Here is a 56,262-nt window from a genome sequence, read left to right as displayed (position 1 = left end):
CACCTTCAGGTGCTGCGAAACCGCTGGCCGGCTGATCGGCAACTCGCGGGCGAGCTCACCGACCGCGCACGGTCCCTCGGCCAGACGCTCGAGGATCGTGCGCCTCGTTCGATCAGCGAGGGCGCCCCATTCGTCTCCAGCTTGGTAAGTATCTACGAACGGTAAGTCTCTGCTTACGAAGAGTTGTTGTCAACAGTGTCCCGCGCACCGTTTGGCTAATCGGCGATTGGCCTGGTCCGGCGTTGTGCTGCTGACGGTTACCAGAGCATGAGAGGCAGACCGGCGGCTTCGGCACACCGGATCCGCTCTTCGATGCTGTCGGGATCGTCGCCGCGCGCGAGTCCGGTACGAATGGCGGCGGCGACCGCGCGGATGCGCCCGGCGGGGGCGCGGACATCGGCGAGCGGGTTAGCGAGGTTGCGGCGGCGCAGGTCGGTACTCGGTGCGGTTGACGGCGTTAGTCCCCAGCTGCATGTGCGCGGGTTGGTGCAGCCGGCGAAGTCGCACTGGTGACACAGCACCGTGTCGTCGGCGCCGGACCACCCGAGCCGCGGGATGATGCCGTATTCGAGCTGGTAGGCGAACAGGTGGGCGGGCACGGTGCCCCGGCGGGACGGGCCGGGCAGGCTCGCCGCCCTGAAGGAGCCGTGCCCGGTGGACGAGACACTGCCGAGCCACACCGTGCACCGACCACCCGGGCGTCGGTAGGTCTTAGCTTCGAAGCGCGCCACGACCGCGGGTCGTCGAGCCAGGACCTCCACAGCCGTTCGGGGACCCGGATCGGTTGCGGCTGGCCGATCAGGGCGAGTTGCTCGACTTCGCGACCCGTCGTGGTCGCGGGCATTCCGGGCAGCATCGGTGCGGCGGTGACCATGGGTTATCTCCGCTCTCCGGGCTCGTCGGCGCTGTTACCGGTGTTACCGGTGTTACCGGTGTTACCGGTAAGGCTAAGGAGGTATTCCTGTCAGGTTGATGGGGGACCGGAAGTTCAGCCAGGAAGTCGTCGACCCCCGGCGAGCGCGCTGTTGACTATTGCGATGGGCAGCTGTGGGCGTCTATTGGAATTCGCGGATCGAGAGAGTAATCGGTAACGGTGAAAAAACTCGAGAAGCAGAGATCCGGCCGAGAATGTGAAAGCATTCCCGGCCGAACCCCTGTCTGGGGAATTCTCGACAGCAAAGTACCCGCAGACGTTCGTGCCGTGGTCGTCGTCTTGCCCTTGCACGCCGGCGCAGCCGAGACCTGGTTTTGCCCGCCGGGCAACTTCTTCATTTCTTGGGTGTTGTCTACTCAGCCCGTCTTGTGCGGGTCCCCGTGTTCCGGTCGGGGGTTCCCGGTCAGGTACGGGTGGGTGTCTATGTCGATGCTCTCCTGGATCGGTTCGAGTCCGATCTGTGGCCACCCAGCCGTCACCGTGAGTTCGGAGTCGAGGTTGTCGATCCAGTAGCGCGGACATGTGCGGTACTGCGTTGTCGAGCAGGGACGGGGTGGCCGGGTGACCGGGAGGTATGGGTCCGCCTCACCCTCGAGGTCCCCGACACGCACCCGCACACAGAGATACGACCAGCTCCCGGAAAAGTCGTCGGGGTTGGTCAGCGGGCGAGTCTCGTGGTGCGCGAGCTCGGCGCAGAGGTTGGTCGCCGCCAACGTCAGACGCAGTTGCATTCCGGTGGGGTAGGCGGTGATGCCGTCGAGCTGCAAGGTCACACCGGGGTGTGCGGCGAGGACCCGCCGGCCGCCCGCGTGCACCCCGCCGGTGCTCGGGGGTGGCTGCGCCGGCCACCGGTGTCTGCGCATGTCTCGATCGTCTCACCGCTGCCCGACGAAAGTCACGACCAGTTCCAGGCGAGTCACACCCGACAAGCGCGGGAGCTCGTGTGTGGTTTACGTGCCGGCGGCGATGAGTTCGGCCACCCGGGTACCGATCTCGGTTGTCACTGCCGCTTTCCACGACACCACTTCGACCTGCAGGTGCGGCATGCGGATGACGATGTCTCGAATGCTGGAGGGTTCATCGAGTATCCCGGTCGGGTCCGAATCGACCAGCATCGCGCCCACCGCGTTCACCGCCCGCAGCCGGGAGGTGTCGACAATCTTGTACTGGGGGTAGTCACCCGTATAGACCCTGCCCGCGCGGATGAGTTCCATCTGCTCCGGCGTTGTCGCCCGCTCCCTGATGACAACATGGACTTCTCTGTTGTCCTGCTCATTCGCCCAGAGGCCTTCGAGGAGGGCCGACTCGTCCTCCCGAGGATTCATACTGTGTGCCGGTGACAGTCCTTCCAGGAATTCCGGTATGGCCGCCGCGATCGTCGAGGGATCCAGCGCAGCCGCGGCCGGTGCTGCGGGCCGCTCCTTCTGTGTTGTGTCCTCAGGTGAGCTGCCTGCGACGAGGTCGAGCAAGGTGCGGCGTTGATGCGGGCCGAGGCCACCGATCCGTTGAGCCTCGGCAATCGAGAGCCCGCCGAGAATGTGTGCTGCCCGCACCGCATCCACCCCGGGAAGAGCCTTCACCACCACACTGACGCGGGTCTTGCTCACGATCGTGTCGGTCTCCGCCCGCGCGAGGACAGCGGCGATCGGAAGCTTCCCGGCCTGGATTGCGGCAAGAAGGTCGCCGCGGGCCTGGCGGATCGCGGTGGCCTTCGCCCACGCCTTTGCTCGCTCTTCGGGGGTCAACTCCGGAAAGTCCATAACCTGCTGCTCTCCTCTACGGCCCTATTTTTGTCGCCCGCCTATCTCACCATCACCGCACCGAGATACGGCGCGATTCGCGGGATCCAGCATGCGCCCGCCTAGTGGGCAGTGGTTGAAAGTGAACCGATACACCGAATACCAGAATGTGGCATAGGGAGGATGCGGCAGAGAGACAGCTGTGTCTGCGACCACCGGCTCACGCTACGGTGTCACCACTCACCTGATCTGTTCACGAAGGAAAGACCTGTGCCTGAGCGCTCTGCTGCCACTGAGGGCCAGGTTGTCGATCTGGCCGCAGCACGTGCCGCCCGGACCCGCGCATTACTCTCCGGCACCCGCCCGGTCTCGGACGTGCTGGCCCGCGCGGGCAGCCCGGGGGTGCGGAATCTTCGCGTCGATCAGCTGATCGCCACGTACCTACCGGGGGCGGCGCTCGGACCGGCCGCGATCATGGCCGTGTTGGGCATCGCGGAGGACAGCCTGGTGGGTGATCTGACGGCCGAGCAGCGCCGCAAAGTGCAGCAGGGAATCGAAATCCAGCTCACCCACGGCTGGTAACCAGCAGCCAAGCCTTCAGCACTACCCCAAGGCTCGAGGTTCGCGAATGTGAGGACCCTCCGGCCGCAGGGGAGGCGGCCGGAGGGTCTGACTGTCGCGGCAGGGGTGCAGCCCGTGATCACGCGCCAGCACCCATTGAATACCCGTTGCCCCCTGGATTACTCCTCAATCGAACCGAGGCCTGCCAGCACGCGCCCTGGCGCTTGCTGATCTCCTCGGCGGCCCGATGCCCCGGGGGGTGAGGATGCTGGTGGGCGACTCACCGTGCCCGAAATCATGCGCGCGGGTGCTCGAGCGGATTAACTGGCCTACGGGCCGTCGCGTGATGAGGGCGCGGCTGCCCAACCATGGAACCGAACCACAACGAGTAGTGGAGGCAGCACATGGCAGGTATCGCCTCGAAATTCGACAAGGCCTACGAAACCCGTCCGATCGAGGAACTCGCGCAGGCCCCCGTCGCCGCGCTCGAGGGAGTCAGCGAGTCCGACGCCGAACACCTGAAAGCCGCGTTCAACATCAAGACCGTCGCCGACCTGGGCACCAACAAGTTCTTCCTCTGGGCGCAGGCAGTCGCGAAACTCGCCGAATAGACCCCGGACCCGGGTCGGCAACCGCCCCAACCCGGGGTGCAGAGGAATACCCCCGCAGACCCCTCGAGGCTGCGGGGGTATCTCCGTCACACGGCGGTGCTCCATTCATGCGGACGGACGGCGCCGCTTCCTCCGCTGTCCGATCTGCGCGACCTCCGAAGGGTGCGACCTTGAAGTCGCGTCCACGCTGCCCGCTCATGCGGTTCCTCCATCCGTCTCGATCCGATCCCCTGCCAAAGCCAGCTGGTCGCCGCTGCCCCACACAAAAATCGAGGACGACACCCTGGGGCGGAATCGAAACGGTTGATCCACCCGGGGAGGCTGCGGCACGTGGATACACTTGTGCCACACGCTCATTGCCACTTCTGAAGCCGACCACGACAGACCTCAGGAATCTCCCGGGTGGGAGCGCGGCGACAAGACCACCAGCGCACCGAATCCCGGGGCAGGGGTGTGTGTGCTGTGCGCCATTTCCGCTGGTCAAGGAGAATTCAGGTGCGGATTCGGCACCACTACCCACCGCCGAGCATCAGGCAGCGGTGCCACAGTGCGGCAGAGTTGACGTGCGCCTGAGGGCGGGCGGTGAGCCTCTGGAACTCAGCGACACGAGGCCGCCGCCCCGGGATGGGTGCGATCGAGCTCCTTCGCCAGCGCACGCAGCGCGGTCTCGGCCTCGAGCGCCCGCGGCGTGGTAGGCGTCGGTCATCTTGCGGCCCACATCGCTGACCGCACCGATCGCGGTAGCCAGGCCACGACCGGCAGTCTCGAGCACAGATCCGAGCTTGTTCAGGTCGCTGCCATTCGCCAGCACCCCGCTGGCCTCCTGCGTATGCACCTGCTCGAGTTCGTTGGAGACGTCCGCGTCCTCGACGGCCTCTGCGGTGTCCTCCTTGTCGTACGGGACTTCTTTATCGAGGTCGATCTCGGAGGTCCCCACTTCGGCCGTGGAATCAGCCCTGTTCCGGGTGTGGGCTCGCGTCGAGATGGGGCACCTCGCCTACCAGCCAGCCGTCGGGGTATCTCCCCGGTGGCTGGGTCGCTTCGATCGTCTGCTCGGGTTCGGGGCCCGGCTTGGCGACAAGGTGTTCGTGGGACAGCTCGATGAGCTTGTCGAACGAGGGCAGGCTCTTGACCGCGACGTAGCTCAGGGCGAGGCGACGACAACGATGTCTTCAGCAGCGGACTGAAGGGTTTTCTCGACGAAGTCGTGGTCACCTCGCGTCACTGATGCCACCACGACCTCACACGTGACCGGTCATGGGCTCCTCTCGGGTCTGCCCCCGTCGCGGGGTGTCACGCGTTCTCGCCGTACCCAGTCGCAGCCGGGGCGGTGCCGATACAGTTGCGGCAGCGCCGCACCCGCCCGTGATCGGCGATCGCGGCGAGGCAGCGGAGCAGCTGCCACGGCGGTGCGCACCCGGCCCGGTCGCTCGACCGGGTGGTCGCCGGCATCCGGCCCTGTACGCGAACGGGGTCGCGGTCATAGGGGTTGGTCGCTCGACGCTCGATCGCCGACCGACGTCCCGTATCGCGCGATCGACACGGCGCGCGACGAATACCGTGCGCGGATGACGTACGGATTCGATCCGCTGGGTCCGTCGATGGCGAACGATATTCCTGTCGACGCCGCGGTGCTGTTGCGAAGTGTCGCTCCGGATCTGACCGACGACGAGCGCCTCGACATACTGCGACGCACCGCGATTTCCGCGGGTTCCCCCCTCGATCGTGCCGACAGCGACGGCGGGTGGGTCCGGATCGATCTTGTTGCCGCGTCCGCAGCGGCATAGGGCGATGTACGTACCCGAACGCTGTTGCAGCGCTTGACCGTCGTATGAACGTTCCCGGCCTGTGAGCTCACTCCGGCCGAGTCGCATCAGGGTTCGAGTTCCGGGTCTTCCCCGATGTTGCTTACGGCATGCGGGTGATTGACTGGAAAGCGGCTCGGACATCTGGCCAAATTCCGCTTTTGCGTACTCGAATTCGACCGGAAGGTTTGTCATGAACCTGATCGTGTGCCCTTCGGGCCCTGATGATGTATCCGTGCTTCGGCGCGGGATATGCATCGCAACCGTGGTGGCATGCCTGCCGTATCTTCTGCTGAAAGTCGCATGGATCATGGGTTGGACGATCGGCGTCGAAAATGCCGGTTTCGCCGACACCACCCGGGTCGCCAATCTCGCTACCTCCGGTATGGAACTGGTTGCGATCGTGATCGCGATCGGGCTGGTCGCCTCGTGGGGGAGAAGGATCCCTGCCTTCGCAATCGCTTTCCCCGTCTGGGTTGCGACCGGTCTGCTCGTCCCCGTTGCAGTCGGTTCGGTGCTGGGCGGTGTGATCCAAGCGGTGACCGGTGGCGGAAACGCATACAGCGGCAACGACGAAATGGCCGGGTGGGTATTCGGTTTGGTGTACGGAGGCTTTGCGCTGCAGTCCGTCCTACTGTTGGCCGGTTTCGTTCTCTACGCGCGCGATCGCTGGGCGGTCGTAGCCGACGGTGGCCGCATGCGCGATGGCGCCGGAAAGACCCGTCCCCTGCAGAATCTCCTGGGGGCGGTCTTCGTCGTCGCTGCGGCGATCTTCGCCCTTCAACAGCTGAGTTGGGCGGTATGGGGTGGTGGGATGTTCTCCGATCTGACCACCGCTCAAAGGGTGTTCCTCGTAGCGGGAGCCCTGTCCGCTGTCGCAGGTGCCGCGGCCGTGGTCGGTCTACTCAGGGGGAAGCGACTCACAATCTCCGGGCTGACGCTCATCTGGTTGGGCACCTCCGTGACGTTCACCAGTGCGCTCAAAGACACGTTGACGACCCTCGCTGTAGACGCCGAGGCGTGGGGCGCGTCCCGCCAAGATCCGGGTAATGCGTCGCTGACCCTGCTTGTCCTACTCGGCGCATTCGCTGGCGCCATCGGAGGTGCGCTGCGTCTCGTCGAGGAAGTGTCTCCGGCGAGCGAGGTCTCGAAGGTCGCGGCGTGAGTAAGTCAGACCATGAATCGTCGGCGTTGCCGCGCTTCGCCGCAGAGAAAGTTGTCCAACTCCAGACCCGCTCGGGGTTCGTCTTGTACACCGATTGGTGCGTATCCCGACGCTGCACTACGAACTTTCCGGCGTCGCGGACCTACCCCAATAAATAAGCGGAGAGTTCAGCCCCCCCCAGGGTTCTATCGGTCATTGCAACACCTTCGGCGAGGTGGTGTTGGAATGGCGAAGAATGCGGATGCTGCTGCTCAGGCCCGATTTCTGGGGTTGGTTCGCGACGGACGAGGTCTCAAATACTCCGCCCGCACCGCCGGAGTCCATCTCGATGTCGGTTATCAGTGGTTGCGCGCGGAGTTCTTATTTCTCCGTGAAGGAGGTCTCGACTGCGAGCAGTCTCGAGCCACCTTGGGGTGTGTGACCTCGAAGATCGCTGTGTGGGAGGCGTCCTTCATCTCGGGTAGCTACAACCGGCACCACTTGAGGGTCGAGCGAAGCCGAGAGAAGACCTTCTGGTCTGCGTTTGCGGTGCGCCGGACGGTGCGGCAGTCAGCCGTGATCGCCGGGGTGGGTAGCTCGACAGCGTATCGGTGGATCGAACAGCGGTATTACCAACTCCGTGCGGACGGTGTTAGTGAAACCCAGGCTCGGCGCCGGCTGCGGCTGAGCAAGACCAGGGCAGGGGCGTGGGAGTCCCGGCGTGCACTGAGAAACAGAAAGGCCGAGCGCGGCCGGGATGAGTCGATCCAGGTGGCGGTGCGTGAGTCCGCTGCGCGTATCGCCGCAGAGCTGGCGACGAAAGCAGCGTCGAGACTGTCGCGGTCCGCGGTCCGCGACACGCGGTATTGGGAATTGATCACCCAAGGGGAAACGAATATCGCAGCCAGCACACTCGTCGGTGTGACTCGCCAAACCGGGATCAATATTCAACGAAGGGCGCGACAGCGCAAGACTCTGACCGGCGCCGACGTGCCGTCGGAGCGGTATTTGTCTTTGGTGGAACGGTTGCAGATCGCCGACCTGGACCATTTGAAACTGTCGATCCGCGCCATCGCCAGGGAGATCGATCGGGCGCCGTCGACGGTCAAACGTGAACTCGACCGGCACCGCGATAGCCAGGGCCGTTACCTGCCTCATGTCGCCGATGAGACGGCCCGTCGAAACCGCAGCCGGCCACGTGAACACAAGCTGCTCGCCAACGACGTGTTGCGCCGGGTCGTACAGCGCAAGCTCGATCGGTTCTGGTCGCCGGAGGAGATCGGCGGCTGGCTGAAGCTGAAGTATCCGGAGGACAGCTCGATGTGGTTGTGCATGGAGACGATGTACCGGGCGTTGCTGGTGGCAGGCGGGAAGGGTCTGGACAAGAAGTACACCGCCAAATTGCGCAGTGGTCGGAGCGTGCGTAAACCTCGGTGGTTGGGGTCGGCGAGATCACTCGGTGCGGTGCGGAACATGACGATGATCGGTGACCGCCCGGAGGAGGTCGACACAAAGGTCGAGGTGGGTCATTGGGAAGGGGATCTCATCCTGGGGTTGCGCTGTCGATCGGCGATGATGACCCTGCGGGAACGGAAAACCCAGTACGGGATCATCGTCAATCTCCCCGTCGATCACACCGCCGAATCGGTGAAAAATGCTGTCATCAAAGCCTTTGCGGGCCTACCGAAACGAATGCGCAGAACGTTGACGTGGGATCAGGGAACGGAGATGTGTTTGCACCGAGAGATCTCCGCGGCCCTGGATCTGAAGATCTACTTCGCCGAACGTTCCAGTCCGTGGCAGCGGGGTGCGAACGAGAATTTCAACGGGCTCACTCGACAGTATTTCCCGAAGGGCACCGATCTGTCGGTGCACAGTCACGCTCATGTGCGGTCGGTAACGCGTGAGCTCAACACTCGCCCACGGAAGAACCTGGAGTACGCAACTCCCGCCACGGTGTTCAATGCCGAGCGACGGGCCACAGCTCACCGGCGCCGCACTGCGCTGGAACTCGCGATGGCGACTGCGGTAACGTAACCCGTGAGCTGGGAAGACCCAGATTTCAATAGACTTGTGTTGCAACGACAGTGAGAATCCGCCCCCCATCACCGGACATTTTGGGGGGCGGGGTCTTACGGGAATCCGCAGGTCGGGCGCGGCTACGAAAACCGTTGGCGGTCGGCGACGACGGGTGTGTGCTGTGGGATTCTTTCACCGGTGTCATACCTCGCCATGCTGTTTCGTAGATCCATGACGGTCGGCGGCATCTGCTGCAGAGATAGCGGCGCGCAGCTCGGACACATCGAGTGCGGGCACCTGGTCCTTCGCCGAGCTTCCCGCCGAGCTGGCCGGTCTGCCGCTCGATCAGGTGCAGCTCAAGGCACCAACATGGTGGGGATCAGCGCACTCGAGAGCCTGTTCACCCCGAACCCTGCGACGGCGCCGCAGGCCATCGCCGCAGAAGCACCGCCGTTGCCCGATGCGCCGCTGTCCGCCCCGATCGGCGAACTCGCCGAATCCGACCACGGACTGATCATGTGCATGGGCAAAGGCGGGGTCGGCAAGACCACCATCGCCGCCGCCCTCGCCGAGGGCGTAGGCGCGTGCATTCGAACATCGGATGCCGTAGCGCGGTGCGGGTCGGTCGGGCTTGACCGTCGAGTCGGCTCGACGGGATGGTGACGCACCCGAGTGCACCGCGATGACGGCTGGCCGGTCCATCGAAGCCGGTTCACCCATGGATCCTCACCCCCCTCGGTGACGCCGTGCGGTCACTCAGGCTCCTGTCGACGGTGCGGGGACGAGTAGCACGGGTCGGCGGGCGTGGTGGACCAGTTTGGAGGACACCGATTCGCCGAGGAACCGCTCGAACAGGGACATCACGCCGCCACGGGAGGTGCCGATGATGATCATCAGGGCGTCGTTGGCTTCCGCGATCGTGGTCAGCAGCTGCGCCGGGTCTCCTTCCCGCGAGTAGTAGGCCCAGTTCCCGGGCATCGTTGCCAGCATGGTGCAGGCCTCGCGGCGTTGCTGTTCGACGGAGTCGGCGAAGCGTTCTTCCCAGTCGTCGCGGTCGGGTTCGATGGGCATGTCGTCGATGTCGACGATGTGCGCGACGTGCAGAAAAGCATCGAGGCGGCCGGCGAGGTCCATCGCGTATGTCAGGGCGGCGTGGCTGGCGGGGTGCCGGTCGAAGCCGACCACCAGATGACACACCGCCGGGGTCGGGGCGGCGGGTCCGTCCACCCGCAGCGGGGTGCGCCAGTCCCGCAGGTTGTCCCGGGTGGCGTGGCGGTTTTCCTTCTTGGTCATTGCTCTTCTCCTCACACCGAAGCCAGGGCGAGACCGGCACCGCCGGCGACGATCGTCAGCAGCAGGGCGCCGACCGCGTTCGCGAGACCGGCGGCGTATTGCTGGTGTTGGATCAACCGGGCGGTCTCGAAACTGGCGGTGCTGAAGGTGGTGTACCCGCCGCAGAACCCGACACCCACGATCAGCTGGATCTCTCGTGGAACACCGTGGAAGAGGATCAGGCCGGTGACGAACCCGAGGAGCAGTGACCCGGTCACGTTGATCGTCGCCGTCGCCCAGGGGAATTCCGACGCCTTACGGTGTTTGATCGCCCCATCGATCACGAACCGGGCGATCGCGCCGAGGCTGCCGGCGCAGGCGATCCACAACATCATCATCGCTCCGCCTCCGTGCACCGCAACCGAAGTTGCGCGCCGACCGAGATCCCGGCGGTGGTGGCCACCAACCCCACCAGCACGGTGCCGGCCGCGTAGCTGCCGGCGGCCCACCACTGGTGGCCGCGCAACAGGAGGTCGGTGTCGACGGCGAGGGTGCTGTAGGTGGTGAACGAGCCGAGGATCCCGGTGCCCACCGCCAGGCGCACGCGTTGCCGCCACCGATCGTCCGGGCCGAGCCGGGTCAGTGCCTCGAGCAGCAACCCGAGCAGGAACGCCCCGATGATGTTGATCGCGAACGTGGTCACCGGCCAACCGCCCGCGACGGTGGGGAACCACACCGCGAGCTGGTAGCGCAGCGGGGCCCCGATCAGGCCCCCAGCTCCGACTGCGGCGATCGCGGCCGGGCGTACATGCAGCGGTCCCGGGGTGCGGGGCGCGGTGTCGGGATCGACCGGCAGGGTGGGATTCGGGTCGCGGCGACCGTCCACGGGCAGGCTCCTTCCACAAAAGGGAAAGGAGCCATCAGCCCCGAGGTGGGGCGGTTCAGACAACCCCTTCGCAGGGTGGTCTCGGCGGAGATCCATCGCCGCCAAAGAGCATAACCTGGCGGCCGGCGCCTGTCCGTGAGGCACACCCGAGGCGGGTTGGCCGCCGCCCTCCCGGTCACCAGGCCACCCCGTCCCTGCTCGACCACGGGCTATCCAGTACCGCACCTGTCCGCGCTACTGGATCGACAACCTCGACTCAGACACCCTCACGGTGACGGCCGGATGGCCACAGATCGGACTAGAACCGATCCAGGAGAACATAGACATCCACCCGCACCTGGGCTCGAACGCCCGGCCTGGACACGGGGCCCGCACAAGACGGGCTGAGCGGCAACGCCCAGAAATGACATAGCGGCACCACAGGCGGACCCCGATCCCGGGGACCCGTTCGGGCAGACGCGCGACGACGGCACGACCGTCTGCGGGTGCTGTGCGGTTGAGCATTCCCCAGACAAGTCTCAACGCCGCGGCCGCCAAACTCGCCGCACTCGACCGGACATCCTCGCACGGTTCCGGAACGGCGGAGTTGGGCATGCCGATACTCGGCCGAAGCAGCTGACCGGGAGGCCGGGCGCCGAGGCGGTCACTGTCCGAGACCCACAGCACCCGATTCGTACTCTACCCTCCCGTGAGGGTAGGGTTCCGGGTTGTCGGTGATGCCACCGCAGGATCGTTCCTGCGTGGGTCGGTCGTGGGCCTGTGTCGCTCCGAGCCACCGCATCAATTCCTGTGACGCCTCTTTCGGCGTCGTTGACGTCTAGGGCATCGGCGTGTGCACGCCGGTGCGAACGGAGCTGTGATGGCAGGAGAACTCGATACGCCCGCGGAGACCATGTCGGTGCGGGCCGCGTTGCGGTCCCCGCGCCGCCTCAAAACCGAGGTCCTCGCCGGAATCGTGGTCGCGCTGGCACTGATTCCGGAAGCGATCTCGTTCTCGATCATCGCTGGCGTGGACCCCCGCGTGGGTCTGTTCGCCTCCTTCACCATGGCGGTGACCATCGCTTTCGTCGGCGGCCGCCCCGCGATGATCTCGGCTGCGACCGGTGCGATCGCCCTCGTCGTCGCGCCGCTGTCGCGTGACTACGGCATGGACTACCTGATCGCCGCCGTCCTGCTGGCCGGTGTGCTGCAGGTCGTCCTGAGCCTGCTCGGCGTCGCGAAACTGATGCGATTCATCCCGCGCAGTGTGATGGTTGGTTTCGTCAACGCCCTCGCCATCTTGATCTTCACCGCGCAACTCCCCCACCTGATCGACGTCCCCGCCCTGGTCTATCCGATGGTCGCGGCCGGACTGCTGATCATGGTGTTCCTGCCCAAGCTCACCACCGCGATCCCCGCCCCGCTGGTGGCCATTGTGCTGCTCACCGCCGCCACCGTGATCTTCGCGTTGAACGTCCCGAACGTCGGCGACGAAGGCGAACTCCCGTCCAGCCTGCCGACCTGGGTGATCCCGAACGTGCCGTTCACCATGGACACGCTGTCGATCATCGCGCCCTACGCGTTGGCGATGGCCCTGGTCGGGCTGCTCGAATCGTTGATGACCGCGAAGCTGGTCGACGACATCACCGACTCCCACTCGGACAAGACCCGCGAAGGCTGGGGGCAGGGTGTGGCGAACATTGTCACCGGAATCTTCGGCGGCATGGGCGGCTGCGCCATGATCGGCCAGACCATGATCAACGTCAAGGTCTCCGGAGCCCGCACCCGCATCTCCACCTTCCTGGCCGGGGTGTTCCTGCTGATCCTCGTCGTCGGACTCGGCGACGTCGTCGCCCTGATCCCGATGGCCGCCCTGGTCGCGGTGATGATCATGGTCTCGGTCGGCACCCTGGACTGGCACAGCATCGCCCCGAAGACGTTGCGGCGCATGCCCCGCAGCGAAACTTTCGTCATGCTTGCGACCGTCGCGGTCACCGTTGCCACCCACAACCTCGCCTACGGGGTGATCGTCGGTGTCGTCACCGCAATGGTGCTCTTCGCCCGCCGGGTCGCGCACCTGACCGAGGTGGTGGACGTCGCCCACCCCGACGAGAACACCCGCATCTACAAGGTGCGCGGCGAACTGTTCTTCGCCTCGAGCAACGACCTGATCTACCAGTTCGACTACGTCGGCGATCCGGAGAACGTCATCATCGACCTGTCCGACTCCCACATCTGGGACGCCTCGACCGTCGCGACCCTCGACGCGATCACCACGAAATACGCTGCCAAGGGCAAGAACGTGGAGATCGTCGGCCTCAACGCCGCCTCCGCCGAACGCCACGTGCGCCTGAGCGGGCAGATGGGTGCCGAGCACTGACATCATCCGTGCCCGGACGAATGCAGAGAAAGGTGAGCAGATGACGGACCGCATCGAAGGTTCGGCATTGCGGCACATGCAGATCGGTGAGGTCGCCGAACGCACCGAACTGTCGATCAAGACGATCCGCCACTACGACGAGGTCGGCCTGGTACGGCCTTCTGAACGCAGTGCCGGCGGCTTCCGCCTCTACACAGATGCTGATGTCCAACGCCTGCTCGTCATCCGGCGGATGAAGCCCCTCGGATTCACCCTCGACGAGATGCGCCAGCTCCTCGACTCCCTCGAGACTCTGGCCTCGAGCCGGCCCGCCGAGGACAAGGCAGCAGCGCAGGCATTCGTGACCGAATGCCATGCGCGCGCCGAAGAAAGCTGTCGCAAGCTCCGCAAACAGGTGGCCTACGCCGAGGAGCTCACTTCGCTGCTCGCCGACCACGCGGCCGGGTAGTTCGTAGTCCGGTAAAGCAGGTCGAAGGCGAAGAAGTTGACGGTGACCTGGCGGCGCAACACCGCCGACGGGCGTACCACGCCGGTTCCCCGATTCCAGCTGTCGCGCCAGCGAGGATTCCATGTCGTCGCCTCGACTGCTGTGTACACGGCGCGATAGAAGGAACTGGACGGTTTGGTACTCGCAAGTAGCACTGGATCAATCGTAACCTGCACGGCGCAATGCAATTCCACAGGCAAGGTCGTGAGTTCGACAGCGATCGATAGCGAAGGAAGATTCCATGGGCATGCGCGACACGGTCAACGGTGCATTCAGAGTAACGCGCCTAGCATTCGACGCCGCTGCTGCCGTCGCATCCATTGTGGTCGCCATTCCTGTCGCGTTTGCCATCGGCGAGGCGACCACCATGGCGCGCGCCGCACGCGGCGATCTCACTCCCGCCACGACCGAGGCGACGATCAGCGGCAGAACTCGTCTGCGCAGCGCGCCCCTCGGTGACATCGACCGGGCGTTCCATCTGGCTGATCATCCGTAGATCCTTCTTCGATCCCCCAACGACGGTTCACAGTGCCCCTGTGGGCGTACCTGAAACAGGCGCGCAGACCAGAACCCCGACCATCAGGTCGATGCGCTGCGCCGTGCCGGGGTGGCCGCCGAGAACATCCACGTCGATCATGCGGGTGGAGCGAAAGCGTCACGGCCCCAGCTCGATCTGGCGCTGGCGCGGCACCGCGGGGGCGACGTCCTGGTGATCACCCGGCTCGACCGGCTCGGACGGTCGATGCTGCACCTGATCACCCTCGGCGCCGAGCTACGTGAGCGCGGCATCGGTCTGAAGGTGCTCGAGCAAGGCATCGACACCGCCACCGCCGAGGGCCGCGCCATGTTCGGCATGCTGTCGGTGCTGGCCGAGTTCCAGCGCGAGCTGACCGCGGCCCACACCCGGGACGGGTTGGCCGCCGCCCGGGCCCGCGGCCGTAAGGGCGGCCGGCCGTCGAAGCTCAGCCCGGACCAGATCGAACTCGCTCAACGCCTCTACGACGCAGGAGACCACACCGTCGCCCAGATCGCGGGCATGCTGAAAGTGCCGCGCACCACGGTCTATGGGTATCTGGAACACACGCCGTGCTGCAGGCGCCGCCCGGTGACCGGTTCCGCCGAGGTTTTCACGATCGCCCCACCGTTGCGGAGGGTGTGCGCGACCGCCAGTGGCAGCTGGTTCTCGTAGCCGAGGACATCGCGCAGCATTTCCTCACCGATCCGGCGCAGCACGCCTCGGAAGGAGTTGCCGGAGATGACTGGTACCAGCTCGGCCGACCCGTCTGGTTGCAGGATCTTCATCCGCCGGCCGATCGCGGTGGTGCCGATCAGCTCCCCGCGGTGCGAGATCGGGGATTTCGCGGTCATTTCGATCCCCCAAGGCGGGCGGACCGACCGCGGAAAGTAGGGGGGCGTGGCAGACGGAAACGTTCCAGTTGGCGTCTGCCACGCCGGGCGAGGAACACTGGTGCCGGTAACCAGCCGGCGGCGCCCCCGCCCCGCAAGCATACCCGAGAGCCGCGAACACCGATCGCAGGAGACTACCGCCGGGGACATGTCATCTGTGCAGGTAGAATACCTATTTCGCAATCGCGCCATGTCATTTGGGGACAACGGGATCAGCTGAGGACGCGGGCCTGCCGGGCCGCGCGTAACCAGTCCGGGTACTCGCTGAGGAGCAGTTCGTACAGGGCTGTGTCGGTGAGCGTATCGACGTTCTCGACCGCGAAGAACCCGGCGTTGTCGACGAGCCGGCCGGTCAGGGTGTCGAGTTTCTCGAGAACCCCGAAGCTGGACTTGCCGATTCCGATGAACTGCCAGAACGCCGGAAACGCACTGGCTGTCCGCATCAGGGCGGTGATCTGCGCCCGCGCATTGAATCCGCCGTCGGTGAAGAACAGCACCAACGTCGGGACCGCAGTGGCTTTGTCGAGGGTGCCGATGATCTCTTCCATGACCGGGATCTCGTTGTTGGTGCCGCCGATCGCATCGAAATCGATACCGCCGTGCCGGCCACGGAGGTGGACATAGGTGTTCACCCAGGTGTCGGCATCGGCGACGGTGACGTCCGGCAGCTTCACGAACCGCTGCGCGTAGGCGTAAGCCTCGAGGTTGCCGTCCGAATCGAGCTGCGTCGCGACCGGCACCATCCGCTCGATGATCCGTTTGACCTCACCGGACCGGTACCGCTTGGACATCGACCCGGTGTTGTCCATCACCAGGACGACCCGGCCGACCGGGCTTGCGGCACCCTTGCTCAGCAGGACTTTCGCGACCTCCCGTTTCTGCAGATTCAGCTTCTCCCGCTTGACCAAAGAGAGCGTCGCTTCGCCGGGCACCGTCCGCACCCCCTCCCCGTCGACGGTCGCCGAAGTCGCCGCCGCGACAGCGGACTGTGCGGGTTCGGGTGCCTGTGCAGGGGTTTCGTCGACGCTGACACCGTGCTCGGTGACCAGGGCGTCGAGTCCGCCGCTCCAGCCGGCCGACCGGTTGCGGACCTTCCAGGACCCGTTGCGCCGGTACACCTCGAGCAGTACCGCGGACCACTCGGTCGTGAGGCCTTCCGCCGGGATCGCGAACGAGGTTCCGCCCGCCTGGGTGAGAGTTACTGACAGGCCCGGGACTTCGGCGAGGCTGCCGGGCACGTTCTCATCGAGCGCGACGGCCACGGCGAGGGTGTCGATCGCCGCGGGCACTGCCGCGAGGTGCAAGGTCACCTGCCCGCCGGTGAGGGTGACCGCCCCTTCCAGGGTGCTGGGGTTGTTGAAGAACACCAGATCGGCGTCGGTCCGGACCTTCAGATCGGCGCCGAGCTGGAAGACGAACAGATCGACCGTTCCCTGCCGGGCGCCGGTCACCTCCACCGTCGTGGTTGCCGTGTCGATCGGGCTGTTCGCCCCGCGAGTCAGAGAGGTCATGGTGTGTTCCGGCCCGCCAGGGTGGGGCCGAGTCCTTTCGTCAAGTGCCGCGAGGCGGTCGGTACGCCCGCGAGCAGGAGCCTAGTAACCGGATTCACCGGGTACGCACGTCGGCGCGCCCACAGACACGTGGGGTTGTGGGCGCGGGAGTGCCCGTGCGGGATTGGCTGTGCGGTTACCGCAGCACCGCGACGTGGTTGCGGCTGGTGTAGCGCGGGCTGTCGTGTTCGGTGCCGTCGTCATCGCGCAGACGCAGAATCCACACCGTCCCGCCGCGCGGTGACTCGGTGCACGCCTGCGCCCGGACACCGATCAGGGTGCGGTAGGCGCCGGTGCAGGTCTGCGGATCGGCCCCGGTCTTCGACCACACGCTCCGGCCGATGCAGCGACCCAGCATGACGGGTGGGACGACATTGTGCGTGCGGAAGAACTCCGCGAGCCGTGGATCCGTTGCCGGCAGCGGCGGATACGCGTCGAGCTCGGGCACACCGAACTCGTCGAACAGGGTGGCGTTCATGGTCGCGGCCCGGTGGGGTGCCGCTCCCGTGCTTCGGTGAGGACCGCGGTGTAGAGGTCGAGGTGCCCGCAGGGGTTGTCCTAGTGATCGCAGGTCAGCCAGTGGCCGTCTTCGTGGAATAGGTGTTCCTTCGGGAGGCCGCGCGGTCCTTGGCAGGCCGGGCAGACCCAGGTGAGAGTGACCGTGCGGATCTGGGGGTAGGCGGTGCTGGTGCCCCAGCCGCTGCGGTCGATGACGCGGACAGCGCGTTCGGTGAGGTCATGGTCTACGGGCACGGGCATGGGCATGGGCAGGTCAGCCTCTTTCATGAAAAGGGGACGTGTCACCTATGCAGCTAGAGCAGGTTTTCTGGATTCTTGCTGCGCTACGGCGGGATTCAGAACCGGCCGTCCGCGATGCCCTGAAGAACACCGCGAGCGGCTTCGGCATCGCCGCGGGCCCGGTGGGCGCCGCCGAGCCGGATGCTCTTCTCGACCCCTTCTGCCTGGGAGCGGGCCAGCATGATGCACCCCCACCCGCGCGGGTCAGCGAGCTGCGCCGGGTCGAGCCCGTGCCGGTGGCAGTCGTGCAGGATGCGGCCCATATCGAACCCGGCGTTGTACGCCAACGCAATCTTCCCCGCCGTCGCCGCCACCAATTCGGGGAAGACCGCGGCCCAGTCGGGGGCGCCGACCAGCTGGGCGGCGGCGATTCCGTGCACCGCGGCGGCGGCCGGGTGGATCGGTACGGCGCCCGGATCGACGAGGGTGTCGAGGAGCACGGCCCCGGTGGCGGCGTCGATCACGGCGATCTCGAGGATCGAGCCGTCGAAGTCGGTGGATTCGACATCGCAGACCACCGCCCGGCCGGGCCGCAGCATCTCCTGCGCCCACTGGCGGGGACTGAGCGCAGGCGGCACCTGCCCCACTCGCGGGCTCGTCGCTGGTGACTCGGATGCGGTCATGGTGGCCATCGTGACCGCACCCTCCGACACACTCATCCACGCACCAACCGGTCGATCGGACATCGAACCCCCTCCAGTTGCCGGCATTGCTTTCACTGGTCGGCTTTCTGGTCGCGCTGGTCGCGCTGGCCGCGCTGGGCGAGCTTCGCGTCGAGCCATCCGTCGACGAAGTCGGACATGATCTTCCGGCCGCTCTCATCGCCGACGGCCAACCCCGACAGTGCCCGGCGGACCACGCTGCTCAACGCCGGAGAGAGCGGATCTCCCTCGTCGTGGGCAGTGCGCCCGACCTCGGCGAAGTCGACTTCCCGCAGCTTCGACGGATGCGTGAACCAACCCCCTTCCGGGGTGGCGTACCGCTCGGGCGCCGCCGGCATCAAGGTCACCGACCCCCGCGAGCACGCGGTCACCACGTACACCCCGGGACGCACCGTCCACGACACCATGCCGCCGATGGCAGGTTCCGTCGGGACTGCATTCACTGTCTGAACCATCGAAGATCCTCTTTCCCTGCTGCACTGTGACGTTCTGCCCCGACTTTACATCGCTACATTGTGATGTAGCAATGGGGGACACGTCATTCGCCCCTTCGGCTCCGAGCCATTACCTGACAAGGTGTCGTTGTCTAGTCGCCGTCATGCGGCCGTACCACAGCCCCCGACACGAACGACAAGCGTTACAGCACGGCGTTGTAGGGTCTAGGCATGGACACCTCATCCGGCGCGGCACCGGCACGCCGCCACCTTTGTCACTCGGAGGCGACGTCGTGCCGTGGCCGGTCTGCGCCCCTCACCGCTGCCGACCCGGACGGGAAGGCCTGAGAAACATGGTCAGCCCGCACCGCCTCACCACCGACCAAGTCATCGACCTGATCAAGGAGGAAACCGGCACCGAGCTCTCCATCTCGACCTTCCGCGGGTACGTCTCACGCGGGCAAGCACCGGCACCGGTAGAAAAGATCGGCCGCACCCCACTATGGAAGCGCTCGGACATCATCAAATGGGCGCACAACCGGCCCGGCCAGGGCGCCCGCACCGACATACCGAAGCAGCGCAGACGACGCACCCAGTGACCGGCCGCCGCCATACCGTGTGACCATGGGGACGGCGGCGGTGAGCTCAGGTGGCGGTGTCCACGCGCAGCCGCGGCAGCATCCGGTGCACCGCACGGGCATCGCGGCGCCGCAACGACCCCTCCGCCAGCAACTCCCGCACCGCCTCGACCACACGAGCCGGAACGGTCACCTCGTGCTTGACCGCCCCACCCAGCGCTTCGATCAGCGCCTTGTGGACCTGACCGGTCTCGAGCGAGAAACTCACATGATCGAGCGTCTGCGCCGGCAGTACTGGACGCAACGCGGAGATCACCTCACGTGCAAACTTGTTGGCCCCCTCCATACCTCGAGTGTGACACACCACCCCGACACCCGCAGGTACTGCGCCGCTCCGCTCCACCCTGCGCGCAGCGTATGCCCCAAAAATCGGATCAGATCGCCAATGACCGACCGCCGCGCGCCTGTCTCGCCAGGTTCCTCGTCGTTCGATGCGGAACGTAGAAAGCACCACACAACGCCAGATTGCGGACAAGACTGCGGGTAACGCCGCAGCGGCGCCACAGGCCGAGAACGCCGACGCCATCGATCGCGCCGGTCGCGGCATGAGTAGGTATCTGCACGGCGAGTAGGTTCTAGTGCGCGATCGTCGATCTGAGCGGGTGTGAGGCCGGGGAGGCTCAGGTCGGCGCTGGTGTCTTAAGCGCAACGCGCATCGAGGGAGGGGTCTCACTACTCGCGGGGCAGCGTTGCCGAGGTCCATTCTGAACCGTTGTACCAGCGGTTCAGCTTCGGATCACGCTGATCTGGATACCAGCCCGGAGTCATACCCTGAGTTGATGGAGTCACCAGTTGCACCGGTGGCGGACGCTTGTCCCCGACACGGACGAGTGCGCGGATCGCGAGGACGATGACCGCGCCGACACCGATAACGATCGCGTAGAACACCAGCTCAACCGAGGTCACGCCGTTACCGACGCCAGAGAGGAGTAGGACCACGGCCGCAATACCACCGAGTACCCAGAGGATTCGCCGCATCCGGGTGCCCTGTTCATCATCCATGCGAAACACATACCACGCAGATTGGTCTCGACGAGGACGAACCCCTGGGGGGAGGTCCCCGGCGCCTCGCCGTCGAGGCAGCCCCGTATTGCGTCATGGGACGGCGCAATGCTCTCGTTCGGCTTCTTCTCATATTCGTCAGCGCCCGGGAGCTCGGAGACCCGAAGACGCCCGCAATGGCTTCCCAGGCTGCCGCTGACGGCGTTCCGTCACCGGAGGGTAGATAGCCTCGACCGCCGGCAACGGTGCCGGTCTGTGCCGTTTACTCAGCCTCTTCTCCAATTGGCGCATCAGTTCGTCGTCAGTCAACAGGTCGGGGTCGGGAGCCACCACTGGCACAATCCCGAGTTCATCCGCTGTAACCGCACCGGCAGCGAGCAACGCCCTGGTGACCGGAACCCCGAACGCCTCCGCTACCAACTTAATTGACTTGATGCCAGGTTCCATCCCGTCATTGATCCAACGCGTGACGATAGACGGGTGGAGACCAATCTCCTTGGCTAACCGATTCCGAGTCCAGCCGTTCGCTTCGAGTTGCGAACTGACGAATGAAACCCATCTTGACATGCTCGGAGCGTAGTCGCGGTCTCCCGACACCCCGGCAGCGAGACCCTACAACGCGATGAGAGCTACCGGGCAGCGGACACTGGTTGCTGCACAAGGAGGGGACGTGTCATTTCTACCGGTAAACAACCTGATTCGGGGAGCTGGGAAAGGAGTCGGGAGTTGTCACCCGCGACCTCAACCCCACCGCGGGTAGGCCCGACGACCAGCGCATGACCCGGAAGCTCTCACCACCCGTAGAAGATCAGGCTTGCCCACGCCACGATTGCCGTGACCGCGGCCAGGGCGACGGCGCCGATGGCAAATACCCGCGTGGCTCGCACAGCTTGCTGAAGGCTCCTGTCCGAGACAATGTCACTGGTCGCGCCGGTGATGGCAACGTAACACCCAGCAATCACTAAAAGTGCGCACACGCACACCACCCAGAGTCCCCATCCGACCGAGATGCCGAGCGGCGAGTCGATCTCAGCGAAGTTGCGAATGCCGGAAACGAGATCCCAAAAGCTGACGATGGCGGCAACTGAGCCAGCGAGGAGGGCAGCGAGCCACGTCCATGCGACTTTGGACACCGCGGCAAGCAGAAGCGCCAATGCGGCAACCGCACCGGCGACCAGGGTGATGTATCCGTCATCGACTTCAATCCCGGAAGCGGATACCGGTCCGGCTACGGCCCACGGTCCGAGGCTGCCGACGATAACGCCGATGCTGGCTATCCATGCGATGACGTATCCCGGCGCGTTCACGGCGGAGAGGAACGGAACCGGGGGGCTCGTGACAACCATCGAGTGTCCCTTCTGCACGAGATCTGCACGCCTGCGTGCGCGTCGAATGGTGATGGTCAAGTGGACTTCAAGCTATCTTCCTCCGGCGGGCACGGCGTAGGAACTCTTGCACAAACATTGATCCGCACGTAAACACCGGTTGCCCATCGCCCTGCACGTGGCATGCACCCGATGCTGAAACCTTCGAGGCGCCAGACTCGCCCGGAGAACGACGGTGCACACGGCGGCGGTGCCGAGGGATCCGGCGTCGGCGAAGTCGTCGACCCGCAGGGAGCGGATCACCGTGCGGCGGGGATCGTCGAGCCAGATCTGGCCGATGCGGATTTCATCGCCGTGCCGGTTGGTCATATCCGCGGTCATCGTGGTTCTCCTGTCGATAGTTGGTTGCTGACGAAGCGGAGTGCTTACGCGGCCGAGGCGGCGGTTGCCGGAGCCGTGTGGTGAGCGGTGAGGGCCTCAGCCCACCACAGATCGAAATTCGCGTGTTCCTTCGCTGCGGCCAGGGCGGGGGCGACGACGAAGTACCGTTCGATCGCGGGGAACAGCGGGCCGCGCCGGTGCTGATACACCCGCACGATGCCGTCCTCGCCCACCTGGCGCTCGATCAGCCCCTTGGCCTTCCCCTCGGCCGCGAGACGGTCCAGAACGGTGTGCAGGGACGCCTCGGTGCCGCGGCCGCGGATCCGCACCGAGCGGACGGCGTTGCCGAGCTTGGCCGGGTCACTCTTCCGCGGCCGCAGGATGCGCCGCACCTCGTAGAGGGCGTGCGGCGCTGCGGCGAGGACACCGTCGAACGCCTCGAGCACCCCGGTCATCTCCTGCGCGCGGAGCATGTCGATCAACCGGCGACCGCCCACCAGCCCCTGCGCCGGATTCAGGGCCAGCGCTAGGTGTTCCATCAGCAGGGTCTTCGCCCCCACCGCCGGATCGGCGGCGTACCGGGCGAAGATCTCCGACCGATTCTGCTTGTTGGCGAACGCGAACGGGCAGAAGGTGCAGGCGGATTTACCGACCCCGGTGCCGATCACCGACTCGGTGAAGGCGATCGCGTCGCCGCGGAACCAGCCCCACTCGATCAGCGGGTACTCCCCCGTCCGCAGGTCGGTGTTGTAGCCGGCGTCCTTGTCCGCGCGGCGGCGTTCCCCGGCCTCGAAGCCCATCACGTGCCGGTACGGCCGGCCGCGGGTGAGGCGGGCGATGACCGGGTCGAGGGCATCCCCCTTTGCATGAACGGAGCAGATTCTGGCGCCACCGGACTGGGGAATGGTGCCGGCCTCGACCATCTCGTCGTAGAGCGTGTACGCGCCGTCGAGGCACAGGCGGGTCGGGCTGCGGGAATCGTCGAGGATCACCACTCCGTCACCAGCGATAGTGACGTGCCGGCGGGCGCGGGCGACCTGCACGAAGCGCACACCCGCGGCCGCCAGCCGGGGCAGCACCCGCTCCTCGATCACGGTGCGGGTGGAGTCCCACTCGTCACCGGTCATCGCCGACACCACCACCAGTTCGTCGAGACCGAAGTCGCGGCTGGTCGAGTCCTCGAGCCACCGCAGCAAGATCGCGGTCGAGTCCTCGCCCAGCCCGTAGCTGAGCACGACCTTCGGTGTGGGCTCGTCGTCGTTCACCGACAGGTCAGTGCAAGCAATCGTCAAGTGCATGTTCCTTTTCGCTGATTGCGTGAGGTAAGCCGGGTGAATGTCAACGTGGACTGTTCGAGAACCGACCTTACAATGTGACGTTGTATGGATCAAGTGGGGAGACCCTGCCGTGCAGATGCTTCCACCCGGTTGCACTCTTTCGTCGCGTTACTTCCCCCGTCGATACATGGGATGGGGACATGTCATCTACCCAGCTCAGTGGGTCATTTTTGGGATCCAAACAAGCCCCGGATGACCTCAACGCCTGTGGGTGCAGGGACACCGATCGTGGAATGGGATCGGGCGCTACCGGCCCCGGGCGTCTTGCGGCCGCGCTACCGGCCCCGGGCGTCTTGCGGCCGCGCTACCGTTCCCGGGTATGGGGACGACATTCCACGGGCCGAGCCCCTGGCCGCATATCACCGCGGCGATCCGAACGAAAGGCTCCCGCTGGGCCGCGATCGCCTACCTCGGCCAGGACGCCCCCCTCCTGCTCCCCCTGCGCGCCGGGGACGTCCTGGTCGTGAACGCCTCCAAAGCGGCACTGCGCGCACATGCCACCTCACCGGCCGCCCTCGCCCACTACCTGGGCGCCGGGGTGCGGGTGCTGTCCACACCGAACCTGCACGCGAAGGTGATCGTCACCGACCGTCGGGCGGTAATCGGCTCCGCGAACGCCTCGCAGAACTCCACCGTCGTCGACGAAGCCGTGATCATCACCGACGACCCGGACCTGCTCGCCGCCGCCGGCGCATTCATCGACGCAATCGACGAGACCACCGAAGTCGATGCGGTGTTCCTCGACAACGCCAACGCCGAATGGGCGAAGGGGCGGGCGCTCACCATCCCCGGGGTGACCGGCCGGATCCGGACCGAACCCGACTTCCTTCCCTCACCGGTGACCCGGATGTTCGTCTGGCAGACCGAAGAGTACGACCCCAGCGCGTCCGAGCAACGCGAATGGACGACCCAACAACGGCGCCAGCGGCGCCGCTGCCGGACCGACCGCGAGGTACCAGCTCGAATGGTTCCGCCTCGACGAGCCCGGCCACCTGAAACTCGGTGACGTCCTGATCCAGGTCACCGACGACTGGGTTCATCCGCCCGCCGTGGTGCACTCCGGGCCCGTGACGATTCCCCGTTCCCGCGGCACTTCCTCCGCACCCGGAACGATCTCGAGCCCATCGCGTTGTCGGACGCGGAGAAGACGCTCGCCGACCTCGGGAACCGTAACCCGCGGCTGCGGACCGACCACCGCATAATCTCCCCCACCCTGCGCGCCGCCCTCCTCGGACTCTGGAACCTCTGACCGCTCCCCAAAGAGAAGGGGACGTGTCATTTCTCCAGGTAAATCACCGTTTTGCTCCTGGAAGGTCAGACACGATGTGGCTGCGCCTAGCGCCTCGCACGACCTATTCGTCTTACGGATCGTTACAGCTGGATTCTCAGTTGAATGGAAGCGACTGCCACCACATGCTTATTGCCACGAGGGCGTCGGTGAACTGAGGGATGGCAGAGAAGAATCCCAGGTCTAACATGGCGCTCTCCTTGGTCGGAAGGATCGTGCACACGGAGTATCGCCCGTGCCCTCGGAGACTGTTACGTGCGAACAACCCCGTCGACGAGCGTGCGTGCCCGGATGAGCTCGTGCAACACCGCAACCCCGACGCCACACTCCTTCCCCGCTTCCGACAATGTCAGAGAGTCGGGATTGCCCTTCGGGTCAGCACCGTTCTGCGACATCCCAGCACCGTACCGAGCCCGACCCGCTCGCAGGAACCAACAGCTCCTCGGCGCTACCAGTCGGCCGAGGTCGCCGCGATCTCGCGGACGCGTGGCGGCCAGCACGGGTCAGTGGCCAGTGTGTGGATGACCTCGGCCATGTGGGGATGGTGGCCGGCGACGTCCAGGCGGGCCAGGAGCCGGGTGATGCGTCGCGGACGGTCGGGCCATCGCCCGCCCGTGGTTTCGACCAGGGCGGCCAGCACGGTCGCGGCCTCGGTGTCGTCGATTCGACTGGTTCCCCGGTCATCCCGCGCGTAGACCCCGGCTACCGGTGGTGCGCTCGCGGCCGTTCTGATCGACGCCCGGTACCAGGGATTGCGCAGCGACCGCCTCATCTTCCCGGGCTTTTTCTAGTGGGCGTCGCGGAACGCCTGCTCGACCTCGGCGGGGAACCGGCCGCGGGAGGAGATGTCGTAGCCCTGCTCGGTCGCCCACGCCCGGATCTCTTTGACTTCCCCGCGCCGCCGCTCCGGAACGTCGGCAACGGCTGGAACGACGGGGCGGTCGGAGCGGCGTTTGCGGCCACCGGTGCGCGTGGCGTAGTCGATGAAGTACCCGATCTGCTTGTGGAACTTGGTGGCGTGCTTGTCTTTCAGGTCGATTTCGTAGTCCACCCCGTTGACGGAAAAGGTGATGTTCTCCCCTTCTCCGTCACCGAAGATGGTGCCGTCGATGTCGTCGACGAGTTCGACTACTACCTTCCGCGCCACAGTTCCCCGATCTCATGTTTTCTTTCACATCAGGACCGAACCCTACTGGCGGTCGCGCCGTCACCGGGGGACCAGGTCCTGGGACGTGTCATTTCCGCAGTTCAGAGCGTGGCTATCGGGTGTGCACGGTAGGGCCGAGCCCGAGGTGGAGGGGCGGGCACAGCGCAATGGAGGGCAGGGGTGCGCATCCACTCGGAACAGGCGGTGGTGCTGCGTGTGCGGGTGCCGCGGTCAGGGAGAGGGCTGCGGCCGCCGTGGACGCGATGAGGGCCAGGCGCAGAAACCGAGACACGGAATCCTCCAGTGGTGCGGGCCCGACCCACACACATTCTCACAGGTCACGCACCATCGCCGTGGCCTGTTCGGCGCCTAGGCTCGCGGCGGGCATGTCTGGAGATCAGTTTCTGCCGGTTGCCCGGAGCTCGGTACATCTCGTCAAGCATCAGGGTTTCGATGCCGGCGTGCTGGCGCAGGATGCGTGTGGCGGCGAGAGACACCAGTTCCTGCCGGGTCGGGCCGAGCCGGCCGGCGAGGGCGTCGAGGTGCACGAGGAGTTCGTCATCGAGAGCGACAGCGTTCCTGGCCTTGGGCGGCTCGGGGCGCAGATCGTGCACGGGGGCAACGGTGGTGAGGTCGGCCGTCAGGTTGCCTGGGTTGTCGAGGAGTCGGCGGATCCCGACCCGCACCAGCGCCGAGACCCGGCGGGGCCCGTACTCGTCGGCGAGCTCGTGCAGTCGGCGTTTGGTGTCCTCGTCCACCAGGAACGAGTGCGGCTTCCCGAACGGGCGCCCCGCCGGGGACGGCGCCTTCACCGCTCCGGCGGGCCCAGTGGCGGCGGCGGTGGTGGTGGTTTTGCGGCATTCGTTGCGGGCGAGGAGCTGACCGCGGTTCGACTCCCCCCGGTAGATCTCGTCGGTCACCGCCTGCTCGAGATCACGCGGATGAGCCAGGAGTTGCTGGGCGGCCAGGCGCATCAGTTCGCCGCGATCGGACCCGAGACGGTGAGCAAGGGCGTCGAGTTGATCGCGGAGATCGTCATCGAAATGCACATTCGTGCGCGGGCCGAAGATTTCCGGTGCCAGATCCCGGACCGCCCCGATCGTGGTCAGGTCGGCGGTGAGATCGCCGGGGTCGTCGAGAAGCCGGCGCAGTGCGACCCGCAACGCCGCGGCGGTGAGGACGTCACCGTTGCGGCCGGTGAGCCGGTCGAGTGTGGAGGGGTTGACGTGCAGGCGGGTTCGGTGGGTGAGGTCGTCGCGGGCGTCCTCACGGAGCACGTGGGGACGGAAGCGGCCCGCCGCGGTGAGGAAGCGGTGTGCGGCGACGCGGACGATGGCGCTGCGTTTGGTGTGATGGGCCCGGGCCAGATCCTCGAGGCGCCGGTCGGTGGCCGGGTCCAGGTCGAAGAATATTTCCACGCGCGGGAGGCTCCGTGCGACGGCGGACACGCGGCGGTACTCATCGAGTGCAGTAGGTACGCGGTCCGGGTCGGCGAGGAGGCGGTGGGCGGCCACACGCACCAGGGCGCCGAAGCGGCGGGGGCCGATCCCGGCGGCTACCTCCTCGAGGTGTTGCTTGGTCTGCGGATCGAAGCGGAGCGGGATCGGATCGCCGACAGGGACGCGGCCCATGCTGGTGGTCTCGGGCATCGCTGTCATTCTCCGTGAGGATGGTTTGTCCGGAACTAGTTCGGATGGAGACCGAGCGCCGGGCAGACGGCTGGTCGATGGAACGCACTGCGCACAGACGCGCCCCTATGGGTACTTATCCGCTATGGGGGCTAGCGGCGCCTGCGGCGACTCAGGGACGTGGCATATCCCCGGGCCAATGACCCTTAGCCTGTTCGACCCAGGGTCTGTGATCACCGGGTGTTCGGATCTTCCGAAGGCCGGATCGCCGCGGCGGCGAGTTCAGCGGAGTAGCGGGGCTCGAAGAGCGGGTTCATACCGGCGGTGTGCCAGTAATCCTCGGTGGTGTGGGCTGCGCCGATGAGCCCGCCGGCAATGCACGCAATGGAGTCGGAGTCGCCGTTGCTGGTCGATGCCCAAGCGAGGGCCTCGGGTCCCGTCAGGGCGGCCACATCGTCCGCGGTTCCCAGGTCCGCGACCAGCAAGGCGAGAGCGATCGCGCTGGCCGACTCCCAGCCTTGACCGATCCCCACACATGGGTCGCCGAAGTCGGCCGGCGGAAGGGCGCGTAGTTGTTCGAGGCGTTCCGCTGCGTGGGTGAGGATCTCGTAGGTGCCGTCATCCAGCCCTTCTACCAGGTACGACGACACGTCCACGGTAATCGGGGCGAGGACATCGCGCAGGTAGGAGTCCTCGGTCCAGGAGCTGGTGCCGCCGTAGATCTGTGTGGCCGCCGTCAGGGCGTGTTCGAGGAACCGGCCGCGGCGTTCGGGGGCGTAGCGAGTGGCGTCGGCGAGGAGCAGCGCCGGGACGACAGCGCGCGGGTGCTTGTGGGTGATCACGGCCTGAAGAGCCGTCAGCCCCAACCAATACGGATCCGGAGCGAATGCGGCTGGGACCAACCGCATCACTGCCCCGCAGCCGGCGGATTCGACCGCCCCGTCCGTGTCGTACCAGCGGGCGCCGGCGCGTAGGTTGCGCAGCGACTTCATACAGGTGCGGCCGGGAGCCCGGGTGTTGTCGGGGTCGACCTGCCACAGCAGGAAGTGCCGGGTGATGGCGTCGGTCACCGCTTCGATGTCGCCGAAGTCGGTGACCTCGACCAGCGCGTGGTGCACGGCCAGGGTCATCTGAGTGTCATCGGAGATCACCCACTGCCCGGATGGCGGGGCGACCGGGTAGGTGGGCATCTGTGCGTAGCTGGTGAATTCGACCTGATACCCCCACGCGTCGCCGGCGGCGAGGCCGGTCAGTGCATTGGCGTACCGGATCGCGACGTCGTCGGTCGGGTTCGCGTCAGGGTTAATCGAGGGTGTCACGGTCACGGGGTCTGTCCTCGTGCGATGTCGTTGGCGGCGGTGCGGACAGTTTCGATGTCCATGAGGTCGAGGTCGGCGACGCGGCCGAGGTAGTCCGCGATCGCGTCGGGGGTCATGCCCTCATCGAGGTGCCGACGGATTTCGTCGAGCTGCTCGTCGTTGAGTGCCATTGTGGGGGTCGTCCTTCCGTCTCGCCCCTTCAGGAAGGGGACGTGTCATAGTGCCTGGTGATTGTCGGTCTATGCGGCTTTCGTGCTTGGTTTATGCGGCTTTCGTGCTGGGTCCGCTGCCGTGTTCGGCGTCGGCGACGAGATCTTCGGCAACCATGTAGACCGTTGGCCGGCCGCTGATCCCGTGGTGATCGACCTTCACGCACCGCAGGTGGGTTCCCATCGGCAGGACGACCTCGTCTTCGGACGAGAAATTCGAGATGGATTTGACGGGCAGGCCGTCCCGGGTGCGGACGACCATCATGTACGGCGGATGGCCGGCGAAGTTGTGGGCGGTGCTGTGGTTGGTGCTGAAGCTGGTGACCTTGCCGATCTCCATCCTAGAGCCGACGGTGAAGGCCAAGTCGATGTACTCCTCGGTGGTGCCTTTCCAGCCGCTGGGGATCTGGGTGCCGCGGACCAGGGTCATCGGCGTCTTGTTCGGGTTGTGTTTGCGGAACTTGTCGAACGCGGAGTCTAGTTGGGATACGACGGACTTGACGTGCCCGGAGGGGTTGGCGTCGCGTCCGGTGATGGCGGCGTTGATGGATCGGTAGCTGCCGCCGGTGTAGGTCGTCAGCGCGGTGCGTTCCTGGTAGCTCAGTACCTTCTGCACGAACGCCGTGTTGGAGGTGGTCAGCGCCCCGATGTTCGACGTTTGCACCTGGCCCCCCGGCCCGAGCTGGAAGCCCCACGACTTCAGGTCGCCGGCCCGCTGAGCGATCACGGCGTAGTCGTCGGCGGTCTCCTTGCCATAGGCGCGGATTCCGCTGCGCCAGAGGCTGGCGTGCTTGTCCGCGCCGAGGCTTTGCGGTGGGATGTCGTGCTCGAAGTGCGGAATCACACCCCCACCGGCCGTCGGTGTACCCAGGGCACGGGCGTGCGCTCTGGTGTAGGCGGCGTCGGCGGCGGCCTTGCTGGCGCCGTCGGCGAGAGCCTTCGCGCGCGCCTGTTCACCGGCCTTGATTGCAGACTGTTGCCGTAGCGTCTGCCGGTGCCGTTTGATGCCGTCGTGGATGTCCGCGCGGACCGGGCCGCCGCCGACGGAGTCGGTCAACTTGTCCTTCGCCTCGGCCATCTCCTCGTCTATGACCGCCTGCTGCGCGGCCGGAGTGGACGCGAGACCCGAGGCAGCTCGACGAGCCACTTCCAGCCCCACGTCTCCCTTCATGGCGTGCGCCTGTTTCTGCAGCTCAGTGGCGTTCGCGGGCAGCGGATCAGGATCAGCCAGTTTCGGGATGCGATTGGCCTTCGCGAGCGCATCGTTCTTGCTGGTGCCCTGGCCCACCGGATGGTAGGCGTCGCCGTTGCGCTGCAGGATCAAGAAATCCGAGGAGCCGCGCCGGTAGATCACGGTGCCGCCGTCGAGGATGCGACCCTCGACATCGGTGACACCGGACCCGGTTTCCATCGCGATGGTGCCGGCGGTGTAGACACTGGTGTCCCGCGGTGTGGATGCCAGGGTCGGCTGTCCACCTTCGGTGAGCGCCTTCGCCGCTTCTGGCGCGGCGCGGCGGTTGAGCGAGCGGGCGATCGCGTCGACCTCGTCGTCGGATAGGGAGGCGTAGTAGGCGTCGCGCTCGGCGTCGGTGGCCATGTCCTCGCGCAGACCGAACTTCGCGGCGGCCAGGTCCTCTCGAACCTCGACCTGCCGGCGCTTTGCCTCCAGGTGAGCCTGTTTCGCGTCGTCGAGCTCGCCCTGTTTCGCTGCGATGTCGCCTGATGAACCGGTACCGTCTTCGGCGGCCTTCTTCGCCTTCCTCAGCCGGGCCCGAATCCGGTTGACCGCCTTACGGGCTTCCTCCGCTTCCGCGTCAGCGGCGACAACGTTCTGCTCCGCTTGCTCAACTACCGCCTGCGCCGCAGTGACTTTCGGGGCGGTCAACTTCTCGCGCTCGCTCACGGCCTGGGCGATGAGCAGTTTCGCGCTGGGTGGGATGGCATGAACGCTGGGCATTGGTGTGCCACCGAGGATCTTCGCGTCGATCCCGAGCCCCTCCATGAACTCTTTGAGGATGCTCGGCGGGGCGGACTGCACTGCTGCCGCGGCGCCGAGCAGCCCCTGTTCCTTGAGGTGGGTGACGACCTTCTTACGGGCCTCACGTCCCAGCCGTCGGTTCGCGTTCGCCCTCGCAGCAGCCTTGTAACCGCCGCAGCCAGGGCAACGTCGGCCACTTCCATGAGCTTGTGAACGGCACATGAAGGCATCGTATCGGCGAAATAGACTGTCCCCCAACTGACACCAACTGTCGATACCGTTGCGGTCCCTGCCGTTCATGCGGACACACCCCCCTCCCCTGCTGCAGTTCCGCCACAAAGAATCCGTTGATGGATCACACAGTCGACCCTGCCAGCTGCCTACATTACAATGCCACATTGTATTCTACGCGCTCGGGCCGCGCCCGACGAAGACGGGCGCAGCCCGAGTGGCCACCTATGGCCGATAGCTGCCCACGGTGAGGCCCTTTCGGCTGAAGAGGGAATCCTCCTAGAACGGTCCGGTGCCGGGGACGCCGCCGAGGCCGAGCCAGTAGAAAATCCACATGAAGAGGGGCAATGTATTCACCTTTCGGGGTGTTGTGGACACCGGGCTGTGTGACCGGCGAGCGTCAAATGCGTTCGTGTGGGCTCCGATCCTGTTGCGGTCCTTTAGTCATCGGTCCACCGTCAGCGTGTACGAGGACTATGGCATTTCATGACTGACCGCGATCGACGATGTCGAGTTGAACACGGTTGCGGTGACTTATCGCCCACCGGCCGGCGTCGAGGTCGTCGACGAGGAGCTGGCATTGTTCGTCGGTGCGCACGTCCGAAGACTGCCCGATGACGTTGATGGGTCCGCGGACCCCGTTCCTCCAGTCGACGACGGTGTAAACGACGTCACCCGTGGGGGCGAAGTCGCGTTGGCGGGTGCAGACAACGAAGTGTTCGGACGTCGCCCGGACGGTGTAGGGGCGGCGTGGTTCGAGTCCGAAGCGGATCCGGTTACCGGGTTCGAAGGTGATGGGTGTCGTCGGCGTACCGGTCGCATTCATCAACGTCACCATGCACCCCCGGTTGCACGCTGCTGTTGAGGGAGGGAAGCTCTTTGGCTATCGACGAGAGTGGCGCGGCTGATGCAGCCCTGGGTAAGACTTTTCGGTCGGTGCCCGATGTGGAAGCCGTCGCCGGCATCACCTTGGTGGGGGCAGGGGTAGATCGACAGGCCCTGCCGCTTCTCGTGGTGTGTGCGGGCCGCGCGGGCGTCCTTGCGTGTGAAGTAGGTCCGCTTGCTGCAGTGCGGGCAGGTCGCCCAACGGGCGGTAGGTCGGTGGGCGCGAGGGGACAATTCGGTGCTCCTATGACTGGGGACGTCGTCGGGATGGTCAGACGGCGCGGGTGATCTGCAGGTTCAGCCAATCGGAGACCCACTCGATGGCATTGCGGCCGGCATTGTCGACGACCAGGGTCTGGTAGCTCTGGTGGGCTCCGGAGGCGAAGAAGCTAGCCGCGTTCAGGCCCTCCCCGACTACCGCGGCGAGATCCTCGGCTCCCTGCGAGCGCGCCATCGTCGATACCGACCCGGCGAGTCCTTGCAGGTCGAGGGTTTGCGCTTGCGTGGTGATCGTGTTTCCCACGGGGTTGCCCTGCTTGCCCAGTAGCGCGGGGTCGGTCTTGCTGGCTTTGCCGGTGAGCATGTTCGCGGCCACCGAGGCGAGTTCGAGGCCGAGGGGGATCAACGCCGCGGTCTGCGCCGCAGCACCGACCGGGTCGGGTAGCACTCCGGGCGGTGGGAAGAGTTTGTCCGCGGCGGCCCACGCGATTTCCTGGGCCTGGCCGGCGATGTTGGCCAGCTTGATCACGTCGACGTTGCCGAGAATGCTGGTGACCAGTGCTGCGATCTGGGTGTACCCGGTCGGGTCCGGGATGATCGCGAGGATTTGGGAGACCCACTTCAGGTCGACACCGGCGACCATCTTCACCAGCGGCGCGAAGTGCACGTTCAGCTCCCGGGCGGCGTCCCGGGCGCCGCGGACATCGCCGGCGGCGATCTTCTGCGGTAGCACCATCAGGTTGTGCAGGATCTTCGGAATGTCGAGGGCTGTGATGCCGGTGACCACGCCCAGGGCTTGGTCGACGACGACTGTCGGTTTGAGGACCGATAACACGCTCGACGCGGTCGACAGGGCATCTGCGGGGGTGGCGGCGACGGGCGCGATCTGGTTACCGAGCGATGCGGCCGTGTTGGAGAGCTGCGAGATGGGCGGGTCGGTGGCGGGAAGCGTGGTGGTGCCGCTATTGGCCAGCCTGGCTGCGGTGTTCGCGATCGTGGCTACCGAGTCCAGCGCACCGGTCAGGTCCGCGTGGCTGGCTGTGGTGAGTACCTGCGCGGCCGCGTTTTCCGGCGTGCCCGCCGGGGCTGCGGCAAGGCCCGTGGTTGCGGCACTGTTCGCGGCCCCGGACTCGAGCAGCTCGGCCAGGGGACGAAGAGTCTTGCCCAGCGCGGTCGCAGTGTCCGCGACCTCCGCGACATCGACCGAGCCGCCGGTGTCGAGGCCGGAGAGTTGCTTTCCGAGCGCGTCCAGATTCGAGCCGAGACCGGGCAGGTCGGCGTCGGTGAAATCCGAGGTCAGCGCGGTGGCGATTGCCGCGTTACCACCTCCGGCATCGGTGGCACCAGTGGTACCCGGGGTCTTCGACAAGATCGATCCGAGCGATCCGAGGAACGGGTTGGCACCCTTGTGGATCGAGCAGTACAGATCTTTCGGATCACAGATCGAGGCCACCCGCCCCGATAACTTGCCCATGCCCTGCGATCGGGGACCGGCGATCCCCTGCCCGGAGGTCTTCGGCCCGACCGTCGCGGCGCCCTTCGTACCGGTACCGGGATCGGCGAGCAGGGCCACACCGAGGACCCGGTCCGCGTCGACCGGTCCCTGGTCGTTTCCGATGGCCGACGCGAGATCACCTGCTGCATCGGAACCTTGGGAGTAGCCGGTGATGGTGATCTTCGCGTCCGGGCATGTGTCGGCGTAGTGGCGCAGCACGGCGGTGGCCTTGCTGACCGCGTCGGCTTTGCTGTCAGCGTAGGTGTGGCCGTTGTCGAACGCGCGCGCCATGTACGGCAGCGTGTATACCTGCGCTCGGGCACCGTTCTTCGCCTTGATCGCCTCCGCGACGGGGGCCAGCATGCCCACCGGCTGGTTTGGGTCGGCGTGCTCGTTGGTCTCCCACGTGCCGGGGATAAACAGGTTGAACACCGCCGCGCAGTTCATCGGGGCGGCGTTGACGATCGCGGGTGCAGTAAGCACGACGCCACCGCCAGCGACGGTCGCAGTGGCGATCAGCGCGACGGTGCGACGGGTTCTCGAACGTCTCGCGGGCATTGGCACCTCTATTACCGGAACGGACACTGACGCCTACCTTCACCCATTTCGGCGTTTCGTCCCAACGGGGTGTCGGCGTGACCCAGGCTCCTTTTTCGACCTCTGACCGGCGAGTATGTCCATAGGGAGGTTGTTTCAGCCGCGATGCGACAAGGGCCACCCAGTCGGTGCCGCAGCGATCCGGTAGTGGTGGCTTCCGGCGTTTAGTTCCAGTCGATATGGATGGATTCGAAGTGCGCACCGACGTCGGCGCCGTCACCTAGATACGGGTGGCCGTAGTACCGGGTCAGCGCCAAGGTCGCCTCGACATCGGAATCGGTCGCCAGACTCGTCGGAAACTGGAACCTGGCCGGCACCCGTTCGGGTGTTCGCCCGCCGGAGGCGGGCATGTTCATCGCTGGTCAAAGTCCACGGTGCTTTGACAAGTAGAAGTGCTATTCGACGCGGCGGGGTTGCTATTCGGGGAGTCCGAGTCTGGCTGTTAGCGTTGGGATGCCAATTCCCTGGATCACGTCGAGGCAGGCGCGCATGACCGCTGGGTCTTGCGCGCACTGCGTGCTGATGTCGAAATTGACGTATGCGGGTACGGGGTTGACGGGCGTCGATTGGACCGCGTTCGAGGGCTTAGGTCCGAAGTTCCAGAGGATGAGGATGGCGCCGGCCATCGCAGCGATCAGGGCCGCGACCCGGAACGGTGATACTCGGCGCGGAGTGTTGGTTGCGGTCTCGATCATGGTGTGCCCTTTGTTCCTTACTCGGTGCAGTCAACGTGCAGGGACAGGTAGATGCGACGTGGTTGGTCTGCCCGGTTCCAGTCCTGCGGGGCGTCGATGGTGGCGGCGATGTCGATGTGGTCGGGCTGGGACCAGTCCACGGCCTGCACGGTGTCGAGGTATTCGTTCTTGGTCTCGACGTCAGCGGGGGCGAGGTATTGGTCGGTGTTCTCGATCGTGAGTATCTGGGCCCCGTGGCGGGCGCGGATCTTCCAGCCGTGGGGGGCCGTGATGTCCACTGCAAGCTGTTTTCCACGGCCGTAGCAGCGGGCGGAGACCTCGTCGGGCCGGGGGGTGGTGATCTCGGTATCCGAGTGGGTCTCGCCCCATCCGATGACGATACTGCCCAGGTCGGTGCTTTCGTCGGTGACAACTGACCCGCTGATCGAGGCGGTGACCGCCGCGGCCGCGCGACCGTCGTCGTCACCGCAGGCGGTCAGTGCGGCGAGAGTGACCCAGGACAATGCTGCGATGGTGGCCGCACATCGCGGCCGTGTGCAGAACAAGGGCATCAATTTCGCTGAAGTCCTTTCGGGGCGATGCTCAGTTGAAGACGTCGACGTACCATTTGCCGTCGACCTCCTGGGTGGTGACGGTCTGGGTGCCGCGTTTGGCCGGCTGAGCCGGCTGCATTACCGACAGATCGACCAGGTAGACCCCGACGGACAGCTCGACGGTGCGGAGGCAATAGCTGGTGCCGATCGGGACCGCGTCGATGACCTTCTGCAGGTCGGGACCGGGCAGCACCGATGAGGTGGAGGTGGCGAGGGCGCGGGCAGCTTCGCCGTTGCGCAGGCTGTAGTACGCATGGTTGAAGGCTGCGATCACGCCTGCGCCGCTCTTCTGATCACCGCGGTCTGCCCGGCAATCCCCGTCCGACGCGGATGTCCTGTCGGTCTGCTCGGGTTCGGGCAAGTTGAGGATGGGCAGCCCATTCTCGTCAACTGCAACGGCGGCGGTGGTTGTGGCTGCCGGAGAGGCGGTTTCACTGTCTCCGCTACGCAGGTGGCTGATGGCCACCCCGCCGGCCACCACGACGGTGACCGCTGCAATGCCGGCCACCGCGTTCTTTCCAAGGCGACGGCCGCGGGGGGACGGTAGAGGAGACCGGGGTGGGGGCGGTGGTGTTGCCGGGCCGCCGGGCGCCATGGTGCGGGCGCCCGGCGGATGGTCGACGGTGGATGGGCTACCGAGAAGGTCGAGTACCGCGGGATGTCGCGGCGTCGATCGGCCGAGGGTCGGCTTCTTCATGGTTGTGCACCCGCCTTCGTGGTTTCAGTTCGCGGTCGGAATGCCGCCGCCGATGGCGCCCGACAACAGGTTTGCGGCCAGGCCGGGCGTGGCGTCGTTGAAGAACGAGGTCAGGGTGCCCTCGACCTGCTCGATGATCTGCTGCCCGCCGGGCTGTGCAGCGACGAAGTCGCGGGCCTGGTGGTCGATCGCGGGCGCGAACTCGACGGTGTCCTGCACGGCCGAGGCGGCTGCCTGCCCGATCGGGCCGGAGTTCTCCCAGTCGGTGAGGACCGTCTCGGTCTGAGCGGTCACGGCTTCGGAGTCGATGTCCGGAACGTCGATCTCCTTCGGTTCACCCTTGTCGCCGGCCGCGATCGGGGTGACCGCGGCCACCGCGATTCCGCCGCCGACCAGGGCCCCGGCAGCGGCGGCGGGGATACCCGCTGCCGCGGCACCGATTCCCGCCCCGGCGGCGGTGCCGACGATCCCGGCGGGCACCCACCCGATTCCGGGAAGGAAGACGGTGCCCGCGGTCATTCCGGCGAGGCCGCCGATGGTGCCACCGACCAGTGCGCCTGCGGTGGCCGCCGCCCCGCCTGCGGTGACTGCGCCGAGGGCTGCTCCGGCCGCTCCGGCAGCGACCTGCGCGGCGGCGATCCGGTCGGCCCGCGAGGTTTCCACACCGATCGACCGCCAACCCGTCGAGACCCCTGCCTGCACCACCGCCATCGTGTTGTTCGTCCGGTCCCGGTCCATGTCGGACACCCAGTTCGGCTGCTTGATGTGCAGCTCACCCAGACGAAGGGTGTCCCGGGGCGCGATGAACGGCTTCGTCGGCTCCACCGGCGTCGGAAGATGCAACTGCTCCCACTGCACCGGTGCGACGTAGTAGTCCTCCGGCGCCACATACGCGTTGGTCTCGTAGTCATAGTTCGGGAGGGGCTGGTACTCGATGTTCTGGTATGCGGCGGGCGGGTCGACCCAGTACACCGGTTCCGCCGGGGTCTCGGGCACGTATGCGGGCTCGGGTGCAGGCGTCGGGGTGGTCGTTCCAGTCTGGGTGTCACCGCCGGTGACCCCTTCCTGGTTGCTGTCGCCGGTGACGCCGCCCTGGATCGGTTCCGCGACCGCGGACGGGGTGAGGGTGAGACCGGAGGCGAGGGCGGCGGTGATCACCGCGAGCATGGTCGCGGCCTGGGTGGCGCTCTGGCGGCGGTGCCGGCCATGGCGGCGAGTGGCGCGGTTGGTGACGGGCATGGTGTAGCTCCTGTTCTGTGGTGCTCGAGAGTCCGACGTGAGCGAAGGATTACGAGCGGATACGGGTGATGGGCTGTGGGCGGGCGATCGAGTGCAATTCGGTGGTGTCGATCAGTCCCCCGGTGGTGGGGTCGATGGTGATCAGCAGCTCGACGACCTTCGCGGCGGCGGCGATCAGCGCTGTTCGGGTCTTCGGCTGGAGTTGCGGGTAGTTGATGCGGCCGCTGTGCAGGAGCCTGTCGTAGGGAATGCGCACGAACCTGTCCGGCGCGATGCCGCCCCTGATGAAGGTCTCCACGTCGTCGAATTCGGTTTCCGGGTCATCGTCGGGCCCTTCGGTGATCAGCATCAGCACTCGGTCGAGAACTTCTGGTGCCACACCCGCCAAGTCATCGATCATGTCGGCGACCGTGCCGGGAATCGTGCCGCGCAGGGGGACAGGAATGACGACGACATCGGCTTCGGTGGCCCACTGCCATGCCGAGGAGTTTGTGTTGTTGCCGGTGTCGACGAGCAGCATCTGTCGGTGTCGGCGCAGGACCGAGGCGAGGGTCTCGCAGGCGTGGCGGTCGATAGCCGCGGCAGCGATCCGCCGGTAGCCGGGCACGATCTCGACGCCGGTGGGCTGTCGGATCGTGAACCTTCCCAGCGCGCTGGCCCGCACTCCGGGGGCTGTCAGCTCTTCGGCGTGTTCGAGGACATCCCATACGTCGGGTCCGTGGTCGGCGCCGACTGCGGCCCGGTCAGCGAGGCCGCCGCCGGAGTCGCTGACGTCGAAGGCGACGATCGAGGTCGCCGGCCGGTACATCGCGAGGGTGTCGGCGATGCCGAGCAACAGCGGTGTCTTTCCGACGCCTCCTTTGGGGTTGAGTACCGCAATCGTCGCGTCGGCGTGCACCTGCCGGCCGATGGTAGCGATAGACCGACTGGTCACAGCGGCGGTGCGGCGTGCGCGTTCCTCGGAGGATCCCGATTTCGGGGGGAGCTTGAAACCGAGCGTGTTGAGGGTGCCGCGCAGTCCTTTGCGGGCGGGCGAAACCACGTCGGGTGAGTCGTCGGGGGTTACGTGCGGCGCGGAGAGCTGCGGGCGCACATCCAGTGGACCCTTGATCGGGTCTGTGACCGGCCCGGTCAGCCGCAGCCCCACCCGGGAAGGCGAAGAGGCATCGACGGGTTGCGGGGCAGCCTCGTAGGCCATCTGTTCGGCCGCCACCACCACCGGCCCACCCCTAGGCGTGAAGACAGGCTCCACAACCGGTCCAGGTGGGGCCTCCGTGATGATCGGCAGGGGCATGCTCGGAGCACGTTCCTCTGCCTTCCCGTCCGGGCCGACGGTCAGGAACCGAGTGTCCTTGGCTGTCCGGTAGACCACCTCGACATCAACGCCCTGAGCCTGCGCCATGTTGTGCAAAAACTCGTGCACAACAGTGGAGAGGGTCTTGCTTTCGTGCGCCTCCAGATTCATTGGAGGCACGTTGGCGTCCGCCAGGGTGGCGCGGGCTGTGGTCTTGGAGGTGATCTCGACATCGACAGTCGGCGTCATCTCTAGCTGACCCCGAAGGCGCTGGCTCCGGACAGCGCGTTGTCCATGTCGTCGACAACGGCCTCGGCCGTCTCCAGCTCGGCAAGGGCCTTGTCACGGGCGCTTCCCTCAGGCAGCGCCTCGATAACGACGCGGCGCTTCGACGAGGCGGCTCGAATCTCTGCGAGCCGGTCGCGGGTCAGCTCCTGCTCCTCGCTGAGCTTGGCCAGCCACGCGGGGACCGAACTCTTGAAGTATTCCCGCAGCGACTTGATGACAGGGTCGTTCGCACCCTTGGCAACGAACGGACCGCGCAGCGCGGCCACATCCTCGGTCGTCGGGGTGATCGACTGGGAGATACGGCGGCTCATGGGTGTTCCCTTTCGGTGATGGTGTTGGTGTAGCTGGGGGTCAGTCTCGGGAGGTGCCCTCGAGGAAATTTGGCGTTACCGCGAGTGGTCATACAGGCGCTCCGACGAGGTCGGGTTCTGGGAGGACGACGACGCCGGTGGCGTCGTAGGTGATGCGGGTCTTCACGCGGCCCGTGCCGACGGTCAGGACGGTTTCGATGACCTCGCCCTTGGTGCCGCGGCGAACATCGACCGAGTCGACGGTGACCGCGACGAGCTCGCCGTTGTCGTCGTCGACGAGGACGGTCATTCCGGCCTCGACTGCGGAGGCCGGAATGACGTCTGAGAAGTCGTCATCGTCGGTGGGCGCGACGTCCACCATCGGTGACGTGGCCGCCCGGTCACCGTCGGTGGCTGTCGTGCCGATGACGATCGGCTCGGGAGCACTGCCGTTGCTCCGTGCCCGCTTGGCGAGAGCACGCTCGGATTCGATGAACGAGGCCAGATCCTGCGAGTAGCAGGTGAACTGCGGGGCCTCGGCGGGCATGAGGCCGTCGATGATCGCCTTCTCGCTCTGGGCGAGCTGGTTCCACTTGTTGGGGTGGCGGTCGACGTTGGGGGTCCACCACATCTGCGCGTCGACGGGGATGCCGTCGTCGCCGAGCGCGATGCCGCGGCCCTTGACGGAAGTGTCGACCTCGCGACCGACGGTCGAGTCGCCCCACATCATCAGCGCGCCATCCTGCGACAAATTGCCAAGGCTGATGCGGGTACCGAAGTTGTCCCGCGCGTTGCCGGAGGCACCACCGAACAGGCTGGCGTCGGGACGCTGCACACCGAGCAACAGCCGGATGCCGGCTGAGCGGGCGAGAACAGCGAGGTCGGCCCACGCACCGAGAGGGTCAAGGTCTTTGATCAGTGCGCGGGTCTCGTCGTCGCCGGTCTTGGCCAACCGCTGCCACTTGCCGGAGAGAATGAAGAACTCGTCGAGGACCGCGATCATCAGTGGTAGCTGCGAGCCCTCGATTTTCATCTGATGGATGTAGGCGTTGCGGGCCATCAGCTCGGCATGCAGTGCGCGCACGAACATCGCCGCGCGCAGTGCGTCGTAGATGATCGCGCCGCAGCCGGGGTAACCCCTCGAGTCCGTCGAGTTCGATCATCTTCGGATCGACGCCGACGAACGGGATTCCCCGGCGGGCCGCTTCGGTGAGCAGGGTACGGATCACCGACGTCTTGCCACCTCCGGTGGGGCCGACGATCAGGCAGTGCGGTTTGTTGGAACTGGTGGAGACGTCCCAGTACATGATTCGGTCCGCGGTACCGGTCGCATACGGCAGGTGCCGCAGGTTCTCATCGACCAATTCGAGCGGATGGTCGACCCGAGGGGGCATCGCGGTCACCAGACGCATCACCAGGTAGCCCTTGTCGGGATACCAGTCGATAGTCCAGTTACGGCCGGACTCGTGCTGCCCTGCCAGGGAGGCGAGGGCTTCCTCGACCTTGAGCTGGAAACCGTTGGCGCCCGCGTTCATCGACTTCTCGAACGCGATCCGGTAGCCGGTCTCGATACCGGCCTCGTCGACAGTATCGACGGTGACCTTCGGGTCCTTGAAGATCGAGGCGCCGTCGAGCGCCGTCTGGAGGACCTTCTGACGGTAGGAGCGGGTATCCGGCTCGATGGCCTCCCGGGCGATGATAATGCGGTCGCGGTGGGCCTCGTGACGTACCTTGACCTCCCATTTTTCACTACTGGGAAACGCCGTATCGATCGCTCGGGACAACTCCTCGAACTGCTTGGGCCGAATGACGGTGCCACGGTGCAGTTTGATCGTCGCGCGTCGGATCACACGCCATCCGGACGGGAACGGCACGGCGATCGCCTTCGGCAGATGCCCGATAGCCTGTCGGACCACCGATTCGAGCATCTGCGACCACTTGTGCACGCGGTGGCGCAAGACGTCGACGATGACGAGAGCGACAGCCGCGACGACGAGCAGCACCCGGTAGCCGTGCAGCTTCGTCAGCATCTCGACGACCGTCTCGTTGGCGGCGGTAGCCGACATGACGCGCTGGGAGTACACAGCAACACCCGCGGCGACGACGGCGATCGGCGAGATCGGGGTGAACCGGCGGATGCGCGTCGGCTGGCCGTCCTCGCCGACCTGGTTGCCACGACCGTCGCCGGAATCGCCGAAGAGGTCGCGCCACGTCGCGACCAACCAGTCTTTGAGTGGGTCGTGATTTCCGCTCACCGCCTGTACCTTTCGATCGTTGCGATCCTGGACGCCCTCCGGGAGGCGTCTTTGAGCACAGTGACAGAAACCCGCGATTTTCCTCAACGGGGTGTCCCCCTCATGTGGCGCACCACGGCGGCGCGACGAACATCGTTCTCGCGCCGGATCTCCAGGTCGGATCGCCGAATCGAATCCTCAACGCATTCAACTCGCGCCCTTGACGGGAGCTCTCACCCTTGCGTTGAACGGTGGTTGCATCGGCCCGTCAACGCTCTTGCCTGGGCGCCCGGTCGCCGCTGATCGACACGCTAGGTCGAGCGCTCATCGGAGCTTTCACCGAGCGCTCTACTGGCACAGTGTGAGGGCGGTCTTCAGCGCTCGTGCGAGCGCTCTTTCGAGCGCTTCGCCACGCGCCTCTGCGGGCGGCTGTGCCAGCTCGATCGAGAGGTGTTGTGAGGGCTGCAGAACGCGTGGACATGCGTAGCGGTGCGCGCTCGCCGACGGCAGTGCTTCTGGCACCGCACATAGCGTTCTACATGGGCGTTCCGAATAACGTTGGCGCTGAGCGCAATTCTGGATTACACTCCCCCCAAGGAACGCCGGGGGGAGTGGCCCTCGGAGGGGGTGGGCGCGGGAGGCGCTTTTTCGAGCGCTCGAATCCACTGCCGAAATCTCTCGCCGAATCCGGCGCCGTTTTCACCGCGCGCATCAGAGCGCTCTCTCCGCGCACCGGCTCACCAACGCTGGATCCGCCCGCTGCGGACTGCCCGTCTCGGCGCGGCCTCCGACGCCGCCTGCACCGCGTACGCGGACCGCCCGACCTCGCGCTTGTGAAAAACCTCGGTGCGTACCCATAGACTCGACGCTCCGTGGCGCCTATACGCGAGTCTCCAACCCTGTGCCCCATAGGGTCCTGATCACCGCAACGACACACGGGCCGCCCCCATCGTGCGAAACACCGCGCGGGGAATCCGCTCACGCGAGCCTGATTACCGGCTGCCCATCGAGGTCGAGTGGTCCGCGCCGCGCCGCCACTGCGCGCCCATCGGAAACGACCTTCCCGATGCCGCACCGCCCCCGTTCACCTGCACCGACGGCCCGACCCCGGCGGGGACACCCCGTTGAGATGAAAAGCGAAATCGACTTACGGTCGTGCGCATCCACATTCAGGGTGCACCGAATCTCAGTGATGGAGAGAGCTCATGTCCCTTACGTCCGCAGTCGTCGATCTTGCGATCACCACCGCCCCGGGTATCGACGTGCTCGCCCAGAACACCGAAGTCACCACCGACACGCTGCGCTCGTGGATCGGCGACAACATCGTTTTCACGATCCTCATCTTGATCGCGTGTGTGGTCCTGATGGGCGGTGCGCAAGGCAAGCTCTCAAGGGTCTTCACGGTCGGCGGGCTGTCGCTCGTCGGTATCGCCTTCTTTTCACTGGCGAGCAGTGAGAGCGCCGCGACTGGTGTTGGTAACTGGCTACTCAGTCTTTTCGGCATCGAGGTGGCCTGACCTACCGTGCCCGATCACCAATCGACGATCGAAGGGAGCCGACCGTGATCGACAACGACGACCTGCTGCACCGGGTGGACCAGCACTACCTCGGCCCGACCGGGTTCACCCTGCCGGTCCGGATTCGGTACGCGTCGCTCGGACTCGGGGCCGCATTCATGGCAACGATCTTCGTCATCGCCCGCGGCATCGTCCACGTGCCGCTAGGGTTCAAGTCCCTCGTCGTAATGGTGGTCATCACTGTCGTGCTCACCGCGCGAGTGACGAAGTTCGTCAACGCCGATCGTCCGGTCCGGTCGGTGGTCCGGGCGGCGTGGAATGACCTGAATGCACCGCGCCCGCCGAAGCCTGGTCAGACCGTCGTACTCCGGCTTCCCGTCATTTCCCGCCCTGCTAGTAGTGCGGGTGCCATCACGCCGATCGAAGGCGAGTCCTCCCGATGACTTTGCAGCCCGACAACGAGATCGCCGCATTGTTCGATCCGAACTTCGACGAGCCGGAGCCGGCCATCGTTCCGCCCGGTGCGTTGCCGCCGTCGTGGGCGGCGGCAATGGCGGCGAACCGATCGGCCACCACACCTGCCCCGGCCCAGGAATTGGCGTGGTCGCAGGCTCCGAACAGCAACATCGCAGCTCCCGCACCGGTCGCGGCCCCCTCCCCCGCAGCTGACGCGGAGCCAGAACCCGCCGCGCATGGCACGCGGCGCGGGAAGAAGCCCGGCCGCCGTGGGGACCCGGACACGGAGGTCACCCGGCAGGTCACAGCGGCGAAGAAGCGCGCGGACCGCGAACGCAAGGCGGTGCGCCTCGGGCTGGTCGGCGTGGAGGGCAACGTCACTCGCACGCGCCGGCAGTCGACGGCATGGTTCGTGCAGCCACCGGGACCGTGGAACATGCGTCCGGTCGGCAAGCAGCGACGCTACATCCAGAACGAGGGCTTGGTTGTGGCGAACCTCGCCGAGTCCGGTGTGACGGGGCTGCACCGGCGGCTGGTGCGCACACCGTGGCCAGTGCGGCAGTGGGCGCAGGCGCATGACGCGTGGGCCGATCCGATCCCGGACGTGCCTGGGGCGCTGTCGTGGGCGGATTACCTGCGCGGACAACAGCACGCGATGCTGTGGGGGAACCCGACGCAGAAGGGCCGCTACTGGGGTGTGGAGCTGCCCCCGCGCTCGGTGCTCGCGCAGGGTCTCGACACGGTCGGCCAGTGGCTGCTTCCGGTCGTCGACTGGCCACTGCTGGGCAGGTTCGCTCAGCTGTGGCGCAAGTGGGCGCGCGATGCATTTCTGGGCGAGCAGAAGGCGATCGCCGATCACCTCTCCACGATCGAGCGGCACCTGTCCGGTCAGGGTGTGAACGCTAAACCCGCAACTCCAGGCCAGATGGATTACCTGTTGCTGCGCTCTGCGACGCTTGGGCTGCCGCTGGATGCGGACGGTGTGATCTCCGGTGCCGGCGACTGGGAGGAATCCGATGTCGCCACACTCGAGGACCTCACCAATCTCGAGCTGACTCCTGGCGACGGCTACACCACGGTGCGCGGGCAGGTCGGCGGCAGGGACTACACCGGCTACGCGATCGTCCTGACAGTCGGGCGTATGGCGCCGCTGCCGATACCGGAGAAGATGCTGCCGTGGCAGGTGATCGGTGATCCGTCTGGGGAACCGCTCGAATGGTCCGAGCGCATCTCGCTCAAGACGAAGGGGCAGACGCTGCGTAGCCTGCGCCGGTTGACGTCGAAGATCGAGGCCCAGTTCGACCACTACACCGTCGAACACGACCAGTCCCCGCCGCAGGAGCTTGCCGAACAGCATGCACTCGCCCAACAGGTGATCTCCGACATCGATGAGGACCATTCGGGCCTGTCGGTGCGCACCGAGGGCTGGTATCGCGTCCTTGTCGTCGGCTCGTCGCCGGAGGAGGCGAAGGAGAAGGTCGCGTTGTTGCAGGAGATGTACGCGCCGCGGATTCGCCTGGAACAGGAGCACGGCCAGTACCAGCTGCTGCGCGAGTTCGTCCCGGGCGAGCCGCTGGCGAACATCGCGCACTGCCGGCGGATGAACGTCGAGGCACTGTCGGCGGGCATGGCTGCGGTCGGTGACCGGATCGGTGACCGCACCGGCGTGGTGGTGGGACAAACTGCGTCGATCGCCCCGCGGCCCGCGGTGTGGGATCTGTTTGCCGCGCACGAGAAGAAGCACAAATCGGGTCTGACGCCGATCGTCGCTGTGCCCGGCTCGGGTAAAACGTTCCTCGCGGGTTTGCTTGTCTACCAGGCAGTGCGTGCGGGTGCCTACGGTGTGGTCCTCGACCCGTCCGGGCCGCTGAAGAAGCTTGCGCAGCTGCCCGAGTTTCGGGGCATCGCCGAGGTGCAGGCCCTGACAGGGCGCACCTCTCGTCCGGGATCGCTCAACCCGTACCGGGTGATCGTCGACCCCCGGCGCGAGGACCCGGAATACGACCCGATGAGCCCGGACTACGCCGACGACACCGATCCGGTCGCAGCAGCGCAGTCACAGTACGAGGCGGATCTACGAGCCGCGGAGGCGGAGCGGATCTCGGTGGCGGTGTCGGTGCTGAAGATGATGCTCCCACCCTCGCGGCTCGAACATCAATGGACCGAGACGGTTCTACAGACTGCCGCGAACATGGTCGGCGGCCAGCGCAACCACAACCTGAGCGAAGTCCTCACCGCCATCGCCACGATCGGCGAAGGCAAGGGAGAGACCAACGTCGACCTGATTTCCTGCGCACGGTCCATCCACCAGGACCTGGCGATGATGTCCCAGCTCGCCGAGGCCCGCGTGCTCTTCCCGGAGGAGGGAACCATCGGCGACGGCGAGACCGGCGACCGCAACGTGCGCCTGACGGTCCTGACAATGCCGGGCCTGCAACTGCCCCCGACGGGCACCGACCCGGCTCAGTGGACCCCGCAGCAACGGATGGCCGGCCCGCTCATGCATATGGCGGCGTGGATGGCGAACCGGCTCATCTACGAGCTGCCGCGTTACGAACGCAAGGTCCTCTTTCTCGATGAAAACAAGTACCTCGAGCAGACCGGCGCCGGACGCACCCTGAACCTGCGGATCGCCCGCGACAGCCGGAAGTACAAGGTTCGTGCGCTGGTGTGCTCGCAGCTGCCCGACGACTACCTCGGCGTCGACGGCACCGACGACAAGTCCGCGCTGACGTACGAGGTGATCATCGGTGACCTCGGCGGCAACGCCCATGCGATCGAAGGCGCGCTCAAGCTGCTCAACCTTCCCCTCGGCGAGGGCTACGAGTCACTACTGGCCGGTCTCGGGGGCGGCGGCGAGGACACTCTCGACGAGGACACCGACACCGAGCACCTGGACCAGGCCCGCCGGTTCATCGTGAAGATGGCCGACGACATCGAGCTGATCCGTTCGGACTGGACGCATTACGTGCATCTGGCCCATGTGTTCGACGCCCTGGACTCGCGAGCGACCCGCACGGCGATGGGGGGTGCGGCATGAGCCCGCTGCGGCCCCGAGCCGCACAGATGGACCGTTCCCCTTCCCCGCGCCGCTTCCGGTGGCGTACAGGGATCGTGGGGCGCGTCCTGGTGGTGCTGATGATGGCCACGGTGTCGCTGATCGGACTCGGTGGCACCGTCGCATCGGCCGGCGGATTCGACTGCCAGGACGTGCCCTCGCCGGAGTTCCCGAACGAAGTCATCGAAACAACCTTCGACTCGACCAGCGCCGATCTGCCGGCCACCGGCGGCACCGGCTATCAGACCTATGGGTGGGCCGGGCTCAAGTGGCACACCTACGACCTTGGTTGCGGCGCCGACCTGGTCAAGGCACCAGGTGCAGTCGGCGACACCACCCTGGGCAATACCTTTTTGACCATCGGCAAGTCGATGGCGGCCGCCGCGTTCTGGCTCGACGACCAGACCAAGACCGGCCAGGACGCCACCGAGGCCGGGGTAACTCCCGCGCTCGAGCGGTTCGACCAGATCGTCTTCTCGATCACCGAAGGCATGCGAGGCCTCTACGGGCAGTGGGTCGGTATCGGCCTGGTCATCGTGGCCGCGATCATCCTGTGGAAAGCCCTGAAAGCCGACGCGGCCGGGGTCACGAAGACAGCGGCGATCTCGGCGGCGGGGCTCGCGCTCGGAGCGTTGATGGTCGGGGCTCCACAGAAGGCGCTCCAAGTTGCCGACGAGACGTTCGGGGCGCTGATCACCGAGACGCAAGACCAGATCTTCGCGGTGCAGTTCGGCGACGACGGGGGCACGCTCGCTGCCGGCGGCACTGACCCACGCAACGTGCTAATTGACAAAATCTTCCTTCCAGACTGGCGCAAGGGATGGTTCGGCACCAACTACGACCCTGAGGACAAAGCTGGCCTCGGTGTGAAGCTCCGAGACTCACTGGCATTCACCTATGACCAGCAGAACGCGGTGAAGGACGATCCGAAGGCGCAGGCGCAGCTCGCCGAGGAGAAAGCCGACCAGTTCCGGGAGATCGTCACCGATCTCGAAACCGACTACCAGCTCTCCTACTACCAGTTCCAGGGCAAGGACTCGGGCCGCACATCCACCGGTTTCATGGGCATGATCAAGCTAGCCATGCCGTCATTGCTGTGGATCGGCGCGTCCCTGCTGAAACTCACTGCGCTGCTCGCGATTCGGTTCACTGTCCTGTTCGCCCCGATCTGGATTCCCGTCGCGATCGCCTACGGCGGGTGGCTTGCCCGCGTGATGCGCATGCTCGCCTCGGCCTACATGTGGGGCGTGGCCGGCGCAGTGATCGTCGCGCTCTACCTGATGGCACTGGTCCAGCTCTACGCCGATTCGAACGGGGTCGTCGACGGGTCCTGGCGACTGTGGTTCATGGTGCTGCTGACCGTCGTGTGCTGGGCGATCATGAGGCCGTTCAAACGGATGAGCCAGACGTTCACACAGAACAGCGCGAGCATGGTCAACCGCAAAGCCCGAAGCGCCAAGAAGTCCATCAAACGCAAGGCATTCGACGCTGCGAGCTTCGCGGTCGGTGGGCCGGCGCAGGCGATCGCGGAGAAGGCCGCCGAGCGCTTCGCCCGTCGCGGCCGCGACGGACACGAGGACGACGACGGGGCGACCACGATCACTCGGCCCGAGGGTCGCGCACTGGGCAACCGCCGCCAGCAGGCGCTCACTCAGTCGCGTGCGGATGCCCGGAAGGCGCAGGGGCTGGGCCAGGCCGCACGCCTGGGACAGACGTCCGACCCCGCGATCGAGCGCGATGCACGTATCGCGGGGATCGCCGCCGTGGCGAGCCGCGACATTGCCCGCGGCAAGGGCGGGGTCGACGACAGAGACGCCGACCGCGCAATAAGATCTGGCGCCGCGGCGTGGAAATTCTTCGACCAGAACGAGGCCGACAACCGCGTCCAGGAACGGCGGGCCCGCAGAGAACTGCTGACCGCCAGCGTCGGGCAGCGGTGGGACGGCGGCGACCGCTCGGCCATCGCGCCAATGAAGGTCTACACCCCCACCCGCGACCAGCGAGGGACACCTCGCCCCACCGCGTCCTCACCGCACCGCCCACCGGCGAAGGCGTCGCCGAACGCGAAGGTATGGAACGCCGCCGTCCCGGCCCGCACGACACCTGAGGACCGGTACATCTAATGTCGGCATCTGGACCCAACCCTGTCCTCGCACCGATTCGCCGATGGGTGCTCTACTCCCGCACCCACTTGGCGATCACGGTGGCCGGCGCCGTTGCGTTGCTGTTCGCTGCCGGCGCGGTCTTCGGAGAGCCCCTTCCGCCGCGGGCGGTCGCTCATGAGGCTGACACCACCGGGGAACCGGTCACGCCCGCGGAGACGATCAGCTACGACCTAGACGAAGTGACCGAGTCCCTGGTCGCCGCAAAGACCGCAACCTGGGCCGCCTCGAGCGCACCTGCCACAGCGATGGCCTACGCGCACGCCTTCGTCAACACAACACCGTCGGATTCGCTGTGGGCCACTACTATCGGCCGACACACCGCCGACAAGCCGGGAGAGCACGTGGTAGCGGCCAGGCCGCGGACCCCGGTGGCCATTACCGGCCCCACGGTCAGCACGCTCACCGACGGGCCCGACGGCACGAAGGCCGCGCGGGTGACCATTCCGACGCAGGCCGGGGCCCTTCGGATCACGGTCACCGTCGACGAGGCCAACGGTGAGAAGCGGTGGGTGGTCGACACTCCCCTACCGACCCTCGACCTCTCCGAGGTCGAGAACATCGCCCCGCCGACCACAGCCACTCCGCGCACCTCGACACCATCGACCACCACCGCGACCGCGACCGCGACCGCGACCGCGACCGCGACCGACACCACACTGCCGCAGCCGATACCGACCTCGAGCCCGTCAACGACGCCGCAGCCGACGGTCGATCTTGATGAGCCGACGACCGCAAGCCGCGGAAACGACCCGACGCCGGTTCCCGGACCGATTCCGATCCCGGAACTCGACACCCCGATCCCGGGGGGACGGTGAACATCCGCCGCGCACGGTCGGCGCTGCTGCTCACCAGCGCCATCAGCATCCTGATCGGGACATCGGCCTGCTCGCTGGGCGCACCGGTCATCCCGAGAGATCCGTGCCGGACCGTGAGATCCGACAGCACCGACGGCGTCGGGTCGATCACCGACAACCTGACACTGACCGTGTCAGGACCAATCCGTCTGCCGGTCGAACCCGGGGCCACCACGTTCACCTCCGGATTCGGTGAACGCTGGGGAGCTCAGCATCAAGGTGTAGACCTCGCCGGGCCGGTCGGCACAAAGATCCTCGCCGCGCTCGACGGCAACGTCGTCAAGGCTGGGGACTCCGGTGAAGGACCCGGGTTCGGGTTCGAGAACTGGGTGGTCATCGACTCGAACGTCGATGGCAAGCCCGTGAGCACCGTCTACGGCCACATGTTCGCCAATGGAATTCACGTCAAGCCGGGCCAGCAGGTCAAGGCTGGCGAACACATCGCCGATATTGGCAACGCCGGCGGTTCCACGGGCCCGCACCTGCACTTCGAGTACTGGCAGGGCGGCCGGTTGCAGGGCGGAACAGCCCTCGACCCCGTCACGGTCCTGCCCGACATCGCCGAACAGAACGGCACCGGCGGAGGCGACCTCGACACCGTCAGTAACAGTCCCGTTCAACTCGTGGCCGCATCCCGGTCGACGGCTGACTGCTCGGGTTTCGGCATGGCCGGCGGTGGCGAGCTGGCATTCGGGATCGTGCCGGCCGAGTTCGAGCCGTGGCTACGTCGCGCCGGCAGTGTCTGCCCTCAGATCGACGCTCCGTTGCTCGCCGCTCAGCTACAGCAGGAGAACGGATTCCGGCATGGCGCCGATGCTCCGGTGTCATCGACCGGAGCGCTGGGCCCTGCACAGTTCATGCCCGGCACCTGGGCAACGTGGGGTAAGGACTACGACGAGGACGGGAAGGTCGACCCGAACTCCATCGGAGACGCGGTGATGTCGCAGGCGCACTTCATGTGTGCCCTGTACCACGATGTTTCCGGCTACATCACCGACGGGAAGGCCAAGGGCGACCCGATCGAACTGACGCTTGCGGCCTACAACGCCGGTCCCGGCGCCGTGCTCGAGTTCGGCGGTATCCCGCCCTTCGCTCAGACCGAGAACTACGTCCCCACGATCATGCAGGCCCGAGCGCAGTTCACCAATCCCAATGCCCGCGGTCGCTTCATCCCGAACACCTCCGGTGACAGTAGCCAAGTCGTCACGGCCGCTCGCGAATATCTCGGCACCCCGTACGTGTGGGGTGGCGGCGGAACCGGCGGACCATCCGGCGGTGGGTTCGACTGCTCAGGTCTGACCTCCTACGCGGTGCACGCGGCCAGCGCAGGCAAGGTCTCCCTCCCCCGCACGTCCGAGCAGCAGTGGGGTGTCGGCATCGAGATCCCGATCGATCAGGCCAAGCCCGGCGACCTCGTCTTCGGAAGCTGGGGCCCGAACGGGCCTGGACACGTGGGCGTCTACTCCGGCAACGGCCAGATGGTCCACGCACCCACGACCGGCGACGTCGTCAAGGAAGCCGCAGTCCAGGCAGGGATGAAAGCACGTCGCGTGATGTAGGGTGACATGCTATCTCCGCAGGTGTAGGTTCTCACGCTACTTTTCGCCCTTCTCACGATTCTGTCGCCAACTCGTCGTCGGCAAACCGGATATCCAACGAACCTCCAGGTCAGCGACTTATGCGTATGGGGAGGAAGGATCCGCCGAGCAGTGGAAGCTGGCCCTTGTCAGGGGAAAGCGACATTTTGATGAGAAAAGCCACCGACAGAACGGTGAGAAAGCTACACGAAACCGCAGGTCACGAGACGACTCGGCGACACGTACGACGATAACCTACAGCAGGTACAAGTGCTGAAGTAACCTTTCGCCCTCTCACCGTGTCCTGTGCTGTGACAGTCGATCGTCCTTTTTGTCAGTGAATCTTGCTCGTTCCCGTTTCTCTGCCAGTACAGTTTGCTCGGTCTGTTATTGCTGGGGAGTAGGGGTGGGTTCGTGGGCTGTCGTGTCGTGACGCTGGTGGGGTGCCCTTGGGGACCAGGCCGGTTGCCACCGGCTGGGGAGGAACGGCTGGGCGAGCGCTGATCAGGTGGGCGACGCTGTGGTGGCGTTGGATCGTGTTCGGGCCGACGATTTCGGGTTCACGCTGGGTCTGCGCGATGCAGTGGGCGGGGATCGATTGGTGCGGCTGGGGCAGTGCGGTCACTTGACGCTGGAGCAGGCCGCGCCGGTGCGGACGTTCCGCTGGTCGCGTGGGCTCGGTCATTTCCCGGGGTGGTGGTGGTCGGTGACAACCGGCCACCACGTGGGCTACGAGTCCTGGTTGGAACGCGATCACGTCCGCGCGCTCGATTACGACCGGGACGTCGTCGGCCTCGCGTCGCAGCCGTTCTGGCTGCACTGGAACGATGGCAGACGCAAGCGCCGCCATGCCCCGGACTATTTCGCTCGCTTGGCCGACGGGTCGGGAGTGGTGATCGATGTCCGCGCCGATGACGCGATCGAGCCGAAGGACGCCGAAGCGTTCGCGGTCACGGCGCAGGCGTGTGAGCAGGTCGGCTGGCGGTATCGGCGAGTGGGGGTCTTGGATCCGGTGCTGGCGGGGAACCTGCGGTGGCTGGCACGGTACCGGCATCCGCGGTGCGCCGGCGGGGCCGAGATCGGGCAGCGGCTGCGGGAGGTGTTTGCGTCATCGGCGCCGCTGCTGGCGACCGCAGAGCGGGCCGGAGACCGGATCGCGGTGCTGCCAGCACTGTTTCACCTGATGTGGCAGCAGGAGCTGGTGGCCGATCTGGCGGCCGCCCGGTTGGGCCCGACCACGCTGGTGACGACTGTGGGTTCCGTCGGTGGTGCTCGGTGAGCGGGGGCTCCGCGCCTCGGCGGCCTGCAAGGCTGTCGATCGGTGATCGCGTGCGGCTGGCGGGAACGTTGCACACGGTGATCGCGGTATCTGGAACACGGATACAGCTGGCGGACACCGGCGGTCAAGTCACCGCGGCCGGTCTGACCGATCTATTGGCGGCCGGAGACTTCGAGGCGGTGAGTGCGCCGGCGCAGGCTCCGGTTCCCCCGTCCACGCTGTTGGACGGTTTGCCGGAAGCTGTGGCGGCGGAGGCGTTGTGGTGGGAACAGCACATCGTCGAGGTGTTGCGCGGGATCCCGCCGCAGGCCCCGGCGGGGACCAGGCCGAAACCGGAGTACGACCCGGAGCGGGTGTCGCTGACCCGCCGGGAGCAGGCCAAGGCCGCGGAGCTGACCGGGGCCGGTCGTCCGGTGACCGCGAGCGCGATCACCAAACGCCGACGCCGCTACGAAGCGCGCGGGCTGGCCGGGATGGTCGATCATCGGATCGACAAGCCTGTCACTGCGCACGGTCGGGCCGATCCGCTGGTGGTGGAGGCGCTGCAGCAAGCGATTGCCGAGGCGACGCAGGAGTCCTCCCGCACGGCCACCTACCTGTTCTGGCGGACCGGCCAGATCCTGGAGGCCGCCCACGGTCCGGGCGCCGTTCGGTTGCCATCGCAGCGCAGCCTTTACCGGTTGTTGGAGAAGCTGTCGGCGGGCAAGCACACCACCGGATCGGCTCGCACCCGCCGGTCGCTGGCCGATCGCCCGGACGGGCCGTTCGGCGAGGCGGACGCGTGGGCGCCGGGTGAGGTGATGCAGATCGACTCCACCCCGCTGGACGTGCTGGTCCGCCTGGACGACGGCGTCGTGGGCCGGATCGATTTGACCGGAATGATCGATGTCGCGTCCAGGACCGTGACCGCGGCGGTGTTGCGTCCGACGACCAAATCTGTGGACGCGAGCGTGCTGCTGGCCCGCACCGTCACGCCTGAACCGATGCGGCCGGGCTGGTCGCAGGCGCTGGCGATGTCGCGGTCGGCGCTGCCGTTCGAGCGGCTGCTGGACATCGATGCCCGTATGCAGCACGCCGCGGCCCGGCCGGTCGTCATTCCCGAGACGATCGTGGTCGATCAGGGAAAGGTGTTCATCTCCCGCAACTTCCGGGCCTCCTGCAACTTCCTGGGCATCAACTTCCAGCCCGTCCACGACGCATCCGGTTGGGAAAAGGGGCATATCGAGCGGATGCTCGGCTCGGTCGGCACGCTGTTCGCCCAGTTCGTCGCGGGCTACACCGGATTCAACGCCGAACGCCGGGGCCGCCACGTCGAGCAGCAAGCAGTGTGGTCGGTGATGGAGTTGCAGGAACTGCTGGACGAGTGGCTCGTGGCAGCCTGGCAGAACCGGCCCCACGAGGGGCTTCGTGACCCCGTCCATCCGGGACGGATGTTCAGCCCGAACGAGAAATACGCCGCGCTCGTCGAAACCGCAGGCTATGTCCCGGTGGCATTGTCGGCGGACGACTACGTCGAACTGCTGCCCGCGACCTGGCGGGCGATCAACGCCTACGGCGTGAAGCTCAGCCATCGCACCTACGACGACCAAGCCCTGAACCCGTTGCGGCACCAGCGATCCGGCATGACCAATCATCGGGATCTCTGGGAGATCCATTACGACCCCTACGACGTCTCACGCATCTGGGTCCGCAACCACTGGAAGGGCGGCTGGATCACCCTGTTCTGGAAGCACCTGCACCGCGTCGCAGCACCGTTCGGGGAACTGGCCTGGGACCACACGCACCGCGCCCTGCCGGCCGCGACCGAAGAAGAAGTGGCCGACGCTGTCGCCGACCTGCTGAAACGGGCCCACCAAGGACCTTCCGACAGTGATGGAAGGAGCTCGGCGAAACTCAGCCGCCGGGACCGCCGGGTCGCCGCGCGCACCAAGGCCAGCTCACCGGCTGCCCCTATACAACCGCAGCCCGCACCGCGAGAGAGCATCGACGAGGAACCGGACCCGGTTCGCACCACTCGTCCGGGCAAGGGCGCCAAGGTGATACCGCTGCCGATCTTCGACCCCTTCACCGAGGCGGACAAACGATGGTGACCCGAACCGGATCCGATGAGGAATCCGGTGATGGCGATTACGGACACCTGCAGCTGACCACGCTGGACGGGTGGCGCAGCTTCGTCACCGAGATGCACACCGCGCCGAACCTGCTGCCCACAGCGATGTGGACGGGCCTGCCCGAGGACAAACGCGACTACTACGACGACGATCGCATCAATCACCATTCCCGGTTGCTGGTGGTCCAGACACCCACGATCCGCCAGGTCATCACCTCCGGTCGCCGCCTGGTCCAGCTGAACCGCAACGCCCACTACGGGCGATGCGGCCTGATGGTGTCCGGGCCCGCCAGAACCGGTAAGACCACCGCCCTGACCCAGCTCGGCAAGACCGTCGAGGTGATCCACCGGCGGCGCCACCCCCACGCCGCGGACGACATTCCCGTCATCTACATCACCATCCCACCCGCCGCCACCCCGAAGATGATCGTGATGGAGTTCGCGCGGTTCTTCGACCTGCCGATCTCGCGGCGCGCCAACATCACCGACATCGCCGACGCGGTCTGCGGCGTGAGCCGTGACGCCCGCGTCACCCTGGTCGCAGTCGACGAACTCCATAACCTCAACACCCGCACCCGCGCGGGCGCCGAAGCATCCGACACCTTGAAATACCTGAGCGAGAGGGTCCCCGCCACGTTTGCATATGCCGGGATCAGCCTCGACCGCACCGGGCTGCTGTCCGGCACCCGCGGCGAGCAGATCGCCGGCCGGTTCGGCATGGTCCGCACCAGCCCGTTCAGCCAGGACCAGCAATGGACCGCGCTCATCGCCGCCTTGGAAGACAGTCTGCGACTACATCAGCATCGGCCTGGATCGCTGACCGAACTCGACCGCTACCTGCACAGGCGCACCCACGGAATGATCGGAAGCCTGCTCTGGCTGATCCGCAGTGCGGCCATTAATGCCGTCCTCGACGGCACCGAGAAGATCACCAAGAAGTCCCTGGATGCCGTCGACGCCGACATCGCCTCCGAATCCCCGGCCCCTCCCGTCGGATAAGAGGCGATGCCCAACATGCTGCCCCGAGATCGAGCCGAGCTGATACTCGCCCTGGGCAGGGCCGGATGGTCGGTGAGCGCCATCGCGGGGCAGCTCGGTTACAGCCCGACGACGATCCGCTCTTACCTGACCGGGCGCAAGACGCCCGGAGTTCGAACCGCACGCCCCCGCCTGCTCACCGGTGCCCTGGCCGACTACAGCCGCCAGCGCCTCACCGAAGACCCGCAGCTACGGCCCCACGCCCTGTTCAACGAGTTGAAAGAACTCGGATTCCAAGCCAGCAAAGCGACCTTCTACCGCGAGATACAGCAGCTCAGGCAACCCAGCGGACAGCCGACTCACCCGAACCAGGATCTTCTCGACCTGGTCAGCCGATCGCGCCTGCTCACCGATGCTCTGGCCGACTACGGCCGTCTGCGCCTCACCGAGGACCCGCAGCTACGGCCCAACGCCCTGTTCAACGAGTTGAAGGAACGCGGACTCAATGCCAGTAAAGCGACCTTCTACCGCGAGTTACAACAGTTCCGGCAACCCGTCGAACAGCCGGCTCTCCCTCGCCCACTCGGCCGT

At 66.2% G+C, this 56,262-nt stretch carries 56 protein-coding genes, 4 pseudogenes and 1 riboswitch (2 of these 61 only partly in view); of the genes and pseudogenes, 25 read left to right on the top strand and 35 right to left on the bottom strand.

From position 1 onward, the window contains the following. The 4 genes and pseudogenes from HYG77_RS37830 to mihF all read right to left on the bottom strand — a co-directional run. Nucleotides 1-156, bottom strand: a pseudogene (locus HYG77_RS37830) (metalloregulator ArsR/SmtB family transcription factor) (its annotated part extends 129 nt beyond the left edge of the window); the annotation flags it as partial. 101 nt (nt 157-257) lie between these two features. Further along, entirely contained in the window at nt 258-731 is a 474-nt protein-coding gene (locus HYG77_RS37825; protein ID WP_236603669.1) for a hypothetical protein, read from the bottom strand. 559 nt (nt 732-1,290) lie between these two features. Further along, on the bottom strand, nt 1,291-1,797 hold the full coding sequence (locus HYG77_RS37820) for a hypothetical protein (protein WP_063786613.1): 507 nt from the start codon (nt 1,795-1,797) through the stop codon (nt 1,291-1,293). 87 nt (nt 1,798-1,884) lie between these two features. Then, entirely contained in the window at nt 1,885-2,694 is an 810-nt protein-coding gene (gene mihF / locus HYG77_RS41095; RefSeq protein WP_063786612.1) for an integration host factor, actinobacterial type, read from the bottom strand. Between the two features lie 249 nt (nt 2,695-2,943). Between mihF and HYG77_RS37810 the strand changes: the two genes are divergently transcribed. Together HYG77_RS37810 and HYG77_RS37805 are read left to right on the top strand one after the other, a co-directional pair. After that, a complete protein-coding gene (locus HYG77_RS37810) occupies nt 2,944-3,255 on the top strand; it encodes a hypothetical protein (RefSeq protein WP_054247271.1) in 312 nt (103 codons plus the stop codon). A gap of 383 nt (nt 3,256-3,638) precedes the next feature. Then, nucleotides 3,639-3,845 carry a hypothetical protein gene (locus HYG77_RS37805; RefSeq protein WP_054247269.1) on the top strand — a complete coding sequence of 69 codons (207 nt, stop codon included), beginning with the start codon at nt 3,639-3,641 and terminating at the stop codon, nt 3,843-3,845. 600 nt (nt 3,846-4,445) lie between these two features. On the opposite strand, the pseudogene HYG77_RS37800 reads toward HYG77_RS37805, so the two are convergent. Beyond that, nucleotides 4,446-4,563, bottom strand: a pseudogene (locus HYG77_RS37800) (IS256 family transposase); the annotation flags it as partial. A 226-nt stretch (nt 4,564-4,789) separates the two neighbouring features. On the opposite strand from HYG77_RS37800, the gene HYG77_RS37795 reads away from it, so the two are divergent. The 5 genes from HYG77_RS37795 to HYG77_RS37775 all read left to right on the top strand — a co-directional run bounded on the left by HYG77_RS37795 (nt 4,790) and on the right by HYG77_RS37775 (nt 9,476). Next, the gene (locus tag HYG77_RS37795) at nt 4,790-5,032 is read left to right on the top strand and encodes a hypothetical protein (RefSeq protein ID WP_054247266.1); all 243 of its coding nucleotides are present in this window, start codon (nt 4,790-4,792) and stop codon (nt 5,030-5,032) included. A 381-nt stretch (nt 5,033-5,413) separates the two neighbouring features. Beyond that, the gene (locus HYG77_RS37790; RefSeq protein ID WP_054247264.1) at nt 5,414-5,632 is read left to right on the top strand and encodes a hypothetical protein; all 219 of its coding nucleotides are present in this window, start codon (nt 5,414-5,416) and stop codon (nt 5,630-5,632) included. A gap of 328 nt (nt 5,633-5,960) precedes the next feature. Beyond that, nucleotides 5,961-6,815 carry a hypothetical protein gene (locus HYG77_RS37785; protein ID WP_164709556.1) on the top strand — a complete coding sequence of 285 codons (855 nt, stop codon included), beginning with the start codon at nt 5,961-5,963 and terminating at the stop codon, nt 6,813-6,815. 225 nt (nt 6,816-7,040) lie between these two features. Beyond that, nucleotides 7,041-8,831, top strand: coding sequence for an IS30 family transposase (locus HYG77_RS37780; protein ID WP_236603670.1), 1,791 nt, complete (start codon nt 7,041-7,043; stop codon nt 8,829-8,831). Nucleotides 8,832-9,182: 351 nt separating this feature from the next. Beyond that, the gene (locus tag HYG77_RS37775) at nt 9,183-9,476 is read left to right on the top strand and encodes a hypothetical protein (protein ID WP_054247260.1); all 294 of its coding nucleotides are present in this window, start codon (nt 9,183-9,185) and stop codon (nt 9,474-9,476) included. A gap of 93 nt (nt 9,477-9,569) precedes the next feature. Here HYG77_RS37775 and HYG77_RS37770 read toward each other — a convergent pair whose 3' ends face one another. The 3 genes from HYG77_RS37770 to HYG77_RS37760 are packed head-to-tail and all read right to left on the bottom strand — an operon-like array spanning nt 9,570 to nt 10,971. Continuing rightward, complete coding sequence (locus HYG77_RS37770; protein WP_054247257.1) at nt 9,570-10,106, bottom strand: universal stress protein; 537 nt, start codon at nt 10,104-10,106, stop codon at nt 9,570-9,572. 11 nt (nt 10,107-10,117) lie between these two features. After that, complete coding sequence (gene crcB / locus HYG77_RS37765) at nt 10,118-10,483, bottom strand: fluoride efflux transporter CrcB (RefSeq protein ID WP_054247256.1); 366 nt, start codon at nt 10,481-10,483, stop codon at nt 10,118-10,120. Next, nucleotides 10,480-10,971, bottom strand: coding sequence for a CrcB family protein (locus tag HYG77_RS37760; RefSeq protein WP_054247254.1), 492 nt, complete (start codon nt 10,969-10,971; stop codon nt 10,480-10,482). Before HYG77_RS37760 ends, crcB begins: the two co-directional genes overlap by 4 nt. Nucleotides 10,972-10,989: 18 nt before the next feature. Continuing rightward, nucleotides 10,990-11,080: riboswitch (Fluoride riboswitch) on the bottom strand. 387 nt (nt 11,081-11,467) lie between these two features. Here HYG77_RS37760 and HYG77_RS40865 point away from each other — a divergent pair. The 5 genes from HYG77_RS40865 (at nt 11,468) to HYG77_RS37740 (ending at nt 15,006) form a co-directional block, all read left to right on the top strand. Then, on the top strand, nt 11,468-11,590 hold the full coding sequence (locus HYG77_RS40865; RefSeq protein ID WP_268962676.1) for a hypothetical protein: 123 nt from the start codon (nt 11,468-11,470) through the stop codon (nt 11,588-11,590). Nucleotides 11,591-11,830: 240 nt separating this feature from the next. After that, complete coding sequence (locus tag HYG77_RS37755; protein ID WP_054247252.1) at nt 11,831-13,330, top strand: SulP family inorganic anion transporter; 1,500 nt, start codon at nt 11,831-11,833, stop codon at nt 13,328-13,330. Nucleotides 13,331-13,370: 40 nt separating this feature from the next. Further along, a complete protein-coding gene (locus HYG77_RS37750) occupies nt 13,371-13,778 on the top strand; it encodes a MerR family transcriptional regulator (protein WP_054247289.1) in 408 nt (135 codons plus the stop codon). Between the two features lie 280 nt (nt 13,779-14,058). Then, entirely contained in the window at nt 14,059-14,313 is a 255-nt protein-coding gene (locus tag HYG77_RS37745; RefSeq protein WP_054247250.1) for a hypothetical protein, read from the top strand. A 111-nt stretch (nt 14,314-14,424) separates the two neighbouring features. Further along, entirely contained in the window at nt 14,425-15,006 is a 582-nt protein-coding gene (locus HYG77_RS37740; RefSeq protein ID WP_236603671.1) for a recombinase family protein, read from the top strand. 430 nt (nt 15,007-15,436) lie between these two features. Here HYG77_RS37740 and HYG77_RS37735 read toward each other — a convergent pair whose 3' ends face one another. From HYG77_RS37735 to HYG77_RS37715, 5 genes are all read right to left on the bottom strand, one after another. After that, the gene (locus tag HYG77_RS37735; RefSeq protein WP_054247248.1) at nt 15,437-16,735 is read right to left on the bottom strand and encodes a VWA domain-containing protein; all 1,299 of its coding nucleotides are present in this window, start codon (nt 16,733-16,735) and stop codon (nt 15,437-15,439) included. A gap of 175 nt (nt 16,736-16,910) precedes the next feature. Continuing rightward, on the bottom strand, nt 16,911-17,252 hold the full coding sequence (locus HYG77_RS37730; RefSeq protein ID WP_054247246.1) for a hypothetical protein: 342 nt from the start codon (nt 17,250-17,252) through the stop codon (nt 16,911-16,913). A gap of 80 nt (nt 17,253-17,332) precedes the next feature. Beyond that, nucleotides 17,333-17,539 (bottom strand): hypothetical protein, encoded by a 207-nt coding sequence (locus HYG77_RS37725; protein WP_054247244.1) that lies wholly within the window; start codon nt 17,537-17,539, stop codon nt 17,333-17,335. An 89-nt stretch (nt 17,540-17,628) separates the two neighbouring features. Beyond that, nucleotides 17,629-18,231, bottom strand: coding sequence for a 3'-5' exonuclease (locus HYG77_RS37720; protein WP_082359791.1), 603 nt, complete (start codon nt 18,229-18,231; stop codon nt 17,629-17,631). Nucleotides 18,232-18,287: 56 nt separating this feature from the next. Further along, nucleotides 18,288-18,689, bottom strand: coding sequence for a hypothetical protein (locus HYG77_RS37715; RefSeq protein WP_054247242.1), 402 nt, complete (start codon nt 18,687-18,689; stop codon nt 18,288-18,290). 332 nt (nt 18,690-19,021) lie between these two features. On the opposite strand from HYG77_RS37715, the gene HYG77_RS37710 reads away from it, so the two are divergent. Continuing rightward, nucleotides 19,022-19,267, top strand: coding sequence for a hypothetical protein (locus HYG77_RS37710; RefSeq protein WP_054247240.1), 246 nt, complete (start codon nt 19,022-19,024; stop codon nt 19,265-19,267). A 46-nt stretch (nt 19,268-19,313) separates the two neighbouring features. On the opposite strand, the gene HYG77_RS37705 is transcribed toward HYG77_RS37710, so the two are convergent. Further along, nucleotides 19,314-19,592, bottom strand: a complete 279-nt coding sequence (locus tag HYG77_RS37705) for a hypothetical protein (protein ID WP_054247239.1) — start codon at nt 19,590-19,592, stop codon at nt 19,314-19,316. 145 nt (nt 19,593-19,737) lie between these two features. On the opposite strand from HYG77_RS37705, the gene HYG77_RS37700 reads away from it, so the two are divergent. Next, the gene (locus HYG77_RS37700) at nt 19,738-19,878 is read left to right on the top strand and encodes a hypothetical protein (RefSeq protein ID WP_159929187.1); all 141 of its coding nucleotides are present in this window, start codon (nt 19,738-19,740) and stop codon (nt 19,876-19,878) included. 100 nt (nt 19,879-19,978) lie between these two features. Here the strand turns inward: HYG77_RS37700 and HYG77_RS37695 are convergent, their stop codons facing one another. From HYG77_RS37695 to HYG77_RS37675, 4 genes are all read right to left on the bottom strand, one after another. Further along, nucleotides 19,979-20,308, bottom strand: coding sequence for a DUF2510 domain-containing protein (locus HYG77_RS37695; RefSeq protein ID WP_054247237.1), 330 nt, complete (start codon nt 20,306-20,308; stop codon nt 19,979-19,981). Nucleotides 20,309-21,099: 791 nt separating this feature from the next. Next, nucleotides 21,100-21,654 carry a hypothetical protein gene (locus HYG77_RS37685; protein ID WP_208964464.1) on the bottom strand — a complete coding sequence of 185 codons (555 nt, stop codon included), beginning with the start codon at nt 21,652-21,654 and terminating at the stop codon, nt 21,100-21,102. A gap of 72 nt (nt 21,655-21,726) precedes the next feature. Then, nucleotides 21,727-22,014: a hypothetical protein gene (locus HYG77_RS37680; RefSeq protein ID WP_054247231.1), complete on the bottom strand. Its 288-nt coding sequence runs from the start codon at nt 22,012-22,014 to the stop codon at nt 21,727-21,729. A 44-nt stretch (nt 22,015-22,058) separates the two neighbouring features. Continuing rightward, nucleotides 22,059-23,306 (bottom strand): hypothetical protein, encoded by a 1,248-nt coding sequence (locus HYG77_RS37675; RefSeq protein ID WP_236603673.1) that lies wholly within the window; start codon nt 23,304-23,306, stop codon nt 22,059-22,061. 364 nt (nt 23,307-23,670) lie between these two features. Here HYG77_RS37675 and HYG77_RS37670 point away from each other — a divergent pair. Continuing rightward, nucleotides 23,671-24,600, top strand: a pseudogene (locus HYG77_RS37670) (phosphatidylserine/phosphatidylglycerophosphate/cardiolipin synthase family protein). A gap of 290 nt (nt 24,601-24,890) precedes the next feature. On the opposite strand, the gene HYG77_RS37665 reads toward HYG77_RS37670, so the two are convergent. From HYG77_RS37665 to HYG77_RS37585, 17 genes and pseudogenes are all read right to left on the bottom strand, one after another. Continuing rightward, nucleotides 24,891-25,034, bottom strand: coding sequence for a hypothetical protein (locus HYG77_RS37665; RefSeq protein ID WP_159929191.1), 144 nt, complete (start codon nt 25,032-25,034; stop codon nt 24,891-24,893). A gap of 53 nt (nt 25,035-25,087) precedes the next feature. After that, on the bottom strand, nt 25,088-25,411 hold the full coding sequence (locus HYG77_RS37660) for a hypothetical protein (protein WP_236603674.1): 324 nt from the start codon (nt 25,409-25,411) through the stop codon (nt 25,088-25,090). A gap of 15 nt (nt 25,412-25,426) precedes the next feature. After that, nucleotides 25,427-25,786 carry an Lsr2 family protein gene (locus HYG77_RS37655; protein WP_054247229.1) on the bottom strand — a complete coding sequence of 120 codons (360 nt, stop codon included), beginning with the start codon at nt 25,784-25,786 and terminating at the stop codon, nt 25,427-25,429. A gap of 338 nt (nt 25,787-26,124) precedes the next feature. After that, on the bottom strand, nt 26,125-27,435 hold the full coding sequence (locus HYG77_RS37650) for a CopG family transcriptional regulator (protein WP_054247226.1): 1,311 nt from the start codon (nt 27,433-27,435) through the stop codon (nt 26,125-26,127). 212 nt (nt 27,436-27,647) lie between these two features. After that, nucleotides 27,648-28,739: an ADP-ribosylglycohydrolase family protein gene (locus HYG77_RS37645; RefSeq protein WP_236603675.1), complete on the bottom strand. Its 1,092-nt coding sequence runs from the start codon at nt 28,737-28,739 to the stop codon at nt 27,648-27,650. Then, nucleotides 28,736-28,903 (bottom strand): hypothetical protein, encoded by a 168-nt coding sequence (locus HYG77_RS37640; RefSeq protein WP_164709553.1) that lies wholly within the window; start codon nt 28,901-28,903, stop codon nt 28,736-28,738. Before HYG77_RS37640 ends, HYG77_RS37645 begins: the two co-directional genes overlap by 4 nt. Before the next feature lie 91 nt (nt 28,904-28,994). Continuing rightward, entirely contained in the window at nt 28,995-31,142 is a 2,148-nt protein-coding gene (locus HYG77_RS37635) for an ADP-ribosyltransferase (protein WP_082359785.1), read from the bottom strand. 493 nt (nt 31,143-31,635) lie between these two features. After that, nucleotides 31,636-31,977: a hypothetical protein gene (locus HYG77_RS37630; protein WP_236603676.1), complete on the bottom strand. Its 342-nt coding sequence runs from the start codon at nt 31,975-31,977 to the stop codon at nt 31,636-31,638. Nucleotides 31,978-32,307: 330 nt separating this feature from the next. Beyond that, nucleotides 32,308-34,308, bottom strand: coding sequence for a cutinase family protein (locus HYG77_RS37625; RefSeq protein WP_054247224.1), 2,001 nt, complete (start codon nt 34,306-34,308; stop codon nt 32,308-32,310). A gap of 203 nt (nt 34,309-34,511) precedes the next feature. Further along, nucleotides 34,512-34,703, bottom strand: coding sequence for a hypothetical protein (locus tag HYG77_RS37620; RefSeq protein ID WP_054247223.1), 192 nt, complete (start codon nt 34,701-34,703; stop codon nt 34,512-34,514). A 60-nt stretch (nt 34,704-34,763) separates the two neighbouring features. After that, entirely contained in the window at nt 34,764-35,042 is a 279-nt protein-coding gene (locus HYG77_RS37615; protein ID WP_054247221.1) for a hypothetical protein, read from the bottom strand. A gap of 17 nt (nt 35,043-35,059) precedes the next feature. After that, complete coding sequence (locus HYG77_RS37610) at nt 35,060-35,545, bottom strand: hypothetical protein (protein WP_236603677.1); 486 nt, start codon at nt 35,543-35,545, stop codon at nt 35,060-35,062. Between the two features lie 79 nt (nt 35,546-35,624). Next, nucleotides 35,625-36,332 carry a hypothetical protein gene (locus HYG77_RS37605; protein WP_122975598.1) on the bottom strand — a complete coding sequence of 236 codons (708 nt, stop codon included), beginning with the start codon at nt 36,330-36,332 and terminating at the stop codon, nt 35,625-35,627. 24 nt (nt 36,333-36,356) lie between these two features. Continuing rightward, the gene (locus tag HYG77_RS37600; RefSeq protein ID WP_159929193.1) at nt 36,357-37,571 is read right to left on the bottom strand and encodes an insoluble domain protein; all 1,215 of its coding nucleotides are present in this window, start codon (nt 37,569-37,571) and stop codon (nt 36,357-36,359) included. Nucleotides 37,572-37,620: 49 nt separating this feature from the next. Further along, on the bottom strand, nt 37,621-39,114 hold the full coding sequence (locus HYG77_RS37595) for a ParA family protein (protein WP_063786591.1): 1,494 nt from the start codon (nt 39,112-39,114) through the stop codon (nt 37,621-37,623). Between the two features lie 2 nt (nt 39,115-39,116). Further along, nucleotides 39,117-39,464 (bottom strand): hypothetical protein, encoded by a 348-nt coding sequence (locus HYG77_RS37590; RefSeq protein ID WP_054246128.1) that lies wholly within the window; start codon nt 39,462-39,464, stop codon nt 39,117-39,119. 88 nt (nt 39,465-39,552) lie between these two features. Beyond that, nucleotides 39,553-41,698, bottom strand: a pseudogene (locus HYG77_RS37585) (FtsK/SpoIIIE domain-containing protein). Nucleotides 41,699-42,882: 1,184 nt separating this feature from the next. On the opposite strand from HYG77_RS37585, the gene HYG77_RS37580 reads away from it, so the two are divergent. From HYG77_RS37580 to HYG77_RS37530, 10 genes are all read left to right on the top strand, one after another. Further along, entirely contained in the window at nt 42,883-43,194 is a 312-nt protein-coding gene (locus tag HYG77_RS37580) for a hypothetical protein (RefSeq protein WP_054246130.1), read from the top strand. Nucleotides 43,195-43,238: 44 nt separating this feature from the next. Then, nucleotides 43,239-43,637 (top strand): hypothetical protein, encoded by a 399-nt coding sequence (locus HYG77_RS37575; RefSeq protein ID WP_054246131.1) that lies wholly within the window; start codon nt 43,239-43,241, stop codon nt 43,635-43,637. After that, nucleotides 43,634-46,690: an ATP-binding protein gene (locus tag HYG77_RS37570; RefSeq protein WP_054246132.1), complete on the top strand. Its 3,057-nt coding sequence runs from the start codon at nt 43,634-43,636 to the stop codon at nt 46,688-46,690. The genes HYG77_RS37575 and HYG77_RS37570 overlap by 4 nt, the downstream gene beginning before the upstream one ends. Then, the gene (locus tag HYG77_RS37565; protein WP_054246133.1) at nt 46,687-48,831 is read left to right on the top strand and encodes a hypothetical protein; all 2,145 of its coding nucleotides are present in this window, start codon (nt 46,687-46,689) and stop codon (nt 48,829-48,831) included. The genes HYG77_RS37570 and HYG77_RS37565 overlap by 4 nt, the downstream gene beginning before the upstream one ends. Next, nucleotides 48,831-49,688: a hypothetical protein gene (locus tag HYG77_RS37560; RefSeq protein ID WP_208964463.1), complete on the top strand. Its 858-nt coding sequence runs from the start codon at nt 48,831-48,833 to the stop codon at nt 49,686-49,688. Before HYG77_RS37565 ends, HYG77_RS37560 begins: the two co-directional genes overlap by 1 nt. Next, nucleotides 49,685-51,286 carry a peptidoglycan DD-metalloendopeptidase family protein gene (locus HYG77_RS37555; RefSeq protein WP_054246135.1) on the top strand — a complete coding sequence of 534 codons (1,602 nt, stop codon included), beginning with the start codon at nt 49,685-49,687 and terminating at the stop codon, nt 51,284-51,286. Before HYG77_RS37560 ends, HYG77_RS37555 begins: the two co-directional genes overlap by 4 nt. Before the next feature lie 526 nt (nt 51,287-51,812). Further along, nucleotides 51,813-52,583 (top strand): TnsA-like heteromeric transposase endonuclease subunit, encoded by a 771-nt coding sequence (locus HYG77_RS37550; RefSeq protein WP_054246136.1) that lies wholly within the window; start codon nt 51,813-51,815, stop codon nt 52,581-52,583. Nucleotides 52,584-52,633: 50 nt separating this feature from the next. After that, nucleotides 52,634-54,673, top strand: a complete 2,040-nt coding sequence (locus tag HYG77_RS37545) for a Mu transposase C-terminal domain-containing protein (protein WP_244461585.1) — start codon at nt 52,634-52,636, stop codon at nt 54,671-54,673. Next, nucleotides 54,667-55,692 carry a TniB family NTP-binding protein gene (locus HYG77_RS37540; RefSeq protein WP_054246138.1) on the top strand — a complete coding sequence of 342 codons (1,026 nt, stop codon included), beginning with the start codon at nt 54,667-54,669 and terminating at the stop codon, nt 55,690-55,692. Before HYG77_RS37545 ends, HYG77_RS37540 begins: the two co-directional genes overlap by 7 nt. 6 nt (nt 55,693-55,698) lie before the next feature. After that, nucleotides 55,699-56,262: the start of a TniQ family protein gene (locus HYG77_RS37530; protein WP_054246139.1), read on the top strand. 780 nt of this gene lie beyond the right edge of the window; the window shows 564 of its 1,344 coding nt (coding positions 1-564); the start codon lies at nt 55,699-55,701; its stop codon lies beyond the right edge, outside the window.

It is taken from the genome of Rhodococcus sp. ZPP, from assembly GCF_017656075.1.
GTDB lineage: Bacteria > Actinomycetota > Actinomycetes > Mycobacteriales > Mycobacteriaceae > Rhodococcus_F > Rhodococcus_F oxybenzonivorans.
This window is presented reverse-complemented; position numbering and strand designations above follow the sequence as displayed.

Bases quoted from the DNA above. Each gene is read 5' to 3' on its own strand.
- HYG77_RS37630 (WP_236603676.1), bottom strand. From the start codon at position 31,977: ATGAATGCGACCGGTACGCCGACGACACCCATCACCTTCGAACCCGGT.
- HYG77_RS37570 (WP_054246132.1), top strand. From the start codon at position 43,634: ATGACTTTGCAGCCCGACAACGAGATCGCCGCATTGTTCGATCCGAAC.
- HYG77_RS37600 (WP_159929193.1), bottom strand. From the start codon at position 37,571: ATGCCCGTCACCAACCGCGCCACTCGCCGCCATGGCCGGCACCGCCGC.
- HYG77_RS37770 (WP_054247257.1), bottom strand. From the start codon at position 10,106: ATGACCAAGAAGGAAAACCGCCACGCCACCCGGGACAACCTGCGGGAC.
- HYG77_RS37775 (WP_054247260.1), top strand. From the start codon at position 9,183: ATGGTGGGGATCAGCGCACTCGAGAGCCTGTTCACCCCGAACCCTGCG.
- mihF (WP_063786612.1), bottom strand. From the start codon at position 2,694: ATGGACTTTCCGGAGTTGACCCCCGAAGAGCGAGCAAAGGCGTGGGCG.
- HYG77_RS37805 (WP_054247269.1), top strand. From the start codon at position 3,639: ATGGCAGGTATCGCCTCGAAATTCGACAAGGCCTACGAAACCCGTCCG.
- HYG77_RS37735 (WP_054247248.1), bottom strand. From the start codon at position 16,735: ATGACCTCTCTGACTCGCGGGGCGAACAGCCCGATCGACACGGCAACC.
- HYG77_RS37790 (WP_054247264.1), top strand. From the start codon at position 5,414: ATGACGTACGGATTCGATCCGCTGGGTCCGTCGATGGCGAACGATATT.
- HYG77_RS37710 (WP_054247240.1), top strand. From the start codon at position 19,022: ATGGTCAGCCCGCACCGCCTCACCACCGACCAAGTCATCGACCTGATC.
- HYG77_RS37660 (WP_236603674.1), bottom strand. From the start codon at position 25,411: ATGAGGCGGTCGCTGCGCAATCCCTGGTACCGGGCGTCGATCAGAACG.
- HYG77_RS37590 (WP_054246128.1), bottom strand. From the start codon at position 39,464: ATGAGCCGCCGTATCTCCCAGTCGATCACCCCGACGACCGAGGATGTG.
- HYG77_RS37625 (WP_054247224.1), bottom strand. From the start codon at position 34,308: ATGCCCGCGAGACGTTCGAGAACCCGTCGCACCGTCGCGCTGATCGCC.
- HYG77_RS37595 (WP_063786591.1), bottom strand. From the start codon at position 39,114: ATGACGCCGACTGTCGATGTCGAGATCACCTCCAAGACCACAGCCCGC.
- HYG77_RS37560 (WP_208964463.1), top strand. From the start codon at position 48,831: ATGTCGGCATCTGGACCCAACCCTGTCCTCGCACCGATTCGCCGATGG.
- HYG77_RS37780 (WP_236603670.1), top strand. From the start codon at position 7,041: ATGGCGAAGAATGCGGATGCTGCTGCTCAGGCCCGATTTCTGGGGTTG.
- HYG77_RS37580 (WP_054246130.1), top strand. From the start codon at position 42,883: ATGTCCCTTACGTCCGCAGTCGTCGATCTTGCGATCACCACCGCCCCG.
- HYG77_RS37665 (WP_159929191.1), bottom strand. From the start codon at position 25,034: ATGTCGCAGAACGGTGCTGACCCGAAGGGCAATCCCGACTCTCTGACA.
- HYG77_RS37705 (WP_054247239.1), bottom strand. From the start codon at position 19,592: ATGGAGGGGGCCAACAAGTTTGCACGTGAGGTGATCTCCGCGTTGCGT.
- HYG77_RS37725 (WP_054247244.1), bottom strand. From the start codon at position 17,539: ATGCCCATGCCCGTGCCCGTAGACCATGACCTCACCGAACGCGCTGTC.
- HYG77_RS37700 (WP_159929187.1), top strand. From the start codon at position 19,738: ATGCGGAACGTAGAAAGCACCACACAACGCCAGATTGCGGACAAGACT.
- HYG77_RS37620 (WP_054247223.1), bottom strand. From the start codon at position 34,703: ATGAACATGCCCGCCTCCGGCGGGCGAACACCCGAACGGGTGCCGGCC.
- HYG77_RS37745 (WP_054247250.1), top strand. From the start codon at position 14,059: ATGGGCATGCGCGACACGGTCAACGGTGCATTCAGAGTAACGCGCCTA.
- HYG77_RS37650 (WP_054247226.1), bottom strand. From the start codon at position 27,435: ATGCCCGAGACCACCAGCATGGGCCGCGTCCCTGTCGGCGATCCGATC.
- HYG77_RS37750 (WP_054247289.1), top strand. From the start codon at position 13,371: ATGACGGACCGCATCGAAGGTTCGGCATTGCGGCACATGCAGATCGGT.
- HYG77_RS37730 (WP_054247246.1), bottom strand. From the start codon at position 17,252: ATGAACGCCACCCTGTTCGACGAGTTCGGTGTGCCCGAGCTCGACGCG.
- HYG77_RS37715 (WP_054247242.1), bottom strand. From the start codon at position 18,689: ATGGTTCAGACAGTGAATGCAGTCCCGACGGAACCTGCCATCGGCGGC.
- HYG77_RS37565 (WP_054246133.1), top strand. From the start codon at position 46,687: ATGAGCCCGCTGCGGCCCCGAGCCGCACAGATGGACCGTTCCCCTTCC.
- HYG77_RS37695 (WP_054247237.1), bottom strand. From the start codon at position 20,308: ATGGATGATGAACAGGGCACCCGGATGCGGCGAATCCTCTGGGTACTC.
- crcB (WP_054247256.1), bottom strand. From the start codon at position 10,483: ATGATGATGTTGTGGATCGCCTGCGCCGGCAGCCTCGGCGCGATCGCC.
- HYG77_RS37540 (WP_054246138.1), top strand. From the start codon at position 54,667: ATGGTGACCCGAACCGGATCCGATGAGGAATCCGGTGATGGCGATTAC.
- HYG77_RS37755 (WP_054247252.1), top strand. From the start codon at position 11,831: ATGGCAGGAGAACTCGATACGCCCGCGGAGACCATGTCGGTGCGGGCC.
- HYG77_RS37685 (WP_208964464.1), bottom strand. From the start codon at position 21,654: ATGGTTGTCACGAGCCCCCCGGTTCCGTTCCTCTCCGCCGTGAACGCG.
- HYG77_RS37605 (WP_122975598.1), bottom strand. From the start codon at position 36,332: ATGAAGAAGCCGACCCTCGGCCGATCGACGCCGCGACATCCCGCGGTA.
- HYG77_RS37785 (WP_164709556.1), top strand. From the start codon at position 5,961: ATGGGTTGGACGATCGGCGTCGAAAATGCCGGTTTCGCCGACACCACC.
- HYG77_RS37720 (WP_082359791.1), bottom strand. From the start codon at position 18,231: ATGAGTGTGTCGGAGGGTGCGGTCACGATGGCCACCATGACCGCATCC.
- HYG77_RS37640 (WP_164709553.1), bottom strand. From the start codon at position 28,903: ATGGCACTCAACGACGAGCAGCTCGACGAAATCCGTCGGCACCTCGAT.
- HYG77_RS37635 (WP_082359785.1), bottom strand. From the start codon at position 31,142: ATGTGCCGTTCACAAGCTCATGGAAGTGGCCGACGTTGCCCTGGCTGC.
- HYG77_RS37680 (WP_054247231.1), bottom strand. From the start codon at position 22,014: ATGACCGCGGATATGACCAACCGGCACGGCGATGAAATCCGCATCGGC.
- HYG77_RS37820 (WP_063786613.1), bottom strand. From the start codon at position 1,797: ATGCGCAGACACCGGTGGCCGGCGCAGCCACCCCCGAGCACCGGCGGG.
- HYG77_RS37615 (WP_054247221.1), bottom strand. From the start codon at position 35,042: ATGATCGAGACCGCAACCAACACTCCGCGCCGAGTATCACCGTTCCGG.